The organism is Cypionkella aquatica (assembly GCF_030161095.1).
Lineage (GTDB): Bacteria > Pseudomonadota > Alphaproteobacteria > Rhodobacterales > Rhodobacteraceae > Cypionkella > Cypionkella aquatica.
Genome location: NZ_BSPP01000004.1, coordinates 279,033 through 336,280 on the forward strand (window position 1 = coordinate 279,033; position 57,248 = coordinate 336,280).

Below are 57,248 nucleotides of genomic sequence, written 5' to 3' on the forward strand. Positions count from 1 at the left end.
ATCTGCGCGCCGACAACAAGGCGCAGCAACATTCGATCCTGCTGACCATGGGCGACGCGCTAGAGCAGATCGACCGGGGCCGCGACAAAGTGCAGGCGTTGCGTCTGGCGCAAGCTTTGCAACCGCGCGATGACACTGGGCTGGCCTTGGATGATGCGATTGGCAAATACGGCTTTCGGATCGTCGATAATGTGGTGCAAACCGACACCGCCCGCCCGCGCATCTGCGTGAATTTCTCGGAAAATCTGGCGAAATCGGGCGTTGACTATGCAAGCTATGTGCAGCTTGCCGATGCGGGTCTGACCGTCACCACGGACGGCTGGCAGCAGCTTTGCGTTGAAGGCGTTACCTTTGGCTCGCGCAATACCATCACCTTCCGCGAGGGTCTGCCCGCCGCCGATGGTCAAACCTTGGCGAAATCCATCGACATCACCGCTTATGTCCGCGACCGCAATCCGGGCGTGCGCTTTGCGGGGCGCGGCTATGTGCTGCCGCGCTCGGGTACAGCATCGATTCCGGTCGAGACTGTGAACACCGAAAAGCTGGCGCTGTCGCTTTACCGCGTGACGGATCGTAACCTTATGCGGTCGTTGCAGAATGGCTATCTGAGCGCGCCGCTGGCGGATTATCAGGAATACGATTTCTCGGATCAGATCGGCTCGGAAATCTGGAAAGGCGAAGGGGCGGTCAAGCAAGAGATCAACGTCGATGTCACCACCCGCCTGCCGCTGGATGAGGCGCTGAAGGGCCAGCCTCCGGGCGTCTATGCGTTGCGGGCCTCGGTGCCGGGCGTTGATCCCTACGTGGTGCCTGCGGGCTGGCAGTGGTTTGTGGTGTCTGATCTGGGCCTGACCACGATGTCGGGCGTGGATGGCTTGCATGTCTTCGTGCGCAGCCTTGGCACGGCGGCCGCAAAGGATGGCGTTTCGGTCGATCTTTTGTCCATCACCAATGAGATTTTGGCCTCGGCCAAGACCGATGCGCAGGGCTACGCCAAATTTGATGCGGGCTTGGCTTTGGGCACCGGTGGGCAAGCGCCCGCAATGATTGTGGTACGTGATGGCGACACCGACCTTGCCTTCCTGTCGCTGACCGACCCCGAATTTGATCTTTCTGATCGCGGTGTGGCGGGGCGTGAAGCGGCCCCTCCGGTTGATGTGTTCCTGACCACTGATCGCGGGGCCTACCGTGCCGGAGAAACCATCTATGCGACCGCCCTTAGTCGCGATGCGGAAACCTCGGCGATTGAAGGTCTGCCGCTGACCGCGATCCTCAAGCGCCCGGATGGGGTGGAATATAGCCGCGCCCAGATGGCGGATGCAGGCGCAGGCGGCCATGTCTTTGCGCTGCCCGTTGGCGGAACTGCGCCGCGTGGGGTCTGGACGCTGGAGGTTTATGCCGATCTTGAAGCGGCGGCTTTGACCTCGCAAACCGTTCTGGTCGAAGACTTTTTGCCAGAACGTATCGACTTTACCTTGGCACTGCCGGATCAACCGATCCGTTTGGGCGATGTGCCGCAGGTGACGGTGGACGCGAAATATCTGTTTGGCGCGCCGGGGGCTGATCTGGCGATTGAGGGCGAGGTTCTGCTGCGCGCCGCCAAAGAGCTGGAGGCTTGGCCGGGTTACGCCTTTGGCCGCTATGACGCGCCGTTTGATGCGCAACTGTCGTCGTTTGGCGACATCCGCACCGATGCTGACGGCAAGGCCGTTGTCGATCTGGCCCTGCCCGACGTCGAGGACCCCGGCCGCCCGCTGGAAATGCGCGCGACGGTGCGCGTGGCCGAAGGCTCGGGTCGCCCGGTAGAGCGTAAGATCAGCAAACTGTTGGCCCCTTCGTCCGATCTTATCGGCATCAAGCCGTTGTTCGCCGACGTGGTGCCAGAAGGCGCAGAGGCTACGTTCAACCTGATTGGCATTGATGCCGCCGCAAAAGCCGCGCCGATGAAAGTCAAATGGACGATCACCCGGATTGAGACGAATTATCAATGGTATCAAAACAGCGGCTCGTGGAATTGGGAACCTGTGACCAGCCGCAGCAAGGTGGCCGAAGGGACGGCAGATCTGGGCGCAGAGCCGACCAAGATCGCAGCCCCGGTGCAATGGGGCGAATATGAGGTGTTGGTAGAGCGCACCGATGGTGCTCCGGCGGCAAGCTCGACCAGCTTTTATGCGGGTTGGTATGCGCCCGCAGATGCCAGTGAATCCCCCGATACGCTGGAATTGTCGCTGGACAAACCCGCCTACAAGCCCGGCGATACCGCGACCTTGCGCATCGTTCCGCGCGCGGCTGGCACGGCTTTGATCACCGTGCTGTCGAACCGTCTGGTGTCGATGCAGGCGGTTGAGGTCAAGGAAGGCGAGAATGTGATCACGCTTCCTGTCACTGATGAATGGGGCGCGGGCGTTTATGTCACCGCTTCGGTGCTGCGTCCGATGGATGTGGCGGCTGGCCGCAATCCGGCCCGGGCTTTGGGCCTGACCCATGCCACCATCGACCCCGGCGCGCGCGCACTGAAGGCGACGGTGGAAACCGCGCCCGAAGCGGCACCGCGTGGGCCGCTGGATGTGGCGGTGAAAGTCGATGGCTTGGCCGCAGGCGATACCGCCTATGTTACCATCGCAGCGGTCGATCAGGGCATCCTGAACCTGACCGGTTTCCAACCACCAAACCCGCAAGATCACTATTTTGGCCAGCGTAAACTGGGGGTTGGCATCCGCGACATCTATGGCCGCCTGATTGACGGGATGAACGGGGCCGAAGGCTCGGTGCGTTCGGGTGGCGATGCGGGCGCACAAGCGCGTCTGCAAGCGCCGCCTCCGACAGAAGAGCTGGTGGCTTATTTCACCGGCCCGGTGCAGGTGGGCGCTGACGGTTATGCGCGCACCTCGTTCACCCTGCCCTCGTTCAATGGCACGGTGAAGGTGATGGCGGTGGCGTGGTCGAAGAAGGGCATCGGCCAAGCCAGCGCAGACGTGCTGGTGCGCGATCCGGTTGTTGTCACGGCATCGCTGCCGCGCTTCCTGCAACCGGGCGACACGTCGCGCCTGCTGCTGGAAATAGTCCACGCCACTGGGCCTTCGGGTCGGATGTCGCTGGATGTGTCGTCGGCGGGTCTGAAACTGGGTGATGTGCCGTCGGGCTTTGATCTGGGTGATAAGGCAAAGGCCACTTTCGCAATTCCAGTCACCGCAGATGCGATTGGCAACCAGACGATTGAGGTCGCCTTGACCACACCGGACGGCAAGGTTCTGAAGAAAACCCTGACTGTTCCGGTGCAGATCAACGACCCTGCCGTGGTGCGGGTCAGCCGTCTTGATCTGAAGAAAGGTCAAGAATTTACCTTTGACGCCAATGCCTTCACTGGTCTTCTGCCGGGGTCCGGCAAGGCCACGATGGCGGTTGGCCCCATCGCCCGCCTGAACGCCCCCGGCGTTTTGGCCGCACTGGACGCCTACCCCTATGGCTGCACCGAACAGATCACCTCGAAAGCCTTGCCGCTGTTGTATTTCGACCAAGTCGCACTGGCGATGGACCTGCCCGGCGCTGACAACATCAAACTGCGGGTGGAGCAAGCCGTCGAAGAAGTGCTGACCAACCAAGCCTCGAATGGCTCTTTCGGTCTCTGGGGGCCGATGGAGAATGGCGGCGATTTCTGGCTGGATGCCTTTGTCACCGACTTCCTCAGCCGTGCCAAAGCGCGCGGTTATGCGGTGCCGGATCAGGCATTCCGCAGTGCTTTGGACAACCTGCGCAATCAGGTGAACTACCAAGCCGATTTCGATGCGGGCGGTGAGGCTTTGGCTTATGCGCTGATGGTTCTGGCGCGTGAAGGGGCCGCAGCAGTCGGCGATCTGCGCTATTATGCGGATGTGAAGGGCGATGCGTTCAGCACACCTGCGGCGATGGCGCAGTTGGGGGCGGCTTTGGCCAGCTACGGCGATCAACCGCGTGCCGATGCGATGTTCCGTCGCGCTGGCGTGGCACTCGAGGCGCTGAAAGGCCCCGAGAAAGAGCAGATCTTCCGCGCCGACTATGGCACCAACTACCGCGATGCGGCGGCGGTTCTGGCTTTGGCGGCGGAATCCGGCTCGAAAGCGGTGGATGTCGAAGCGCTGACTTCGCGCATCGCCACCACCTCGGCGCTGTCCACTCAGGAAGCAACTTGGGCGCTTTTGGCGGCCAATGCGCTGATTGATCGCAAGGGTGCGGATGGTATTTTGATTGATGGCGCACCGGCTTCGGGCCCCTTGGTCAAGGTGCTGGATGCCGCAAACACTGCGCCAGTCACAGTGAAAAACGCCAGCGATAGTGACACGACGCTGACCGTTACCACCTATGGTGTGCCGTCAGAGCCTGAACCGGCAGGCGGCAGCGGCTATGCCATCACGCGCAACTACTACAACATGGACGGCACCGCGACGACGTTGGACAATGTGAAAGTCGGCGCGCGGCTGATCACGGTGCTGGAAGTGACGCCATTTGGTCGTGGCGAAGCCCGTCTGATGGTCAGCGATCCGCTGGCGGCCGGTTTTGAGATCGACAATCCCAACCTGATCTCTTCGGGCGCGGATGCTTTGTCGGAACTGGGATTGGAGACCGAAGTGGCGCATAGCGAGTTCCGGCAGGACCGTTTCCTGACAGCGATTGACCGTTACAACAACGAGACCTTCCGGCTGGCCTATGTTGTCCGGGCAATCTCGCCGGGGGTTTTCCATCAACCTGCGGCCTCGGTCGAAGACATGTATCGCCCCGACCTGACGGGCCGGACCGATACAGGCACCATCACGATTTCTGAGTGATGAAGCCACGCCTACTCTTTGTTCTGGCGGCGGGCCTTTGGCTCGCCGCCTTTTCAAATGACAAGCTGGATCAATGGGTTGATGCGACGATCCTGCCGCCGTTGCAGGTAGAAACCTCGGTCGAGGTGCTGGATCGCAACGGCGCATTGCTGCGTGCTTATACGGTGGCGGATGGCCGCTGGCGGCTGGAGGTGGCGCTGAGCGATGTAGACCCGGACTATATCGCGGCGCTGTTGGCCTATGAAGACAAACGGTTTTTTCAGCATGGCGGCGTTGATCTGCAAGCTTTGGCGCGTGCGGCTTTGCAGGCGGTTTGGAATCGGCATGTGGTTTCGGGCGGTTCGACTCTGACGATGCAGGTGGCGCGGCTGTTGGAAGAAGGCACCACCGGGCAGGTCGACGGCAAGCTGCGGCAGATGCGGGTGGCGATGGCGCTGGAGCGGCGGCTGTCAAAGCAGGAAATTCTCTCGCTTTATCTGCACCTTGCGCCTTTTGGCGGCAATCTGGAGGGCGTCAGGGCCGCGACCTTATCCTATTTCGGCAAAGAGCCTTTGCGGCTCACCTCGGCGGAAGCGGCTTTGTTGGTGGCCATTCCGCAAAGCCCGGAGACGCGCAGGCCGGATCGGTTTGTGGCGCGGGCCACCGACGCCAGAGATAGGGTTTTGGCGCGGGCTTTGCGCGATGGCTTGATTGATGCCGAGCAGATGGCGGCGGCGCGGACCGAGATTGTGCCTGCGGTCAGGCGGGCATTTCCGGCACTGGCACCGCATATGTCTGACCGGATTATTGCAGAAGAACAGGGGCTTAAGCGCCACCAACTGACGCTGGACAAGGGCTTGCAAACCAAGTTGGAGCGGTTGGCTTCAGATGTGGTCGCCAGCCGGGGGGATCGGTTGCAGGTGGCGATTGTGGTGGCGGATCATGGCTCGGGTGAGGTGTTGGCCTCGGTCGGGTCGGCGGCGTTCAAGGCGGATCGCCGCGCGGGTTTTGTCGATATGACGCGGGCGATCAGAAGCCCCGGTTCGACCCTTAAGCCCTTGATATATGGGCTGGCTTTCGATGAAGGTCTGGCACATCCCGAGACTTTGATTGACGATAAACCCACTGATTTCAACGGCTATAAACCGCAAAACTTTGATCGCCAATTTCGGGGAACGATCAGAATCCGAGAGGCCTTGCAAGAGTCTTTGAACATTCCCGTGGTGGCGCTGACCGATGCGTTGGGGGCTGCTAAGCTATTGGCATCACTGGATAAAGCTGGCGTCAAATACGATCTGCCGGGGGGGCAGGCCGGGTTGGCGATTGCTTTGGGCGGGATCGGGGTGAGCCTTGAAGATATGGTGCAGCTTTACGCCGCTATCGCTAGGGGTGGTGTTGCCCTGCCGCTGACCCACCAAATGAAGGGGGATCGCGCTGAAGGGCAACGGGTGTTGTCGGCCTCTGCTGCTTGGCAGGTGGGCGATATTCTGGCGGGGTTAGCGCCGCCGCCCGGAGCGCCGGAAAACCGCTTGGCGTATAAGACTGGCACCAGCTATGGCCACCGCGATGCCTGGGCGATTGGCTTTGACGGACGCCATGTCATCGGTGTCTGGATGGGGCGGCCGGATGGCACGCCGGTGCCGGGGGCATTTGGCGCGGATCTGGCAGCCCCGATTTTGTTTCAGGCCTTTGCGCGACTGAAGCGCAATCTGGATGCGCAGCCAGAGGCTCCGCCTGCTACCTTGTTGGTTTCAAACGCAGAACTGCCACAGCCCCTGCGCAAATTCCGCAACCGAAACGCCGCGTTTCAGCCCGAAAAGGATGCGCCCACAGTGGCTTTTCCCCCCGATGGTGCCGAGGTTGAAATGCTGCCAGAGGGGCTTTTGGTGCGGGTTTCGGGCGGTAAAGCGCCCTATACTTGGCTGGCGAATGGGGTGCCTGTGGCGATCTCTTTGGCTGGGCGCGAGGTGATGCTGGGCAGTTTGGGACAGGGATTCATCACGCTTTCGGTGATTGACGCCAACGGCAGATCGGCCAGATCCAAGGTCCGGCTGCGCTGAGTGTTAACGAGATATGAAGCGCCCAGAAAACGGCCATATTCCGTATGGAAAGCGGCCATATGTTTTACGCGCGCTCTATCGCCAAGGCGATGCCCTGTCCGCCGCCGATGCACATGGTGATCAGCGCGGTTTTGCCGCCCGTGCGCTCTAGCTCTGCCAGTGCTTTGGCGACCAGAATTGCGCCCGTCGCACCGACGGGATGGCCCAAGGCAATCGCGCCGCCATTCGGGTTGACGCGGGCCGGATCAAGGCCAAGCGCTTGACTGACGGCAAGAGCCTGCGCGGCAAAAGCCTCGTTCGATTCCACCACGTCGAAGCTGTCAGGTTTGACACCAAGCTTGGCACAAAGCGCCTGTACGGCGGGGATCGGGCCAAGACCCATCACCTTTGGGTCCACCCCCGCCACGGCATAGCCCATGATGCGGGCGCGGGCGCGATCCGCGTGACCGCGCGACAGGATCAGCGCCGCCGCGCCGTCGTTGATGCCAGAGGCATTGCCCGCCGTCACCGTGCCGTCTTTCGCAAAGGCCGGGCGCAGGTTGGCCAAAGCCGCCAGCGTCGAGGCTTTCGGATGTTCGTCCTGCGCAAAGATGGTGTGGCCCTTGCGGCCAGAAAGCTCGATCGGCGCGATCTGGTCGATGAAGCGGCCTTCGGCGATGGCGTGGGCGGCGCGGGTTTGCGATTGCAAGGCAAAGGCGTCTTGCGCCTCGCGGGTGATGCCAAACTGGGCCGCGACATTTTCGGCGGTGATGCCCATGTGGCCGGTGCCAAACGGGCAGGTCAAAGCGCCCGTCATCATATCGAGCATTTTGGTGTCACCCATCTTTTGACCAAAGCGGGCAGATTGCACGGCGTAAGGCGCGCGGCTCATACATTCGGCGCCGCCTGCAAGCGCGATTTCGGCATCGCCCAGAGCCAGCATTTGCAGCGCCGACACCACCGCCTGCGCGCCCGAGCCGCACAAACGGTTGACGTTCATCGCGGGCGTGGTTTCCGGCACCCCGGCCTGCATCGCAGCAACGCGGGACAGATACATATCGCGCGGCTCGGTGTTGATGACATGGCCGAAGACGACCGTGCCGACGGCTGCGGCCTCTATCCCGGCGCGGTCAATGGCGGCCTTGGCGACATGCGCGGCCAAGTCGATTGGTGGCATTGCCGAAAGCGATCCGCCAAAGCCGCCGATGGCGGTGCGGGCGGTCGAGAGGATGAAGATATCGGTCATGGCGCGGCTTTCTTCTAAGGCGGGACGGGTGGCACTGGCCCAGCTTTGCCACGATGCAGCGCGCTTGCCATCAGGACGTTGCGTCACGGCGTTGATGGCGCGAAACAGGGTGCGGGCGGGCCGATTGTGCCAACCTGCCAGCGGTGCGCGATTTTCGCAAGCGCGCGCTGTTGACAGTGGCGTTTGGCCGGGGGACACCGGGCGCGTGAAACCGGAGAGTGTTGTGCAAGACCTGATCAGAACCAATGCCGCCCTGCTGTTGATCAGCATTGCCAGCTTTATCCTGATGGGGGCCGCGACGGCGCTGTATGGCCCGGCGCTGCCCGTGTTTTCGCGCGATTATGACATCCAGATCGGCACGGCGGGATTGATGATCTCGGCGCATTGGATCGGCTGTTCGCTGGGGGTGGCGGCGATGTTTTTCGCGGGCCAGCGGGCGACGCCAAGGATGGTGGTGGCGGCGATGACGCTTGGGGCCGGGCTGATGGCCTTGGGCTTGGCTTGGCCGCTGACGCTGCTGGGTGCGGTGATTTTGGGCATGGGCTATGGCTGTGCGACCGTGGTGTTCAACCCGCGCATGCTGCGGGCCTTCGGGGCGCGCGGGCCTGCGATGCTAAGCCTGCTGAACGCCACCTTTGGCATTGGCGCGATTGGCGCGCCGTTGGTGTTTGTGGCCTTGGGCAATGATCCGGTGCTGAGTTTCGGGATTTGTGCGCTGATGGGTGTGGTGATCACCGCCTGCGCCGGGCCTGCGGGGCGCGATGCGACGGTGGTGGCCAATGCGCCAAGCACGCCGTTCAGGTTTAACCTGCCGATCCTGATTTTTGGTGCGGTGGCGATCAGTGTCGAGGCCTGTTTGACCGGGCTGGGGCCAGCGGCTTTGATCAATGCCGGGCTGTCTGAAACGGCGGCGGCGCAGCTGTTATCGGCGTTCTTCCTTGCGTTTCTGGCGGCGCGGATCGGGCTGATGTTCGTCGCAGGGCTGCTCGCGTCGTTCAGTCTGTTCACGCTGTCGTTGATCGGGGCGTTTCTGGCTGCGCTGGTGGCGGCTTTGTGGGCTCCGGGGCCGGGGTTTGTGGCTTTGGGCTTTTGTGCGGGCATGTTCTTTCCGACCGAATATGTCACCGCGACCCGCAAGATGGGGGATAACGTCAAGGTCGCGCCGACGATCATCGGGGCCGGGCTGGTGGGCGGGGTGTTTGCACCGCTGGTCCTGTCGCCGTTCCTGAGCTCGATGGGCGCGCGCGGCTTTTTCTGGGTGGTGGCTGGTGTCACCGGGCTGCTGGCGTTGGCGGCTTTGGCCAATCTGCGGTCGATGAATCGCTAAGGGAGCATGCGATGAAACTGCTGAGATCCTGGGTGGACAGTGCCAATGCTGCAGCGACGGATTTTCCGCTGAACAACCTGCCCTGTGGCGTGTTCAGTATCGGCGATGAGGCTGGCCGCTGCGGGGTGGCAATTGGCGATTTCATCTTGGACATCAGCGCGTTAGAGGCGGAGGGGCTTTTGAAGCTGGCCGATCAGCCGCTGTTCGACGTGCCGTTCTGGAATGAGTTCATGGAGGCCGGGCCAGCGGTTTGGGCCGAGTTTCGCGCTCAGGTCACGGCGATGCTGCGGGAAGGGGCCAGCAAGCGCTGGGTGATCGAGGATCATCTGGTGCCGATTGCGGATGCGGTGCTGCATCTGCCATTTATCGTGGCGGAATATACCGATTTCTACGCGGGGCGGCACCATGCCGAGAATGTCGCCGCTTTGCTGCAAACCGAGATGCCGCCCGCGTGGCCGCATATGCCGCTGGGCTATAACGGGCGGGCGTCTTCGGTGGTGGTGTCGGGCAGCGCGGTGCGCAGGCCTTGGGGGCAGCTGAAGGGCGCGGGGTTCGAGGCGCCGATTTTCGCACCGTCACGGCGGTTTGATTTCGAGCTGGAGCTGGGCGCGATTGTCGGGCAGGCCTCGGCGCATGGTTATCCGGTGACGGTGGCAGAGGCGGATGTGATGATCTTTGGCTATGTTTTGCTGAACGATTGGTCAGCGCGCGATATTCAAGCGTGGGAAAGCCAGCCGTTGGGGCCGTTTCAGGGCAAGGCAACTGCCACCAGCCTGTCGCCGTGGATCGTGATGAAGGCGGCGTTGCAACCGTTCCGTATCGCGACGCAGCCGCGCGCGGTGGCGCTGTTGCCGCATTTGGCAGAGCCGGGGCCGCTGCTTTACACCATCGAGCTTGAGGTTGCTTTGACGCCGCAGAATGGGGTCGAGACAGTGATCAGCCGCACCAATGCAGCCGCGCTTTCCTATGCCGCCGCCCAGCAATTGGCGCATCATACCACCTCGGGCTGCGCGATGAATGTGGGCGATTTGCTGGGGTCGGGGACGATCTCGGGTGCGACCGCAGACAGCTGGGGCAGTCTGTTAGAGCTATCGCACGGCGGCAAAGCGCCGGTGGCGATTGCAGGCGGCGCGCGACGTTTCCTGGAGGATGGCGACACTATCAGCTTGCGCGGTGCGGCGAGCGGCGACGGCTATCGCATCGGCTTTGGCGCGTGTTCGGGCACGGTTGGCGCCGCACTCGCCGACCCCTATGCGCGCGATTAAATCGGCGGCAACAGCGGGATGCGACCGGCTGCGGTGAGTTTGAACACGTCGCGGCCTTCCAGCACCACCCCTGTCAGCGGGCCGCCATAGGCCGCGCTCGAGTCAATATTCACCCGGTTGCCGTAATGCGTCGGGCCATCCAAGGCGGTATGGCCATGCACGATCAGCATGCCATGATCGCTGGTATCGTCCAGCCAGCCTTTGCGGATCCAGACCAGATCATCCTCGGTCTGGCTGCCCATCGGGACACCGGGGCGGATGCCGGCGTGGACATAAATCACCTCGCCGCGCTGGAAATAGCTGGGGCGGGAGTTGAGGAAATCGAGATGCGATTGCGGCACGCCTGCGACCGCCTCGGCATGCACCGGGGCAAGCGGGCGGTCGGCTGCGTTCTTTACGCCGTAGGAAGCGAGGGTCGCGGCCCCGCCGATCTTGGGGTGCAGATAGCCATAATCAGGGCGCAGGCAGGGGTCGTGATAGGCAATGTCGGCGATGTAATTGGTGAACATCCGGTCATGGTTGCCTTTCAGCACCACCCAATCCTGACCCGAGGCGATGCCCGCGCGCAGATATTCCACCACCCCCCGGCAATCGGGACCGCGATCCACCAGATCACCGACATGCACGATCGGGGCGGGGCCATGTTTGGCTTGATCGGCGGCGATCCAGGCGTGGACCTCACGCAAAAGCTCGATATGACCGTGGATATCGCCGATGGCGTAGGTTCTCATGGTGTTCTCTCAATGCGAAGGCCGGGGGGCTTCACGCCCCCCGGACCCCCCGTGGAATATTTCTACCAGTGCGAATTGGCAAGTCAGCTTCAGGCGACCTCGAACTGCAGCGCCTTGACCTGCTGGAACATGCCGGTGGATTCGAGGGTTTCGAGCACCTTCGGGTCAATGGCTTGATCCAGATAGAGAATCGCGATGGCTTGTTTGCCAATGCCTTCGCGGCCAAGCGTAAAGTTGGCGATGTTGACGTTGTTTTTCGACATCGTCATGCCGAGAAGGCCGATGATGCCGGGCACATCTTCGTTGGTGGTATACAGCATATGCGCGCCGATTTCGGCGTCGATATTGATGCCTTTGATCTGAATGAAACGCGGTTTGCCATCGCTGAAGCAGGTGCCTGCGACCGAACGCTCGCGCGATTCTGTCACCATCGTCACTTTGATATAGGCATCAAAGGTGCCGGTCTTGTCTTGGCGGGTGGTCGAGATCTGGATGCCTTTGTCTTTGGCCACGATCGGGGCCGAGACGAGGTTCACATCAGGGTTCTGGGTTTTCAGCACGCCTGCGATGACAGCAGAATTGAGCGCGGCCAAGTTCATGCCAGCGACGGTGCCATCATAGAGAATGTTGATCGCCTTGATCGGCTCTTCGGTCATCTGGCCGATGAAGGCGCCCAGATGGCTGGCGAGTTTGATCCACGGCCCCATCACGGCGGCCTCTTCGGCGGTGACATTGGGCATGTTCAGCGCGTTGGAAACCGCACCCGTCAGCAAGTAATCCGACATTTGTTCTGCCACTTGCAGCGCGACGTTTTCTTGCGCTTCGGTGGTGGCCGCGCCCAGATGTGGGGTGCAGACGACATTCGGCAGGTTGAACAGCGGGGAATCTGTGGCGGGTTCAACCTCGAACACGTCCAGCGCCGCGCCTGCGACATGGCCGGATTTCAGCGCGGCGGCAAGCGCCGCCTCGTCGATCAGACCGCCACGGGCGCAGTTGATGATGCGCACGCCTTTTTTGGTTTTGGCAAGGTTTTCTGCCGACAGGATGTTGCGGGTTTTATCGGTCAGCGGCACATGCAGGGTGATGAAATCGGCGCGGGCGAGCAGTTCTTCCAACTCGACCTTCTGCACGCCAAGGGTTTTCGCGCGTTCGTCCGACAGGAAGGGATCGTAGGCCACGACCTTCATATGCAGGCCCACGGCGCGGTTGCAGACGATGCCGCCGATGTTGCCCGCCCCGATCACGCCGAGGGTTTTGTTGAACAATTCCACGCCCATGAAGCGGGATTTCTCCCATTTGCCGGCTTGGGTCGATGCGTTGGCTTCGGGCAATTGCCGCGCCACGGCGAACATCATTGCGATGGCGTGTTCGGCGGTGGTGATCGAGTTGCCGAACGGCGTGTTCATCACGATCACGCCTTTTTTCGACGCCGCCGGAATGTCGACGTTATCGACGCCGATGCCTGCGCGGCCGATCACTTTCAGCTTGGTGGCGACGCTGAGCAGTTTCTCGGTGGCTTTGGTGGCGGAACGGATGGCAAGGCCATCATATTGGTCGATGATCGCGGCAAGCGCGTCTTTGTCTTTGCCGAGTTTCGGCATGTAATCCACCTCGACCCCACGGTCGCGGAAGATTTGAACAGCAGTTTCAGAGAGTTCGTCGGATACGAGAACGCGGGGGGCCATGGTGGACTCCATATGAAATGAGGGGGTGGGTGGGCCTGATGCCCACCGCGATTTCAAGCTTGAGCAGCGATTTCCGCGTGGAAAGCATGTGCGAGCCACGGCATCAGCGCGGCGACATCCGCGGTTTCCACGGTGGAGCCGCACCAGATCCGCAGGCCAGCAGGGGCATCGCGGTAAGCGCCAATGTCATAGGCCACTTTTGCCTGCTCCAGCCGTTTTGCGACAGCTTTGGCGAAAGCCTCGCCATCCTTGATGCGGGGATCGTTGAATTTCAGGCAGACGCTGGTGGTCGAGGCAATCGCCGGGGTTTCGGCAAGGTTTTGCAGCCACGGGTTTTCCGCGCAGAAATCCCACACCACTTTGGCATTGGCGGTTGCGCGCTTCACAAGCCCGTTCAGACCGCCGACCGATTGCGCCCATTTCAGCGACACGAGGTAATCTTCCACCGCCAGCATCGAGGGGGTGTTGATGGTTTCACCCACAAAGATGCCTTCGGTGATTTTACCTTTTGAGGTCATGCGAAAAATCTTCGGCAGCGGCCATGCGGGGGTGTAGGTTTCCAACCGCTCCACCGCGCGGGGCGACAGGATGATCATGCCATGCGCGCCTTCGCCGCCCAGCACTTTCTGCCAAGAGAAGGTGGTCACATCCAGCTTTGCCCAATCAAGATCCATCGCGAAGGCCGCCGAGGTGGCGTCGCAGATGGTCAGACCCTGACGGTCAGCCGGGATCGCATCGGCATTGGGCAGACGGCAGCCCGAGGTGGTGCCGTTCCACGTGAAAACAACATCAGAATTGAAATCGACGGTGGCGAGGTCAACGATCTGGCCGTAGGGCGCGATTTTAACTTTCGCATCCAGCTTCAACTGCTTGACCACATCGGTCACCCAGCCTTCACCGAAGCTCTCCCACGCCAACATCTCGACCGGGCGGGCGCCCAGCAGCGACCACATCGCCATCTCAACCGCGCCAGTATCCGAGCCTGGGACGATGCCGATGCGGTAGTCAGCGGGGACGTTCAGAATTTCGCGGGTCAGCTCAATCGCCTGTTTCAGCTTGGCCTTGCCAACAGAGGCACGGTGCGAGCGGCCCAAGGGCGCATCGTTAAGCATATCAAGGGAATAGCCGGGGATTTTGGCACAGGGGCCAGAAGAAAAACGCGGGTTAGCCGGGCGCGTTGCCGGGGCGGATAGATCAGCCATAGTATCCTCGCAGATATAAGCCCTTCGTTGGGGAAGGGTGTCCCGCCGCCGTGCATATTGCCCGCGCCGGGGTGGCGCAAGCCGGAAAATCGCGCTATTCCGGCGCATCATCTGCAAAAACCGACACAAATCTCCACTATCGGAAACATCATGTTTGTAGCCACCTTGCTGACCAATCCCGCCCGCCCGGTGCTTGACCGTGTCACCGTTGAATCCTTGCGCAATGCTTGGGGCGGTGGCGATGCGGTTTGGCTTGACCCCGGTGTGGCGGCGGAATTTGGTCTTGAGGCGATGCCCGCGAACCGTTGGGATGTGTGGCAGGGCTTGCAGGGCATGGGGATTGATCTGGTGGTGCAACCTGCCGAGGGGCGGCGCAAAAAGCTGCTGATCGCGGATATGGACAGCACGATGATCGAGCAGGAATGTATCGACGAGTTGGCCGATGAAGCAGGGGTTGGCGCGCATGTGGCAGGCATCACTGCGCGGGCGATGAATGGCGAGTTGGATTTTGAAGCGGCTCTGCGGGAAAGGGTGGGCCTGTTGGCGGGGCTGCCTGCATCGGTGATCGCGCAGGTGATCCGCGACCGGATCACGCTGATGCCGGGGGGGCAAGTGTTGCTGGCGACGATGAAGGCGAACGGAGCCCATGCGGCGCTGGTCTCGGGTGGGTTCACGGCGTTTACTGCGGCAATTGCGGGTGTGCTTGGGTTTGATGAAAATCGGGCGAATACGTTGCTGATCGCCGAGAACAAGCTGACGGGCAAGGTGGCGGAGCCTATCCTTGGCCGTGCTGCGAAGGTTGCGGCGCTGGAAGAGATTTCGGCGCGGCTGGGGATCTCGGTCGCAGAGGCGATGGCAGTGGGCGATGGCGCGAATGATCTGGGGATGTTGGCGCTGGCGGGGGCTGGCGTCGCGTTGCACGCCAAACCGAGCGTTGCGGCGCAGTGCGATTTGCGGGTAAACCACGGCGATCTGACGGCTTTGCTGTATATGCAGGGCTACACGCGTGAGGAATTTGCCCAATGATCATCCGCCCTGCCCTGCCAACGGATGCAGCCGCAATGTCGGATTTGCAGAACCGGATCATCCGCATCGGCGGCACCACGGCGCATGAGGTTGAGCATGATGCGGGTTATGTAGAGGCGCATTATATCACGGGGCCGGGGGTGATTTGTTGCCATCTGGCCGAGGATGACAGCGGGCTGATCGGGTTTCAGTCCTTGGGGCGCAATGCAGCGCTCGCCGATGATTGGGGCGATATTGGCAGCTATGTGAACCCGGATCGGCAGCGGACGGGCGCGGGGGCTGCGCTGTTTGCGGCGACTTTGGCGGTGGCGCGGGCCAAGGGCTTGGTGGCGATCAATGCAACCATTCGCGGCGATAATGTGCCGGGTTTGGGCTATTACAGCCGCCGGGGGTTTGTCGATTACGCCCATGATGCCGCGTATCGGTTGAAAGATGGTCGTGTGGTCGGGCGGGTTTCCAAGCGGTTCGAGGTGAGCGGTGTTTGAGATTGCCAGCCATCTGGTGCTGTTGCTGGTGTTGGCGGCGTTCTTTGCGGGCTTTGTCGATGCGATTGCGGGCGGGGGCGGGCTGATCTCGGTTCCGGCGCTGTTGTTGGCGGGGGCGTCACCGATTGAGGCTTTGGCCACCAACAAACTTCAGGGCAGTTTTGGCGCGGGGACGGCGGCGCTGGCCTATGCGCGGGCGGGGCATGTGCGGCCGCTGGATCAGTTGGGGATGGCTGCGGTGTCGGCGTTGGGCGGCGGGATGGGCGCGCTGGTGGCGCATCTGATGCCTGCCGAGGTGCTGCGGATCATCATGCCGGTTATTCTGGTTGCGGTGGCGCTGTTCTTTGCCCTGAAGCCGGGGCTGACGGATGCGGACAGGGTGGAACGGATCAAGCCTGCAGTGTTCGCCTTTACCGCCGTGCCGATGATTGCGGCCTATGATGGCTTCTTTGGGCCGGGCACGGGCAGCTTCTTTATGCTGGCCTTTGTGATGCTGGCGGGGTTCGGCGTTTTGAAGGCGACGGCCCACACCAAGATGCTGAACTTTGCCTCGAACCTTGGGTCACTTTCGGTGTTTGTCTGGAGCGGGGCAATGTGGTGGGGGGTTGGCCTTGCGATGGCTGTGGGTCAGGTGGCGGGCGCGGCTTTGGGGGCCAAACTTGCGATGCGGATCGGGGCGCGGCTGATCAAACCTTTGCTGGTGGTGACATCGACGGGCATGGCCTTGCGGTTGCTTTGGCAGGCGTTTGGCTGATGGTCCCAACTCGGGACCAAAAAATACTGTTTTATATCAGCATCTTGACTGTGCCGCATTAACGAATTTTTAACGATTGCAGGCTTTTGAAGGATATTGCAAAAGCCAGCGCAACGCGGTTGCAGCTTGGCATTCGCACGATGATCGCCTAAGCCCGTGCAAGACTCACTTGGACCCGGTGCAATCCCGGGTGGCTATTCCAGCCGCCGATCCGCTGGACAACGCATCAATCGCGTAACATCAAAATCATGAGCACTTTACCCCATTATCTGCGCCAATGGCGCGAAAACCCTGTGCGGGAAATACTGGCCGGGGCGGTCGCAACCTTTGCCCTGATCCCCGAAGTGATCGCGTTTTCGGTCACGGCGGGGGTGGACCCGTCGGTGGGGCTGTATTCGTCTTTCGTGATCAGCATTGTGATCGCGCTGTTTGGCGGGCGGCCTGCGATGATCTCGGCGGCGGCAGGGTCGGTGGCGCTGGTGGTGGCACCGTTGGTGCGCGAGCATGGCATTGAGTATTTGTTCGCGGCGGGGTTGCTGGGGGGCGCGTTTCAGGTGCTGTTCGGCTTTGCCCGGCTGTCTTCGCTGATGCGCTATGTGTCGAACTCGGTCCGCACCGGGTTTGTCAACGCGCTGGCGGTGCTGATCTTTGCCGCACAACTGCCGCATATCGTGAACGCCGGGGCTTTGGGCTATGGCGTGATCGCAGCGGGGCTGGCGATCATCTACCTTGCGCCACGGCTGATCACGGCAATTCCGGCACCGCTGATTTGCGTCATCGTGCTGACCGGGCTTTGCGCGGTGTTGGGCATTGATGTGCCACGGATCAGCGATCTGGGCCAATTGCCAGAGGGATTGCCGATCTTTGCGCTGCCGCAGGTGCCGTTTGATCTGGAGTTGCTGAACATCATCTTCCTGCCCGCCTTGGCGATTGCGATGGTGGGGCTGCTGGAATCGCTGATGACGGCGGGGGTGGTCGATGATCAAACCGGCACTCCGTCGAACAAAGACGCCGAGGCGCGCGGGCTGGGGCTGGCAAATATGGCGACCAGTCTGTTTGGCGGCATCGCGGGCTGCGGGATGATCGGGCAGACCGTGTCAAACGTGAAATACGGCGGGCGCGGGCGGCTTTCAACGATGGCGGCGGGGGGGATTTTGCTGATCTTGATGGTGGCGCTGAAGGATGTTGTCGGGCAAGTGCCGGTGGCGGCGCTGGTGGCCATCATGATCATGGTGTCGATTGATACGTTTGATTGGGGATCGCTGCGGCGGTTGCGCGGCACGCCGCTGCTGTCAAATCTGGTGATGCTGGTGACGGTTGCGGTCACGATCATCAGTCACAACCTGTCGCTGGGCGTGCTGGTTGGCGTGCTGATGAGCGGGGTGTTCTTTGCCGCCAAGGTGGCGCGGATGCAGCAGGTGCGGCGCGACGGCGATCTTTATGTGGTCGAAGGTCAGATCTTTTTCGCCTCGGCTGATGCGTTTATCGAGGCGTTTGACCCGATTGACCATGACGGCCCGGTGACGATTGATCTGACGCGGGCGCAGCTGTGGGACATCACGGCTTTGGCGGCGGTGGACAAGGTGCGCGAGCGGTTCGCGCGGCACGGGCTGGCGGTTGAGATCATCGGGCAGAAAACCGGGGCCGATCTGCTGGTGCGCGGGGTCTAAGCTGCCTTGCTTTGCAGCGCAGATGCCCCAACTATAGCAGGAGAGGCCACGCTATGCCTGCCCGCCATGCAAGGACATTGGGATGAAACGCCCCTTCGCTGCGGCCATGCGCCGGGCCAATAGGTTGATGCGGCCCGCCAAGCTGGGCAAGGCTGCCAAATCACTGCAAAAGATGATGACAGGGATGGCGCTTGCACCGCTGGCGGCGCTGGTGCCCAAGGCGAAGGTGGCGCGCAAGGCTAAGGTGGCACGCAAGCCAAAGGTGGGGCAGACCTTGGGCACAGTGTTGCAGCAGTTACGCAAGGTGCAAGGGTTGACGCCGGAAGTGGCGGCGGATGATCCGCCACGCTTGGCTGCGGGCGCGCAATATCTGACGCGGACGCATCGGACAGCGGCGGGGGCGCGCGGTTACAAGCTGTATCTGCCCGCGCATCCGCCCAAGGGGCTGATCGTGATGCTGCATGGCTGCAAGCAGAACCCGGATGATTTCGCGCGGGGCACCGATATGAACCGGCTGGCAGAAAAGCATGATCTGGCGGTTGCCTATCCGGCCCAAACCACGCGGCACAATCCGGCGGCCTGTTGGAACTGGTTCGCCCCCAGCAATCAACGGCGCAGCAGTGGCGAGCCTGCAATTCTGGCCTCATTGACCCGCAAGCTGATGCAGGAATTTGGCCTGAAGCGCGAGGGGGTGTTTGTAGCGGGCCTGTCGGCGGGCGGGGCAATGGCTGCTATTCTGGCGGATGTTTACCCGGATCTGTTTGCGGCGGCGGGGATTCATTCCGGGCTGGCGCGCGGTGCGGCGCATGACGTGTTTTCGGCAATGGCTGCGATGCGCAATGGTGGCGCAGGGGCAGAGACGTTGCCGGATCAGGGCGCTCATCCACCCCGGCGGATCATTTTTCAGGGTGATGCGGACAGCACGGTGCATCCCGCAAACGCCGAAATGCTGCTGACAGCGGCGGTTGGCGCCGGTGCAGAGCCTGTCAAAACTAGCAAACGCAGCGTCAATGGCCGCGCCTATGTCCGTCGCGATTATGGTGGCGCGGGCGATGCAGCGCTGGTGCAGCTGTGGTTGCTGGAAGGCGCCGGGCATGCGTGGTCTGGCGGAAATAAGGCAGGATCTTATGCGGATTCAACCGGGCCGGATGCGTCGGCGCTGATGATGCGGTTCTTTTTGGCGGAAAAGGGTGTTGGGCAAGGCAGCTGATAGTCATTTATCTTGTTGATAAAGCTAGTGATTTTCAAAAGATCGGACGCGTTGCGGTTTTCAGGACGATATTTTTTAATATTTAAGTAATTTTTCTCTTCGCCAGACATTTGACAAAATTGCCTCCTAGCTTGCTCTCATAGATTGTATTGGCTGGCACTTAAGACCAGCGATTCAATCTTAAGGCATCGTTCAAGAGGGATAATCATGAAGCTGTTGGCTGTTGACGACGATCCGGTTTTTCTTGGTGTTCTGGTTCTGATGCTCAACACTCTGGGTCAGGATGAGGTGACTGTTGCGCCGTCGGGGATGAAAGCCCTTGAGATCTTGCACCTGACGCCCGAGCCGTTTGACTGCATCTTGCTGGATATTCAAATGCCGGGGATGACTGGGGTAGAGCTGTGTCAGCGTATTCGCAGCATTTCGGCCTATCGCCGCACGCCCATCGTGATGATCACCGCGATGACGGGAAAGCGGTTTATTGACGATGCTTTCGCCGCAGGGGCGACCGATTATGTCACCAAGCCGCTGGATGCGGTTGATCTGAAAGCCCGTCTGGGCATGGTCACGCGGCTGTTGAACGAACGCCGTATTACCGCAACGCTGGAGCAGAAATTTGACCAGCGCCACGATGCGGTGACAATCGACGTTGATTTCGACTCGCCGTTTCCTGTGCCGGGTTTTGCGCGTGGCATCGACTATCTGGCGCTGGAAAACTATCTGCTGATGCTTGGCAACAAGCGGATGTACAACACAGCGGCACTGGGGATTTCGGTGCAGAACGCGGGCGCGTTTTACAGGAAGGCGTCGGCCTCGGCTTTCGTGAATATGCTGGGCGATGTCGGCTCGGCGATCACCGATGCGACCAAGGCGGATCAGATGATGATTGCCTATGCAGGTGCCGGCAATTTTGTGGCCGTGTTGTCGGGCAATTCTGCAATCGACCGCGAGGATTTGCAGATGGCTTTGCAAGCGGGCATTGAGGATTTCGCTAGCTTTTACGCGGCGGATCGCTTGCCTTTGCCACAGATCAAAGTCGGCAAATTGGTGCGCGCCTCGTTCTTTGGCTTGTTCAATCCGACAAATATTCTGGAAAATGCGGTGGCTTTGGCGCAATCTGATCTGGATGGGAAAGCCAAAGCGTGGTGGAGTGCTGCATGATCAGACAGCCGTTCAACGACATATCGCCCGATGAGGCCGACGCGGATCTAAGTCAGGCACTTGGCCTTGCGCAAGCGATGTTTGTTGAACTGATTGTCGAACGTATCATGGCGTTTGAAGCATACCGCAAGCTTGCCAGCCTAAGCGATCAGCCGCAGCTTGAAATGGCGAAGATCGCCGATATTGCCCATAAAATCTCGGGTGTCGGGGCAACTTTGGGCTTTGGCAAGGCCGGGGCATTGGCGGCGGAACTGGATCGCGCGATCAGCGACAACCCTGCGCGGCTTGCCAACCCCGATTATCTGAAGCAAGTGGTCGACCCGCGGCTTGAAGCGCTGCTGGACGAGTTGGAAAGCCTGTTGGACGCCTAGACCGCGCCACTGATCCTTGGTGGCAGCTCGGGGCCGCAGATCGGGGGCGGCAGATCGGCGCTGGCCAGATCAGCGCCGGTTTCCATGTGGTTCGGGTGCCGAAATCACCAATGCGCCAATCGCCAGCGACAGATCAATCGAGCTGATCGGCTTTGCGATGCAGCTGTCAAATCCCCATGAAATATACTCGGCGACCTGATGCGCCATCACATTCGCGGTCACGGCGATGATCGGAACCGGGCAGCTGCCGGATTTCTCCTCGATCTCGCGGATTTTGCGCAGTGCGGTGGGGCCGTCCATCACTGGCATCGCGATATCCAGCAAAACGGCGTCGAAACCACCAGCCTGCCAAGCCTGCACCGCCTGCGCGCCATCGGTCACTATGGTGACTTTCGCGCCCAGCCGGGTCAGCATCATTTCCAGCACCGCGCAGTTGGTCTGATTGTCGTCCGCGGCCAGCAAGTTCAAACCGGCAAGATCAACCGCCTGCACCGCCGTCGGCTTCGCACGTCTGGCGGCAACCGTGCTGATCGGCAGCGGCAGCGTCACGGTTATCTTGGTGCCCTTGCCGCGTTCAGATTCGACATTGATCGTGCCCGACATCCGCTCGACCAGCGATTGAGTGATTGCCATACCCAGCCCGGTGCCGCCAAACCGCCGCGTCACAGAGCTGTCGGCCTGACTGAATTCATCATGCAGACGCAGCACTTGCTCGGGCGTCATCCCGATGCCGTTGTCGCGCACCTCGATGATAAGCGGCATGTTGGCGCGACCGGCGATCTTGACGCTGACCTCGCCCTTGTCGGTGAATTTGATCGCATTGCTGACCAGATTGTGCAGCACTTGCTGAACACGGTGCGGATCGCCGACCCGCAAAAGTTCGGCACCCGAGCCGATCAGCACCTCGAACGCCAAGCCCTTTTCATTGGCGCGCAGCTCGTATTGATCTTCGATGCGCTTGGCCAGATCCATCGGACTGAACGGCAGCTCTTCAAACTCGATCTTGCCAGCCTCGATCTTGGACATATCCAGAATGTCGTTCAGGATGTTGAGCAAAGCCTCGCCCGAGCGGCGGATGGTGCCGATCATCCGCTTTTGATCGGGATGTTCGAGGGTTGATTCCAGCAGTTCGGCCATGCCCAGCACGCCGTTCAGCGGGGTGCGGATTTCATGGCTCATGTTGGCCAGAAACTTTGATTTGGTGCGGCTGGCGGCTTCGGCATCGGCTTTGGCCATATAGAGTTGTGTGACATCAGAGCCGACACCGCGAAAGCCGGTAAACGTGCCATTCGCATCAAACACGGGAGAGCCGCTCATCCTGCGCCAGCGGATCATGCCATCACCAGATTGCGGCGCGCGATAGACAAAGTCGCGGAACGGTTGGTTGTTGGCCAGCGCATCAAGCACGATGCTCCAGTCGATGCCCGGCAGCATATCGGGATGTGTGGCCAGCCATTCTTCTTGGGTCTTGTTCAACAGACCCTCTTTCGGCACGCCGCCATCATCAAAATAATCGCCATCAAGCACAAAGATAAAGCGGCGGTCGCTGTCCATTTCCCACAGCCAGCCGTCCGAGACCTGCGCAATATCAATCAGGCGCTGCTCGACCTTGGCGCGCTCGGACATCACCCTTTCAAGTTCGGATGTCACCTCTGTCAGGGCGGTTTCGCGGGCGCGCTGTGCGCTGATGTCAAACTGCACGCCGGTGATCAGCTCTGGTGCGCCGTCTGCATCCCAATGCAGGGTTCGGCCCTTGTCCAGCACCCAGATCCAGTGACCGTTTCTATGGCGCAACCGATACTCGGCCTTGTAAAGCGCATGCGGGTCGGTGAGCAAATTGTTGAACAGCGCTTCGGTCTTTTCCAGATCATCCGGGTGGACCTTGTCGCGCCATGTGTTGAAGGTGATCGGGGTCAGATCTTCCAGCCGATAGCCCAGCAGGGCCGCCCAATGTTCATTGACACGGTGATCTTGGGTTTTGACGTTCCATTCCCAAGTGCAAATCTCGGCTCCGGCAATCACGTTGCGCAGCTTTTGCTCGGCCAGAAATTGGCGGGTGATGTCGGTGTGAACCTCCATCAGATTGCCGTTTTCCAGCAGTTTACCGACGACACTCAGCACACGGCCATCCAGCAGCATCCGCTCGAACTGGTGGCCGTCTTTGCGACGGTTGGCCAGCCGGTTGCTGACCCATTCATCGGCGCTGTCTTCGACTTCGACAAGTTGGCCATGTGCGATGGCGTAAAGCAGGATATCGTGAAACGAAGTGCCCGGAACCAGTATCGGGGCGATCAACGGATAGAATTCGCGCATCTTCTGATTGCAATACAGAAAGCAATCTTGCGGATCATAGACGACAACGCCTTGTTGCAGGCCGCTAAGGACTTCTATTTCCACAGAAAATTTTTGCTCGGGGGCATCGGCTTTTTGGCGGCCAGTGGCGTCATGATCTGCGGTATTCACGTGCGGCCTTTTGGTTAACGGTTTCGGCATAGGTCCACACGACGGGCCGCCCCTGTCAAGTCATAGTTGCCTCAGGTTGTATGGTCTTCCGGATGATCGCCAAGAAGTGCGGCAATCGTGGCCAGCAAGTCGCGCTTGCTCAGCGGTTTGGGAAGGGTCACTTCCAGCGCCTGAGAAATCGTCGCAAGATCGTATGGCTGAAAATCCGCGCTGGCGGTGAAGCGGATCGCCGGGGTGGCCGCGTTGAGCGAACGCCCGGCGCGCAGATGACGGATCACGCGATCGCCGGTGATGAAGGGCATGTTCTGGTCAACGATCATCACATCAAAGCGATTGGTCAGCGCCGCTTCCAGTGCGGCGCGGCCATCCGAGGTGATGGTCAGCTCGATATCGGGGCTGGACAGGTAGGCCTGAACGATCGCCTGATTGACCACATCATCTTCGGCCAGCAAAATCTGGATTTTGGTTTCTGCTGGCGCTTCTGTCATTTTGATAAACCCGGTCGCTTGGAACTGTCACTGCCTCTATGGTTTAATCTATCGCATAGCGACAAGATCGCAAGATGGCGAAAAGCTGACGCAAATGCGACCAATTGCAACCCAAGATTGCGCTTCTGCCAGATTTTCGCGTCGACTAAAGGTGAGGCCGCGCCTGACCCTTCCTTGCATCCCAAGGCGCGGCTTTGCCTGCGCGGCGCGGACGGCCAAATGCAAAAGGGCCGCCACTGGGGCGACCCTTTGTTGATCCTGGCGTCCGGGACACCCCGGACTGCGACCATTCAAGCGTTAACGCTGTCTTTCAGCGCCTTGGCAATCGCGAATTTCACCTGCTTGTCAGCCGCTTTGGTGACGGTTTCGCCGGTTGCCGGGTTGCGCACTTGACGCTCTGGGCGCTCGCGGCAGACCATCTTGCCCAGACCGGGCAGCATCACCGAGCCACCAGCGGCCACTTCGCGCGAAACAACTGCAGCGACAGCATCCAGCGCAGCCGAAGCGGTTTTCTTGTCAGCGCCCATCGCATCTGCAATGGCGGCAACAAGCTGCGTCTTGGTCATGGCTTTGATCATCGTTTCGTTCCTCATTCCGGCCCCATTGAACGAGGGGCCCTGTTTTGCCTGCTACGGCGGATGCAGCGGCTTCTCATGGTTTAGCGGCCCAAGGCAAGCCCTTTTTGGCTTAAAATAAGGGTTTTCCTTGGGTCAAAGGAACGCAGTCTCTTCAAAACTGCGCAACTTCCGGCTGTGAATCCGCTCGATCGGCATATCGCGCAGGCGCTCCATCGCGCGGATGCCGATTTGCAGATGGCGGCTGACCTGGGTCTTGTAGAACTCGCTGGCCATGCCGGGCAGCTTTAATTCGCCGTGCAGGGGTTTGTCAGATACACACAGCAGGGTGCCGTAGGGCACACGAAAGCGGAAGCCGTTGGCGGCGATGGTGGCGCTTTCCATATCCAGCGCAATGGCGCGGGATTGCGACAGACGCTGCACCGGGCCAGATTTGTCGCGCAGCTCCCAGTTGCGGTTGTCGATGGTGGCGACGGTGCCAGTGCGCATGATGCGTTTCAGCTCGTAGCCTTCCAGCTGGGTGACTTCGGCGACGGCCTCTTGCAGGGCGATCTGGATTTCAGCCAGCGCCGGGATCGGCACCCAGACCGGCAGATCGTCGTCCAGAACGTGATCTTCGCGCAGGTAAGCGTGGGCGAGGCAGAAATCGCCCAAGGACTGGCTGTTGCGCAGGCCGGCGCAGTGGCCGACCATCAGCCAAGCATGCGGGCGCAGCACGGCGATGTGGTCGGTGGCGGTCTTTGCGTTCGACGGGCCGACGCCGATGTTGACCAAGGTGATGCCGTTGCCGTCGGCGCGTTTAAGGTGATAGGTCGGCATCTGCGGCGTCTTGGTCGAAGGCATGATCACCCCATCCGGCGTGGTGATTTCCTGATTTCCGGTGGCGACAAAGCTGGTGTAGCCCGAGTCTTCATCGGCCAACGTGGTGCGGGCATAGGCCTCAAATTCATCCACATAGAACTGGTAGTTGGTGAACAGCACATGGTTCTGAAAGTGCGTCGCATCTGTAGCCGTGTAATGCGACAGCCGCGCAAGGCTGTAATCCACCCGCTGTGCGGTGAACGGTGCCAAGGGCTGCGAGCCGTCGGCATTGTGGGTGCGGGTGCCGTTGACGATGTCATCATTGGTGGTGGCCAGATCAGGCACATCGAACACGTCGCGCAGACTGAACTCTAGCACACCTTCTTGCGGGACAGACACCATCGGATTGCCTGCCACCGCGAAATGCACAGGAATCGGCGTATCGGAATAGCCGATCTGCACCGATACACTATGGTTCTGCATAAGCAGGCTGATCTGCTGGATCAGGTAGTTGCGGAACAGATCGGGGCGGGTGACAGAGGTGGCATAGGTGCCGGGGCTGGCGACATGGCCAAAGGCAAGGCGGCTGTCGGTCTTGATGTGGCTGCTGACCGTCAGGCGGATTTCGGGGTAGAACGCGCGCAGGCGGGTGGCGGGTTTGGCCCCGGTGACCGCAGCACTGAAATGCTGAGAAAGGAAGGCTGTCGCGTCGAAATAAAGCTTCTCCAGCCGATCCACCGCCGTTGCGGCATCGGTAAAGGACTCGGGCGCGGCGAAATCAGGGGTCTGGATCAAAACGGACTCGTCGTTCATTGCATCATCTTCTTGTTTTTGATCGGGCATCTAAGGCCGAAGCGGCAAGTTTCGCAAGTGAAGTCTTGATGACGTCAGGCTGCGGCCATCTGGGGTCTTGCGAAGCGAGGGGCGCGCAGGAATAAAGGCGGGATGAAAACCTTGCTTTCTCTTGGCCATGGCTATTCCGCCTCGGCACTGGCTGCGCTGCTGATCCCGTTGGGTTGGCGGGTGATCGGCACCACGCGCGAGCCTGACCGGATCGAGGCGTTGCGCCAGCAGGGGGTCGAGCCGTTGCTGTGGCCCTGCGATCTGGGGCCTGCTTTGGCGGATGCGAGCCATATTCTGGCCTCGGCCGCCCCCGATGGCTCGGGCGATCCGTTCCTGCATGCGGCGCGCGATCAGATCATGGCGGCGCGGCCAGAGTGGGTGGGCTATCTTTCGACCACCGCCGTCTATGGCGACCATCAGGGCGGCTGGGTGGATGAGGAAACGCCAGTCAAGCCGCAGTCGGGTCGGGCGGTGGCGCGGGTGCTGGCGGAGCGGCAGTGGCTGGCCACCGGGTTGCCGGTGCAAGTGTTCCGGCTGGCGGGGATTTATGGCCCCGGACGTGGGCCGTTTGAAAAGGTGCGCGATGGCTCGGCGCGGCGGGTGATCAAGGCGAACCAAGTGTTCAGCCGGATTCATGTGGCCGATATTGCGGCCACTCTGCATGGGTCGATCCTGCATCCCGATTCCGGCACGATCTATAATGTCTGCGATGACAACCCGGCCCCGCCCGAGGATGTGCTGTCTTACGCGGCGGCATTGCTTGGCTACCCCGAGCCGCCCACCGTGCTGTTTGAAGAGGCCGACATGTCGCCGATGCAGATCAGTTTCTATTCGGAATCAAAGCGGGTGCGGAATGATCGGATCAAGCGTGATCTGGCGGTGCAGTTGAAATATCCGACCTATCAGGCGGGTTTGCAGGGGCTTTTGGACGAGAGCTTGTAGATCAGGGCCGCTGAAAGAGTGTCCACGCGCGGACAGAATTTTTTCTTTTAACGTTTCAATGGGTTATCGAAATCCATTTACCAATTTTTAACACTTGCGCCGCGGAGGCCACAATGAACTGGCAGGATATGAACTGGCTGAACCCTCCCGCTGCGGTGGCACAGGAGGCGGGTGGCTTGCTTGTCACAACCGGTGAGAATACCGATTTCTGGCATGGCACTTACTATGGCTTTCATCACCACAACGGCCACTTCCTGCATGCGCCGGCACAGGGTGATTTCAGTCTCGAAACGGCGTTTAGAGCCGGTTTTTCAGCGCAATACGATCAAGCCGGGCTGATGATCCGCGCCGATGAGTCGCATTGGGTGAAATGCGGTATCGAATATGTCGGCGGCACCGCATTTCTGGCGGTTGTGGTGACGAATGGCATGTCGGATTGGTCACAACTTCCGATGCCAGACTATGCGGGGCAGTTGCGATTGCGGCTGACGCGGGTGGGCGATGCGGTTTGGGTGCAATATCTGGCAGGGGACGCGTGGCGGATGCTGCGGCTGGCCTATTTCCCCCCTGAGCTGGCGGTAGAGGCCGGGGTGATGTGTTGCTCGCCCTCGCGCGCTGGATTGCAGGTTTTGTTTGAAAATGTGGCTCTAACATCGCCGTTTTCGACGAAAGCCTATTGAATGGCCGAGGTAAAGCCCCCCAGAAAACTGTCGCGTGAGGCGCGGCGGGTGCAGTTGATCGAAGCCACAATCGAGGTGCTGGCGATCAAAGGCTATGCCCGCGTTACAATGAGCGATGTCGCCAATCAGGCCGGGCTGTCGCATGGGCTGGTGAACTTTCATTTCCAGTCGAAAGAGCTGCTGCTGGCCGAAACCCTGACCTATCTCGCCGATGAATATGTGCAGAACTGGCAAGCCGCTCTGGCGGCGGCAGACCCCGATCCAGCGGAGCAGTTGCAAGCGCTGATGCGGGCCGATTTCACCGCTGCACTCTGCACGCCACAACGGTTGGCGGCATGGTGCGCATTCTGGGGCGAAGCGCAAAGCAGACCTCTGTATCAAGAGAAATGCGGCTCTAACAACGCGGAATACGTCACCAAGCTAGAGGTTTTATGCGCGGCCTTGCTGGGGCCAAACGGCAATGCCGAACGTGTTGCGCGGGCGATTAGGGTCACAAGCGAAGGCTTGTGGATGGATCTGGTGACGCAAACCGAGCCCTACAGCGTCGACGAGGCGCTGGCGACCTTGTTGGAAGTGGCGGCGGCGTTCTTCCCACAGGCTTTCACGCGCGGCATCGCGGGCGGCTTCACGGGCGCGTGAGAATTTTTGGCCAAAAGGGGTTGATCGCCGCCAATGCCGCCCTATCTGTGGATTGCGAGACGGGCCCCTCTGACGATACAAATCGTGATGTCGGATCGCATCGAGTGCGCTCGATGTCATGCCCGTTTTCTTGGCTGACCTTTGGCGTGAAAGCAAAACAGAGGACAGTATGGACATTCTAACTTCACTATTTTTGGGCACGCCGCTGTGGATGTGGTTTACCTTTATCGGCATCGTTCTGGTGCTGTTGGCGGCCGATCTGGGGCTGGTCAACAACGGCGATCAAGAGATCGGCGTCAGCAAAAGCCTGCGGCTGTCGGCGGTTTACATCGCGCTTGGCGTGGCGTTTTCGGGCTTTGTCTACTGGCAGATGGGGTCTGAGGCGACGGCGCAGTATCTGACGGCGTTTGTGGTGGAAAAGACGCTGGCGATGGACAACGTGTTTGTCATCGCGCTGATTTTCAGCAGCTTTGCCATCCCGCGGATGTACCAGCACCGGGTGCTGTTCTGGGGTATTCTGGGCGTGATCGTGCTGCGCGGCATCATGATTGGTCTGGGCGCTACGTTGGTGGCTGAATATGCGTGGCTTTTGTACGTCTTTGCCGCCTTCCTGATCTTTACCGGCATAAAGATGCTGTTCACCGATGAAAGCAACCATTCAGTCGATGGCCCGGTGCTGCGGTTTCTGAAGCGTCGCCTGCGGGTGACGGAAGAGCTTGAAGGCAACGCCTTTTTCGTGAAACGCGACGGGTTGCGCTATATCACGCCGTTGTTTCTGGCGCTGGTGTTGATTGAAATTGCGGATCTGGTGTTCGCGGTGGATTCGGTGCCTGCGGTGTTCGCGATCACCACAAACCCGTTCATCGTCTATACATCGAACATCTTCGCTATTCTGGGCCTGCGGGCGCTGTATTTTGCGCTGTCGGCGATCTTGCACCGCTTTGCCTATCTGAAATACGCGCTGTCGCTGTTGTTGGTGTTCATCGGCTCGAAAGTGTTTGTGGCCGACTGGATGGGGCTGGAGAAGTTCCCGCCAAGCTGGTCGCTGGGCGTGACCTTTGCGATCTTGGCCGCTGGCGTGGGGTTCAGCCTGTATAAGACGCGCGGCGCTGCGCAACAGCAGCACTAAGCAATCGCTGGCGCGCCTTCGGGCGCGCTAGCTTGCAAGCGGGATCACATCGACGGCTTGCTCGCTTTTCTGTCCCCCAGAAATCCGCATCGTGCCTTTGATCGGCGAGACATCGCTGTAATCGCGGCCATAGGCGACGACGATGTGATCCTCGCTGGCGAGTTTGTTGTTGGTGGGGTCGAACTCGATCCAGCCTGCATCGGGGCCGCACCACGCCCGCACCCAAGCATGCATCGCATCGGCACCTTCCAGACGGGGTTTTCCGGGCGGCGGCAGGGTGCGCAGAAAGCCGCTGACATAGCCCGCAGGCAGGCCAATGCCGCGCAGGCAGGCGATCATGATATGGCTGAAATCCTGGCAGACCCCTTGGCGCTTGGCGAAAGCCTCGGTCGCGGGGGTATCAACGGTCGTGGCTTTGGCGTCAAAGCGCATGTGGCGGTAGAGCGCAGAGCCTACGGCGACGACGGCTTCGGCCACAGTCATATCGGGGTGCAAAGCACCCAGCGCAAAGGCGGTCATGGTGCGGTCACGCGGCACGCGGGTCGAAGGGGACAGGAAGTGCAGCGGCGAAGCCGGGCCAAGATCACGGCACGCTGCCAGCGCTGCGGGCATCGCGGTCAGCAGGGTGGCATGGGCGGGCATGATGGCGTCAACCAAACGCTCAATCCGGGCTTTCAGGGTGAAGGCCACCGCGTCATGCCCGCCACGATAGCTGAACTCTGTGATGCGGTTGCCAAAGAAATCAACCCGGTCAAGGCGTTCTTCCGGGCGCGGGGTGATGTCGACCAGCCCCGCCATCAGCCGTTGGCCCGGCATTTCCAGCGGCATCACGCAGATCACATGCCGCCCGCCGACGGCTGGATTGGCGTATTGATAGGCGATGCGCAGTTTGATGTCGTAGATCATGGCCCGCCCCTAATGCATGAAAGCGGCGTTCAGCGCCGTGGACAGATCAAAGATTTCGCCACGGGCCTTCAGCAAGGCGGCGGTATCAAGGGTTTCTACCGTATGCAGCTCGATTGAGGTTTGCAGCAGGCGGACTTGCCGTTCAAACGCGGTCATCTGGCCGTGCGGGCCGGTATGCGAAAGCTCGGCCACGCATTTGCCAATCACATCAAGATGAAAGCGGACCGAGCGCGGGTTACATTCATCAAGGCCCAGCAGATCAATCACGCTTTCGCGGCTGGTGAACACGGCGTAGCGCTGGCGGTGAACCATGATGCTGTCGCCGACCTCGATCGCCATATCGAGACCACCGAGCGGCGCATTGGGGCCTGCAACCGAGGCCAGAAGATCGGTCATCATCGCCGCGCGTTCCAAAGACCTGCCGATCGAGAGAAACTGCCAGCCCGCAGCGCGATACATGTTTTCATGCACAAGACCGGAAAAGCCCGCGATCTTGCGCAGCATCACGCTCATCACCTGCGCGGCATCGCCACCGGGTTCGGTGGTCTTGGCGATGCGGGTCATGGATTTCTCGATGTCCTGCAGTGCTGACCAGCCATCGACGCTGAAGCGGTCACGGATTTGCGCCGCACTGTTCACCGCCGAGCTGAGGGTTTGGCGCAGGCCCAGCGGCAACGCCTCGGCGGGATCGACACCATAGGCTTTCAGACGGGCGCGGATGGTGGCCAGCAGCGGGGCATTGGCGGCCTCGTTCACCCGGCTGTTATAGGCGCGGGTCAGGCGCAAAAGGCCCTCGGTGCGTTCGACATATCGGCCCAGCCAGAACAGATTGTCGGCGGCGCGGGACGGCAGCGGCCCCGGTTGCGCGCGGACAAAAGGCGCGGATTGGGGGGTGCGCAAGGTGACGGGTTCAACCGGGGCATCGCTGACCACCCAGACATCGGCAACCGAGCCGCCGTTGCGCATGGAAATCGCGGTGGTGTCGGTGCCCGCGCCAATGCGGGCGAAACCGCCCGGCATCACCTGCCAACCTGCCGGGGTGCGGGCAAGGAACACCCGCAGCGACATCGGGCGCGGCACCAAAGCGCCGTTTTCATAGAAGGGTGTGGTCGACAGCGTCACCAACTCTTTGCCGACCAGACCGTTTGCATTGTCGGTCAGCCAATCATGCAGATCGGCGTCATCCTCGGCGCCGCGCATCTGGCCGCCAACGGCATGGGGGGCGGTGGTTTCAAAGGCGATGCGGGTCGCCATTGCCGGGCCGATCAGCATGCGGTCGGCATGAGCGCGGACATGCGCGAGTTCCGCCTTTTGACCGCACCACCATGTCGCAACATTCGGGATTTGCAGCTTTTGCCCGGTCAACACTTGCGAGATTTTCGGCAGGAAGGCCATCAGCGCCTGGGTTTCCAGCACGCCGACGCCCAAAGCGTTGACCATGGTGACGTTGCCTTGGCGAACCGCTGACATCAGACCGGGGGTGCCAAGGTGGCTGTCGCCGCGCAGTTCCAGCGGATCGGCCCAGATGCCATCCATCCGCCGCCACAACACATCAACCGGGGCGAGGCCCTCAACCGTGCGAACATAGAGATGGCCGTTTTCAACGGTCAGATCCTCGCCTTCCAGCAGCGCCATGCCAAGGTAGCGGGCGATATAGGCTTGTTCATAATAGGTATCGGTCAGCGGGCCGGGGGTAAGGATGCCGACGCGCGAGGTGGGATCGCTGCGCAGCTTCTCCAACGCATCGCGGAAGGATCGGAAAAAGCCCGCAAGGCGGTGGACATTGGTGTTGCGGTAAAGGTCGGGGAAAACCCGGGTGTTGGCGACGCGGTTTTCCAGCGCAAAACCCGCACCAGACGGCGCATCGGTGCGATCTGACAGCACCCACCAGCGACCATCGGGGCCACGGCCAATCTCGAACGCCATGAAATGCAGGAAATGCCCCGAGCGCGGTTTTACCCCCACCATCGGGCGCAGCCATTCGGGGTTTTCGGCGATCAAAGTGGCGGGCAGATGGCCTTCAGCGACCAAGCGGTTGTCGCCGTATAGATCGGCGGCCAGCAACTCCATCAGATCGGCGCGCTGGATCAGGCCCGCTTCGATGCTGCGCCAATCGGCCTCGGGGAGGATGATCGGCACGGCCGAGAACGGCCAGTCGCGGCCCGCACCGGATTTGTCGCCATATTTGCGGAAAAACACCCCGGTATCGGCCAGATGCTGTTCCCCGCGCGCGAAGGCGTCTTTCACCCCGGCGGCGGACAGCCCCGACATATGCGCAAGCAAGCCAGCCCAAACCGGACGCATCGCGCCGGAGGCATCGACCAGTTCATCCGGAACGCCGGGAAGGGGGCGATACCGGGCAAAAAGCTGGGTATCGACCGGCTTTGCTGTGGCCTTGCGTGCCATCAGTGCCTTGGTGCGCGGCGCATATCGAGGGTCATCGGGAACTCGGGGTGCGGGGTTTCTGCTGTCGGCTGGTATTGGCCGCCAGTATGCCCGTGCGGCTCGAACCGGGCAAGCCTGCGCGCCTCGGCCTCGTTGCTGTTGACCGGGAAGGTGTCATAATTGCGCCCGCCGGGATGGGCGACGTGATAGGTGCAGCCACCCAAGGCGCGGCCTGTCCAAGTGTCATAGACATCGAAGGTGAGTGGCGCGTTGACGGGCAGGACCGGGTGCAGCGCCAAGGGCGGTTGCCACGCTTTGAAGCGCACGGCGGCGACGGCGACGCCAGCGCCCACGGTTTGCATCGGCATCTGGCGTTGGTTGCAGGTGACGGTGTAGCGGCCCGGATCGCCGCCCGTCAGCTTGGCTTGCAGGCGTTCCACCGAGCTGTCGGTATAGCGCACGGTGCCGCCGATGGCCCCAGTTTCGCCCAAGACATGCCAAGGCTCCAGCGCTTGGCGGATTTCAAGGGTGACGCCTTCAAACGTCGCCTCGCCGCAGAACGGGAAGCGGAACTCGGCTTGGGCTTTGAACCAGTCAGGGTTGAAATCAAAGCCATGCTGGCGCAGGTCGGCCAGCACATCAAGGAAATCAGCCCAGACGAAATGCGGCAACATAAAGCGGTCGGACAGGTTTGTGCCCCAGCGGGTGAGGTTGCCTTTGATCGGGTTTGCCCACATCCGCGCGATCAGGGCGCGGATCAGCAGTTGCTGGGCAAGCGACATGCGGGGGTTCGGCGGCATCTCGAAACCACGAAACTCGACCAGACCCAAGCGGCCAGTGGGGCCATCGGGGGAGTAGAGCTTGTCGATACAGATTTCGGCGCGGTGGGTGTTGCCGGTGACATCGACCAGCAGGTTGCGCAAAAGCCGGTCGGTCAGCCAGGGCGGCGGGGCTGCCCCCTGCCCCGGCATCGGGATTTGGGCGAGGGCGATTTCAAGCTCATAGAGGCTGTCCATGCGCGCCTCATCAATGCGCGGGGCCTGAGAGGTTGGGCCGATAAACAGGCCAGAGAACATATAGGACAAGGAGGGATGGCGTTGCCAATGCAGGATCAGGCTGGCGAGCAGATCGGGGCGGCGCAGGAATGGGCTGTCGGCGGGGGTGACGCCACCCACCACAACATGATTGCCGCCGCCGGTGCCGGTATGCTTGCCGTCGATCATGAATTTATCGGCCCCAAGCCGGAGTTGGCGGGCCTCTTCGTAGACTGCTTCCGTGGTGGCCACGGTTTCCGCCCAATTGTGCGAGGGGTGGATGTTCACCTCGATCACGCCCGGATCGGGGGCGACCCGGATCACGTTCAGGCGCGGATCATTCGGCGGGCCGTAGCCTTCGATATGCACCGGAAGGCCCAGCTTTTTGGCGGCGGTTTCAGCGGCGGCGACGAGCTCTAGGTAGTCTTCGACCTTTTCCACCGGGGGCATGAACACGCACAGCCGACCGTCGCGGGGTTCCACCGAAATCGCGGTGCGGACAGAACCGGCAAGATCCGAGATGACTTGTTCGCGGCGGTCCTGTGTGGCCTCGGCTGCGGTGAAGCTGGCGACGGGTTGGGCGTGGTCTGGCGGGGTTTTCGGGGCGAAATCGGGCAGAGCGCCGCGATCATCAAAGGGGTCGCCGGGGTTCACATGCGGGTAGTCGGCGGGTTTGACGTAAGGCAGCGAGCCCAAGGGCAAGCGGTAGCCCACGGGGCTGTCGCCCGGCACAAGGAACAGATGGCCGCGCCGCAGCGCCCATTTTTCCGACACCCAGGTTTGCGCGGCGCGGGACTGCCAGCGCTGCACGGGCAACACGAATCCCGAAGGCTCGGTCAGGCCGCGCGAGAATACGCGGGCGATGCGGTTGCGCTCTTCGGGGTCTTTCAGATGCGAGTTTTGCGGGGTGACGTTTTCGGGAAGATTGCCTTCCTTTACGATCCATTCGGCAGGGTCTTCATAGGCGGGCACGACGTTATCGGTGGGCAGGCCCAGCGTTTCGGCGATGGTTTGCAAAAGCTGAGTGGCTTGGGCGGGGGTAGCACCCTCGGCCACTTCAGAGGCGATCAGATCGGGGTTGTTCCAGATCGGCTTGCCATCGCGGCGCCAATACAGACTGAAGGTCCAGCGCGGCAGGCTTTCGCCCGGATACCATTTGCCCTGACCGTAGTGCAGAAAGCCGCCCGGCGCGAAGCGGGCTTGCAAGCGGCGGATCAAGGCATCGGCGAAGATGCGTTTGGTGGGGCCGACGGCGCCCGTATTCCATTCCTCGGCCTCAAAATCGTCGATCGACACGAAAGTGGGCTCACCGCCCATGGTCAGGCGCACATCGCCTGCGGCGAGGGCTTCATCGACCTTATGGCCAAGCGCGTTCAGATCGCCCCATGCCTCATCCGAGAACGGCTTGGTGATACGGGGATGTTCTGCCGTGCGGGTGACGGTCATGTCGAAATCAAAGGCTACCTCGGCATAGCTTGCCATGCCGGAAATCGGGGCTGCGTTGGAATAATGCGGGGTGGCCGACAGCGGGATATGGCTTTCGCCGGTCAGCAGGCCAGAGGTTGGGTCAAGCCCGATCCAGCCCGCGCCGGGCAGGTAAACCTCGCACCACGCATGCAGATCGGTGAAATCTTTGTCGGTGCCTTGCGGGCCATCGACCGCCACCAGATCGGGCTTTAACTGGATCAGATAGCCCGAGACAAAGCGCGCCGCAAAACCAAGGTGCCGCAGCGCGTTGACCAGCAGCCACGAGGTATCGCGGCACGAGCCCAAGGCCAGACCCAAGGTTTCCTCGGGCGTCTGCACGCCGGGCTCCATGCGGATGACATAGCCGATCTCGGCGGCAAGCTGGGCGTTCAGGCGCACGATGAAATCAATGGTGCGCAGTGGGTCGCGCGGCACGCGGTCAAGGAAGCCTTGCAGCAAGGGGCCGGGGGCATCGCATTTGCGGTAGATCACCAGATCGTCAGCGATTTCAGCGGGATATTCAAACGGCCAGGTTTCGGCGCTGGCTTCGACAAAGAAATCAAACGGGTTATAGACGGTCATATCCGCGGTCAGATCGACCTCAATCTTCAGCTCCGTTACCGGATCGGGGAACACATAGCGCGCCAGCCAGTTGCCATAGAGATCCTGCTGATAGTTCACGAAATGGTTCGCCGGCGTCACCTTCAGCGCATGCGACACCACCCGCGTGCGGCTGTGCGGCGCGGGGCGCAGACGGATGATCTGCGGCCCTAACGTCACCGGGCGATCATATTTGTAATGGGTCAGGTGGTGGATGCTGGCGAGGATGGACATGATATTTTCTTTCTGGGCTGTCTGCTTTTTTTCACAGCCAACGGTGATCCTCTAACACTTTGTGCAGCTTTGGGCAGTTTCAGCGCAAGTGATCAAGATTTCCGCGAAAGCCGCCTAAAAAACAAGCACTTCATCAGGCTGCGCGCTGCTGCCGCAGGGTGAGGGCGGAAAGCCGCACCACCTCGGCCACCTGACCCAACTGCTTGGCAAGCGGGCTGGTCTTGCGCCAGACCATACCAACGCTGCGCTGCGGTGTGGGATCGTTAAAGCGCGCGACCGAAACCGAGGCAGAGCGGGTTTCCACCGCCATCGCCATTTCGGGGATCAGCGTGACGCCGATGCCCGCGCTGACCATCTGCACAAGGGTCGACAGCGAACTGCCATCCAAGAGTTCTCGCGGGGCCGCCGCCATGTTGCAAAACGACAGCGCTTGATCGCGGAAACAATGGCCTTCTTCCAGCAACAGCAGGCGCATTTCGCGCAAGCGTTCGCGGCTGGGCACAGGTTTGCCTTCATCTTCGGCGGGGCGGATCAGCACGAAATCTTCGGAAAACAGTGGCACTTCGGTCAAGGATGGCTCGGAAATCGGCAGCGCGACGATGGCAGTGTCCAAGCGGCCCTCTGCCAGTTCGGTCAGCAGTTTGGGCGTCACGGTTTCGCGCAGTTGCAGATCAAGTTCGGCGTTCATCCGCATCAGATTGCCGATGATCGTGGGCAAAAGATAAGGCGCAATGGTGGGAATCACCCCGATCCGCAGGCGGCCCACCAGTTGGTTCTTTGCCGCCCGCGCGATGTCGGCCAATTCATCAGTCTGGCGCAGGATATCGCGGACCCGCAGAGCGAAAGCCTCGCCAAAACTGGTCAGCCGCACCTGCCGGGCGCCACGTTCAAACAGATCGGTGCCAAGGGCGGTTTCCAGCTCTTTTATCTGCATCGACAGGGCGGGCTGAGTGATTGCGCAAGTTTCCGCCGCGCGGCCAAAATGGCCATGCAGGGCCAGGGCCTCAAAATAACGGAACTGTTTCAGGGTCAGATTGATCATCAGATAATCTTATCAGATCAATCAGATTATTCAACTTAAACTAATTCTAAACTGTTGTTACAGTCAGCGCATATTTCAGAAGAATTGCTCGGGCGAGCGGTTTTCAACAGAATCGGAGATAGCGATGGACGGAAACGATAGCGCAGGCGGCGGCAAATGCCCGGTGATGCATGGTGGCGCCAAGCACACCACTCATAAGGCACGCTCGAACCGCGATTGGTGGCCGAACCAGCTTAACCTACGGATTTTGCATCAGAATGCACCCAGCGCCAACCCGATGCCCGGCGGTTTCGACTATGCCGAGGCGTTCAAGGCGCTGGATCTGGCTGCGGTGAAACAGGATCTGGTGGCATTGATGACCGACAGCCAGCCGTGGTGGCCGGCCGATTGGGGCCATTATGGCCCGTTCTTCATCCGCATGGCGTGGCACTCGGCTGGCACCTACCGCACCGGCGATGGCCGTGGTGGTGCGGGGTCTGGCACCCAGCGCTTTGCGCCGCTGAATTCCTGGCCGGATAACGTCAGCCTCGACAAGGCGCGTCGCCTGTTGTGGCCGATCAAGCAGAAATACGGCAACTCGATTTCCTGGGCCGATCTGATCGTGCTGACCGGCAACGTCGCGCTGGAATCGATGGGCTTCAAGACCTTTGGTTTCGGTGGCGGACGGGTGGATGTGTGGGAGCCGCCAGAGGATATTTACTGGGGTTCGGAAGACACTTGGCTGGCGGCATCGAACGATCCGGCCAACAAGAACAGCCGTTATTCGGGCGAGCGCGATCTAGAAAACCCGCTGGCCGCCGTGCAGATGGGCCTGATCTACGTCAACCCGGAAGGCCCGGATGGCGTGGCAGATCCGGTGGCGTCCGGCCGCGATATTCGTGACACCTTTGGCCGTATGGCGATGAATGACGAAGAAACCGTGGCTTTGGTTGCGGGCGGACATACGTTCGGCAAAGCGCATGGCGCGGGTGATCCGGCTTTGGTCGGCGCAGACCCCGAAGGTGCGGCAATGGCGCAGCAGGGTTTGGGCTGGAGCAATGGTTTTGAGTCGGGCGTGGGCATCCACACCACGTCTTCAGGGATTGAGGGCGCTTGGAAGCCCAATCCCACCACTTGGGACAACGGCTATTTCAAAATGCTGTTCAAATATGAGTGGGAGCTGACCAAGAGCCCCGCAGGCGCGCAGATTTTCTTGGCCCGCGATGTTGCCCCCGAGGATATGATCCCCGACGCGCATGATCCGTCGATCACGCATCGCCCGATGATGACGACGGCTGACCTTGCGATGCGGTTTGACCCGATCTACGGGCCGATCTCGCGCCGGTTCCATGATGATCAGGCGGCGTTTGCTGATGCGTTTGCGCGGGCTTGGTTCAAGCTGACCCACCGCGATATGGGGCCGAAGGTGCTGTATCTGGGGTCGGAAGTGCCTGCGGAAGATCTGATCTGGCAAGATCCGGTGCCGGAAGCGACGGGCACGCCGATTGATGCGGGCGATGTGGCGGCGTTGAAGGCGCAGATTTTGGGCTCGGGCCTGAATGTGTCGGAACTGGTTTCGGTGGCTTGGGGTTCCGCCTCGACTTTCCGGGGGTCTGACAAGCGTGGCGGGGCGAATGGCGCGCGTATCCGTCTGGCACCGCAGAAAGACTGGGCGGTGAACCAGCCGGAGCAACTGGCTAAGGTGCTGGCGGTGCTGGAAGGCATCCAGACCAGCTTTAACGCCGCGTCTGGCAAGACCGTGTCGCTGGCTGATCTGATCGTGCTGGGAGGCTCGGCGGCTGTGGAAAACGCGGCGGCGGCGGCGGGGCACCCGGTTTCGGTGCCGTTCGCACCGGGGCGGACCGATGCCAGCCAAGAGCAGACCGATGTGGAAAGCTTTGACGTGCTGGAGCCGGTGACGGATGGCTTCCGCAATTTTGCCAAGGCTCAGTTCTCGGTTTCGGCGGAGGAACTGCTGCTGGATCGCGCACAATTGCTGACCCTGACCGGGCCGGAGATGACGGTTCTGGTGGGCGGCCTGCGGGTTCTGGATGCCAATACCGGGCATTCGCAGGCGGGCGTGTTCACCAAGCGCCCCGGCGTTCTGAGCAACGATTTCTTCGTCAACCTGCTGGATATGGGCACCGTTTGGACGGCGACTTCGCCTGCCGAGACGGCGTTTGAGGGCCGGGATCGCGCGACGGGGGCGTTGAAATGGACTGCGACGCGGAATGATCTGGTGTTCGGATCGAACTCGCAATTGCGGGCCTTGGCCGAGGTTTACGGGCAAAGTGATGGTCAGGCGGCGTTTGTGCGCGACTTTGTGAAGGCTTGGGTCAAGGTGATGAACGCGGATCGGTTTGATCTGGTCTAACGCTGGTTTGAAAATAGAAAAAACGCGCGTGGGTTTCGGCCCGCGCGCGTTTTTATTTTGCCTGTCCACGCGTGGACAGGCCTTCGTTTTACACGATTTCAATGGGTTACACGGGGGTCGTTAACCTTCTGTAAAGGTTTGCCGCACAACGGTATTTCCGTTCCCGCCTGCCCTTGTTGAAATTACATCTTCAAAGCGTCGATGACTTTGCCATCCGGATGGGCCTTGCAGGCATCCGCCGCTGCGGTGGCCATGTCTGCCTCGCTGAGCGCACTGTATTTGGTGTTCATCGCGGCGTCATCTTTCAGCGATTCTTTCATCGCGATGCCAACGGTGGTCATGTTCTGCATGTCCATCAACGCGAAATCGTTGCAGGTGACAGTCGAAGGGTCAACTTTGACCTCGCCTTCACTTTGAGCGAAAGCCGGGGCTGCCAGCAAAGCAAGGGCGGCAAATGCATAAGTCAGTTTCATTGGTCTATCCTCCTCTAGGCCCGCAATCTTGCGGGGGTGCGACTGAAGTAAGGCACGATGATGAAAGCGGAAGTGCGCGCGGCCCGATTGACACCAGACCGATTTTCCTGCGGCGAACTTGCGCCAAAACGCCGGTAACCCTGCGCAGAAACGCGCCCAACTGGCTGCACAGACGCCGCGACAGCCATTTTCTTCTGTTAAGCCTCGCAACGGAAGTGATTTGAGCGCGTTTACATCGCCGTCACTAGAAGATGCTGGCGAAAATCAGATTTTGGCGCGGAACCTAAGCCCGCTTCCCAACCACTGCCACACCCAGAACCTCTAGCACCTTCGCCTCGATCTGCGCCGCGTCCATGCCTGCGCTGCGATACATCGCTTCGGGGCTCGCGTGGTCGATGAAGGTGTCGGGCAGGACCATACTGCGGAATTTCAGGCCGTGGTCGAAGATCGCTTCATCGGCCAGCAGTTGGGCGACGTGAGAGCCGAAGCCGCCGATGGCGCCTTCTTCGATGGTGATCAGGGCCTCGTGGCTGCGGGCAAGGGTCAGGATCAGGTCGCGGTCCAAGGGTTTGGCGAAGCGGGCGTCGGCTATGGTGGGGGTCAGGCCCTTGGCCGTCAGGCTTTCGGCGGCTTTTTGGACTTCGGACAGGCGCGTTCCGAAGGACAAAAGCGCGACACGGCTGCCTTGTTGGATCATCCGACCTTTGCCGATTTCCAAGGGGATGCCGCGGGTGGGCATTTCCACCCCGGTGCCTTCGCCGCGCGGGTAGCGGAAGGCGATGGGGCCGGAATTGTGGGCGGCGGCGGTGGCGACCATGTGGACGAGTTCGGCCTCATCTGCCGCAGCCATCACCACGAAACCGGGCAGGTTGGACAGGAAGGCGACGTCGAAACTGCCCGCATGGGTCGCGCCATCGGCCCCCACCAGCCCCGCGCGGTCGATGGCAAAACGGACGGGCAGGCGTTGGATGGCGACGTCATGCACCACCTGATCGTAGCCGCGTTGCAGGAAGGTGGAATAGATCGTGCAGAACGGTTTCATCCCGCCTGCAGCAAGGCCCGCCGAGAAGGTGACGGCGTGTTGTTCGGCAATGCCCACGTCGAAGGTGCGTTTGGGGAAGCGGGCGGCGAACAGATCCAGCCCAGTGCCGTCGGGCATCGCGGCGGTGATGGCGACGATTTTATCGTCGGTTTCGGCTTCGCGGATCAGGCTTTGCGCGAAAACCTTGGTATAGCTGGGGGCGTTGGAGGCGGCTTTTTGCTGCACGCCAGTCAGCACGTCGAATTTGCCGGTGGCATGGCCTTTGTCACGGGCGGCTTCGGCGGGGGCGTAGCCTTTGCCCTTTTTGGTCAGGACGTGAATCAGCATCGGGCCAGTGGCGCGGGCTTGTGCGGTGCGCAGCACGGGCAGCAGTTGGTCAAGGTCGTGGCCGTCGATGGGGCCAACATAGGAAAAGCCGAGTTCCTCAAAGAGGGTGCCGCCGACGGCCATGCCTTTCAGCATTTCCTTGGCGCGGCGGGCACCTTCCTGAAAGGGTTCCGGCAGCAGGGACACCATGCCTTTGGCGGCGGATTTCAGATCCTGAAACGGCTCGCCTGCATACATGCGGGACAGGTAAGCGGACAAAGCGCCGACCGGGGGAGCGATCGACATTTCATTGTCGTTCAGGATGACGAACAGGCGTTTTTTCAGATGGCCTGCGTTGTTCATCGCCTCAAACGCCATGCCAGCCGACATGCTGCCATCGCCAATGATGGCCACGGCATCGCCGGGATCGCCGCCGAGGTTTGCAGCCATCGCGAAACCGAGGGCGGCGGAGATGGAGGTGGAACTATGGGCCGCGCCAAACGGATCATAAGGGGATTCGCTGCGTTTGGTGAAACCGGACAGGCCGTTTTCGGTGCGCAAAGTGCGGATGCGGTCGCGGCGTCCGGTCAGGATTTTATGCGGATAGCATTGGTGGCCGACATCCCAGATGATCTTGTCGCGTGGGGCATGGAAAGTGGCGTGCAAAGCGACGGTCAGTTCGACCACGCCAAGGCCCGCACCAAGATGGCCGCCTGTGACCGAAACCGCCGAAATGGTTTCAGCGCGGAGTTCATCCGCCAGCTGCTTCAGCTCGCGGTCCGACAGGGCCTTCATATCGGCGGGCAGATGCACGCGGTCCAGCAGCGGAGTTTTGGGGCGGCTTGGGGTGTCGTCTGGCATGGTGTTCAGCTTTCCCGCGCGATGGTGAAACGTGCGCAGTCGATCAGGTTTTGGGCGGCGGGGCCGTAGGGGGCTAGGTGGTCGCAGGCTTCTTCTATCAGGGATTTGGCGCGGGCGCGTGCGGCATCAAGCCCCAGCAAGGAGACGAAGGTGGCCTTGCCTGCGGCCGCATCTTTTTGCAGGCGTTTGCCAGCCTTGGTGGCGTCGCCGGTCACGTCAAGAATGTCGTCGGCAATCTGGAAGGCAAGGCCCAGGGCGGTGGCATAGGCGCGCAGCGGGCGGGGGTTTTGCTCGGCCAAGATGGCGCCGGATTCGGCGGCAAAGCGGATCAGCGCGCCGGTTTTGCCGGCTTGCAATGCGGTGATTTGGTCGAGGGTCAGCGGAGATGCGGCGGATTCAGCGGCTATATCAAGCGCTTGACCCAGAACCATGCCCTCAGCGCCCGAGGCTTTGGCAAGGCCCGCGACCAGCTTGAGGCGGCTTTCAGGCGTGCCGAGGGCGGGATCTGTCAGCAACTCGAACGCGAGGGTTTGCAGGGCATCACCGGCCAGAATCGCGGTGGCTTCATCCCATTTGAGATGCACGGTGGGCTGGCCGCGACGCAGGGCATCGTCGTCCATCGCGGGCAGATCGTCATGGACAAGCGAATAGGCGTGCAGGGCTTCAACAGCGGCGGCGGCAGAGATCGAAGTGGTCGGGGCAACCCCCAGCATCCGCGCTGATTCCAAGACCAGAAAGCCGCGCAGACGCTTGCCGCCCACTGTGGCATAGGCCATCGCATGGCTAACGGGCAGGTCGGGCAGAGCTGCGAAAGCGGCGTTCAGGCGGGTTTGGATCAGGGCTGCATCTGCGGCAAGAAGGGCGGGAAAGCTCACATTCCCTCCGCCAAAGTGGTGCCGGTGGCACGGCCTTCGGCGGCGCGGATCAGTTCGACCTTTTCTTCGGCGGATTTCAATTTGGCGGCACAATGGGCTTTCAACTGGGCACCGCGTTCATAGAGGGCAATGCTTTGCTCTAGCGCCACTTCGCCGCGTTCCAATTGCGTGACCACGGCTTCCAGCGCGGCCATTGCGTCTTCAAAGGACATATCTGCTACGGCTTTGTCGGTCATTTCCCGCGCTCCTGCAAAACACTTACATGCGCGCGAACCGAAGCGGTCAGCGCGGGCAGATCATAACCGCCCTCAAGACAGGATACCACCCGGCCCGCGCAATGGGCATCGGCCAAATCGCAGATGCGCTGGGTGAGCCATGCGAAATCTTCGGCCTGCCATTCCAAGCCTGCGAGCGGGTCGTCTTGGTGGGCATCAAAGCCTGCCGAGATCAGAATGAGATCGGGCTTCCATGCGGCGATGCGGGGGAAGATCAGCGAGTCATAGGCCGCGCGCATCGGGCCGCCACCGCTGGCTTCGGACAGCGGCACGTTCAGGATCTGGCCATGCGCGCCGGTTTCCGATCGGCTGCCCGAGCCGGGATAAAGCGGCATCTGATGGCTGGAACAGAACAAGGCGCGCGGTTCCTGCCAAAGCAGATCTTGCGTGCCATTGCCGTGGTGCACATCGAAATCGACCACGGCGACGCGCGGCAGATTGTGGTGATGCAAGGCGCGCAGCGCTGCGATGGCGACAGTGCCAAACAGGCAAAACCCCATCGCGGTTTCGGATTCTGCGTGGTGGCTGGGGGGTCTGGCGGCGAGGAAGGCATTGCTGGCCTGCCCTGCCACCACCGCATCGACAGCGGCGCAGGCGCCACCCACCGCATGTAAGGCGGCGTCGAGGGAGCCCGGCGAAAGATAGGTGTCGCCATCTATCTGCGCCCAGCCTTCGGCGGGGGAAGCGGCGCGCAGTTTGGCAAGATAGCGGGCGGGATGCGCGCGCAGAATGTCTTCATCGCGGCCACGCGGGGCATCGCGGTGGATCAGATCAAGACCTTTGAGACCGGCCTGCACGGCACCGTAGCGGGCCACTTGTTCGGGGTGGCCGGGTGGCGTGAGGTGATTTTCGGATTTGGGCGAGTGGATTAACAGGGTGGTCATCTGGGGCCTCGGCTGTTGAATTGCCACGATAGATCAGGCGGTACGAAACGAAAATGGCTGGATTTAGCGGCCAGCCGCCGGGGTTTCGCACCCCGGACCCCGTGGGATATTTGCGCCAGTATGAAAGCAAATTTTCGCTAAATTGTTGGGGCTTTGCGGAGGGCTGAGCGGCTTTTATCGGATCGCCGCGCGGGCAGCCGGGGCTTTCGCCGCGGTGTGATGCTGCTGCGGGGGTGTGGGGGGTGACAACCCCCCAGCGGTTTCAGCGGGCTTAGCCGTTTTCCTGTTGTTCCTGACAGGCGATGGTTTCGGTCACGGCGGCATCACTGCCGGATAGGTCGATCGACATCACATCTTCGCCCTGACTTTGCAGGATCATCACATTTTTGGCCGCAAGGTCGGTCAGGAAATCCGGGCCGTCAAAGCTGACCATCACGCCGGGCACTTCGTCCAGATGCACGCCTGTGGCGTTGCCATCGTATTTCTGATCATCCAACATGAAGCTGATGGGATAGTCGGTGCCATCGGCGATCTCGCCCCAAGCGTCGTTGAACGCGGCGACATAGCCATTGCCTGCGGTGCGGTCAAAACCGATGCGGACATGGCTGCCGTCTTCAAAATCTGACGACAGCAGGCAGCCGTTGCCCAAGGTGGTATCGACTTGTACCGCCCAGCCGCCAGCTTCGGAATAAGGCACAAGATCATCGGCGAAAGCTGCACTGGACAGCACAGCAAGGCCGCATGCGGCGGTGTATTTCAGCAGGGTCATTGTCTCTCCCAAGGGTGTTTTGTGGTATTGGCCAAACTGGCAGGTCACTGTTAAAAAATTGCGTCAGTCGGTTTGCAGCATGTAGCCTTCGCCGCGCACGGTTTGCAGATAGCGCGGCGCTTTTGGATCATCCTCGATCTTGCGGCGCAGACGGGTGATTTGCACATCAACGGCGCGTTCTTGGCCTGCGCTATCTTCGCGCGGCATATCGCCCACCAGTTTATCGCGCGACATTGCGGTGCCGGGTTGCGCCGAGAATATCCGCATCAAGGCCGCCTCGGTTGAGGTCAGGCGGATCAGATCCTGGCCGCGCCACAGCTCTCCGCGATCCATGTCATAGCGCACCGGGCCCATATGCAGCACTTTCGGCGCGGCAGAGGTGGGTTTGGCGGCAGGCACGCGGCGCAGAATGGCATTGATGCGCAGCAGCAGTTCCTTCGGTTCAAACGGTTTGATCAGGTAATCATCCGCGCCTGCCTCAAACCCTTCAATCCGGTTGGCGGTTTCGCCTTTGGCGGTCAGTAATAGGATCGGCACGGTGAGGCTGGCGCGCAGGGCGCGGGTCAAAGAGATGCCGTCTTCGCCGGGCATCATCACATCCAGGACCAGCATGTCAAACTCAAGCCCTGCCAGCAGGCGGCGGGCTTGGGCCGCGTCGCGGGCGGTCGAGACCAGAAAGCCGTTGCGGATCAGGAATTTCTGCAACAGGCCACGGATGCGTTCATCGTCATCGACGACCAGAAGATGCGGGGGAAGGTCGGTCATGTACTGCCCTCTTTCGGGCCTTGATACTGGCGGCGTTGCTCGGCGTCCATCATCGCCTCTAGCACGGTGCGGAAACCTTGCACGGCACTCGGGCCAGCCGCGCGATAGGCGGCGCGCATCCGGGCGCGTTGGGCATCGGACAAAGCGCGTTCAAGGCTGTGGCCTTTGTCGGTGAGGTAAAGGTGACGCTCGCGTTTGTCTTGTTTGCCAACGCGGGCCTCAACCAAGCCGTCGTCGAAAAGCGTGCGCAAGACGCGGTTCAGCGATTGCTTGGTGACGCCCAGAATGGTCAGCAGATTGCCGACGGTGGTGCCGGGAGAGCGGTTGATGAAATGCACAGCGCGGTGATGGGCGCGGCCATAGTCCATGTTTTCAAGGATGCGATCCGGGTCGGCGGTAAAGCCGCGATAGGCGAAGAACATCGCCTCGATGCCCTTGCGCAGGTTTTCATCGGTGAGAAACAGCAGGCTTTCGCCGCCGGTGCTTTGTTCGGCCATAGGGGTCTCCTCGCCGCGCAAGATACGTCAGCCATGTTGACATTCCAAGACATAAGGTTTAGCGATTCGACGATTTCGCGCAATATTATGTCCACAATGGACCTATATGGCGCAACATTCGCAAATATGGAGGCAGCGATGGCAGGTTATGACGATCGGGACGGGTTCATCTGGATGGATGGCAAACTGGTGGAATGGCGCTCGGCCAATGTGCATATCCTGACCCATGCTTTGCATTACGCGTCTTCGGTGTTTGAGGGTGAGCGGTGCTATAATGGCCGCATTTTCAAATCGGTGGAACATTCAGAGCGGCTGCGGAAGTCGGGCGCTTTGTTGGATATGGAGCTGCCGTATTCGGTGGCCGAGATTGAGGCTGCCAAGGCCGCGACCTTGCAGGCGAATGGGCTGACGGATGGCTATGTGCGGGCCTTGGCTTGGCGCGGCGCGGGTGAGGATATGGGGGTTGCGTCGAAGAAAAACCCGATCCGGATGGCGGTGGCGGTGTGGTCCTGGGGCAATTATTATGGCGATGCCAAGACCAAGGGGGCCAAGCTGGACATTGCCAAGTGGAAACGGCCCTCGCCGGAAACCATCCCGCATGAGGCCAAGGCTGCAGGGTTGTATATGATCTGCACGATGTCGAAACATGCCGCCGAGGCCAAGGGGTGTTCGGATGCGATGATGTTCGACTATCGCGGCTATGTGGCCGAGGCGACCGGGGCGAATATCTTCTTTGTAAAGGATGGCGAGGTTCACACGCCGCTGGCCGACGCTTTCCTGAACGGCATCACCCGGCAGACGGTGATCGGGATGCTGCGCGAGAAGGGGGTGACGGTGCATGAGCGGCACATCCTGCCCGCTGAATTGGAGGGCTTCCAGCAGTGCTGGCTGACCGGCACGGCGGCGGAGGTTACGCCGGTGGGGCAGATTGGCGACTATAATTTTGAGGTTGGGGCCTTGGCGCTGGATGTGGCCAGCAGCTATGAAAAGCTGGTGCGGGCCTGAAGGTTTAGAGGTCCGGTTTGGAGAGAAGGAAGAAGGTCCCAACTCGGGACCTTTTTTATGTGTTTGGAGTCAGTGAGTTAGGGGTGTGGATTTAAAGGTTTGTTAAGGATTTGGGCGGTTCATCTGGGCTGAAGCGAGGGTGCGTGAACCCTGCTGGCGCAGGAACCACGCAGTCTACCGCTCAGGGCAAGTCTTGTGCGTTTCGCTGCCCGTGCTAAGCTTTGCCAATGGAAAAATCTTATTCCCATCTCTGGCCGGGCGTGCCTTTGGCGCTTGGTGCGGCGATTTTGTTCGGGGCTGCGGCTCCGGTATCCAATCTGCTCATTGGCGCGGTGGACCCGTGGCTTTTGGCGGGGGTTTTGTATCTGGGTGCAGGCCTCGGGTTGGCTGCGATGACGGCGATGCGGCGGTTGATTGGGTTGCCGAGTGCGGAGGCCAGTTTGCAGCGGGGCGATCTGCCGTGACTCGCCGCCGTGGTGGTGTTTGGTGGCATGTTGGGGCCGTTGTTGCTGATGCTGGGGCTGGCGCGGACTTCGGCGGCTACGGGGGCGTTGCTGCTGAACCTTGAAGGGCTGGCGACGATGGCGATTGCCTGGGCCGTGTTTCGTGAGAATGTCGATCGGCGGTTACTGGTGGGCGCGGCGGCGATCCTGTGTGGTGCGGTGTTGTTGTCTTGGAATGGGCAGGGGTTTCGGCTGGATACGGGCGGGCTGTTAATCGCGGCGGCCTGTCTGTGCTGGGGGATTGATAACAACCTGACGCGCAAGCTGTCGGCGGCGGACCCGGTGCAGATTGCGATGATCAAGGGGCTGGTGGCGGGCAGCGTGAATTTTGCGCTGGCGCTGTGGCTGGGTGCGACACTGCCGGGGGCTGGGATTGTGGCGGCGGGCGCGGTGGTGGGGTTTCTGGGGGTTGGCGTCAGCCTTGTGCTGTTCATGCTGGGGCTGCGGCATCTGGGAACGGCGCGGACGGGGGCCTATTTCTCACTCGCGCCGTTCATCGGGGCGGTGCTGGCGCTGCTGCTGTTTCGGGAAGCGCCGACGCTGGTGCTGCTGGCGGCGGACGGGCTGATGGCGTTGGGGCTGTGGCTGCATCTGTCAGAACGGCATGATCACATGCATGAACACGCGGCGCTGGAGCATGATCATCTGCACAGCCACGACGAACACCATCAGCACAGCCATGACGGCTCATTCACCGAGCCGCATGCGCATTGGCACCGACATGCGCCGATGCGGCACAAACACCCGCATTACCCCGATCTGCACCACCGGCATGGGCATGGCGGTGCTTGAGCCAAAACGCGGGCGGTGCGTGAACGCTGCTTGCCGCAGGAATCACACAGCCTAGCACCGCCGGTCAGGCCTGCTCGCCGCGTTCGATGCGCAGGTAGTGCTGCAGGCGGGTGGTGTCGTCGGCGGTTTGCGGGCGTTGCTGCAGGCTGCGCGGTGCTGCTGAGGAATTGGCGCGCTCGACCCGCAGGAAGTTTTGCAAACGGCCACCCTCGGATGCGGCGCGGTGGTCTGCGAGGTGTTTGGTCATCGAAGCCTCCTGTTATCAAATGCTGCTGCTATCAAGTGCTGAGGGACCAAGGCTAACACAGATTGCCAAGGCGCCAAAGTGGGCTGCGGGTGGCTTCGCGGGGATTGGCCGACGCAGGGCCTTGGGCGTGGCAAAAATCTGCTTTCTGCACAGCAAAGCTATGTTAGCCTTCGCGCAGTTTATGCCTGCATTTTTCGACACCGTGTTTGCTGACCTTTCATTTCCTGACCCTTATATTTCGGAGCTTTCAATGATTACTTTGCGTATTCACAGCCATGATCCCCATGTGATTTTCCTGCAACGCCTGCTGAACAACGCGCTGGTGAATGATCGCACCATTGCGGTTCTGGACGAGGACGGCGCTTTTGGCCGCTTGACCGATACGGCGCTGCGACGCTTCCAAAGCACCTATACCGGGCCGGTCGGTCGGCTGGTCAGCGATGGCGTTGCCGGGCCGCTGACATGGCGGGCGCTGGGGCTGACCACCGAGCTTGTGCATCCGCTGCCCGTGATCGGGCAAAACACCGGCATGACTTGCTGGGTGGTCTCGGGCGGTCTGGCTTCGGGGCGGATGACCAGCGCCATTCCGGGTCAGGCGCAGTTTGATCCAGTGACTCCGGATGGCAATGGTGGCGGGCTGCATCCCGGCATGTCCAATCTGGAGCTTTATGCCCAATCGCTTGGGATGCGACTGGTGCGCCAGCCCCCGACCGAGATTGAGGGGCTGGAGCCATATCTGCGGCGCGGCCCGTTGATCATGTGCGGCAAATGGCTGTCGGGCGGAGCGCATGCGGTGGTGATCAGCGGCTATTACGCGGGGGCGACCGCGTTTGCGCGGATGATCCGGGTGAACAACTCGCTGCCCGTCGGACGTGGCGCGCTGGAGGTGACCGATTACCCGAACATGTGTCTTGGCGGCAATTACATCAACGCCTTCGCACTGATCGTGCGCTAGCTTTGGGCGGTCAGGGCGCTGTGGCATCGCTGCCGGGGCCAAAGCGGCGCGGCAGGGCGGGGGCTTCGGTGGTGGCTTCGGCGGGGGCAGATGTTGCGAACAGATCTTGCGTCTGGGTGGTGAGTTGGCTGGACACCTTGTCCCATGTCAGATCCGACTGCAGGATCAGTGCCGTGGCAAACAGTCCGGGCAGGAGCAGCACCGACAGGTTCAAGAAGATGCCGAACGGCTGTTTGCGGGTTTTGTGGCGCAATCTGTGCTGCGCCACTTTCGCGCCCAGCCAGCCGCCCAAGGTAGCAAGGATCAGCAAGCTGCGCTCGGGGATGCGGGATTGGCAGTGGATCGCGCGGGATTTGTCGATGGCGAAGGCGGTGTAGGCAAGCGCATTGGCCAGCAGAAAATAGCCTGCAAGGCAAAGCGCCAGAAAGCCAGTGGTGCCGGGGGTGATAAGCTCTGTGATCATGCGGGCGGTGTAGGCTGGGATCATGGCGGATGTTTGGCAGGGTTGCGCGTCTGGTTTTACGAGAAACACCAGCGCGTTAGACGGCCGAAAATCCGCCATCGACGAAGAGCTGCGTGCCGGTGACGAATTCGGCATCATCCGAGGCGAGGTATAGGGCGGCGCGGGCGATGTCTTCGGGTTGGCCAAAGCGGCCTTGCGCGGCTTTGATCGTGGATTCTGAGGCATCGACGCCCAAAGCGGTCAGTTCGGCCACCTCGCGCAGACCATGAGGCGTTTCGATGAAACCGGGGCAGACGGCGTTGCAGCGGATGCCTTTGTCGCGGAACTCTACCGCGATGGCGCGGGCGAACATGTGGCAGGCGCCTTTGGTGGCGTCATACAGCACCTCCATCGGCGTCGCGTAGACAGCGGAAATGCTGGAGGTGCAGACGATGCTTCCCTTGCCCTGCGCCAGCATCATCGGAAGGACGGCGCGGGTCATCAGATACATGCTTTTGACGTTCACATCAAACAGCATGTCCCAATCGGATTCTTCGGTTTCAAGGAAGGGTTTGATGACAATGGTGCCGGCGTGGTTGAACAGCACGTTGACCGGGCCGAGTTGGGATTTGACGATTTCGACAGCGGCGTCGACCTGGGATTTCTGCGACACATCAGCGGTGGCGAAACAAGCGCGGTGGCCCTTCATCACCAGATCGAACGCAAGCGCCTGACCAGCATCGACATTGCGGTCAATGATGCCCACCGCAGCACCCTCGGCGGCAAACAGGCGCGCGGCGGCGGCCCCGATACCGGTGGCTCCGCCCGAGATGATAGCCACTTTGCCTTTTAGCCGATCCATGAGAAGCCCCCTGCCCTGTTGGGGTTAGCCTAGCAGGGCAAGGGGCAGGTTCAAGCGGTTAGACGAGGGTGGTCGTCACGTCGACATTGCCTTTGATGGCGTTCGAGTAGGGGCAGATGAAATGGCCGCGATCGACGATTTTCTGCGCGACATCACGGTCAAGGCCGGGGAGCGAGACGGCGAGGGCCACTTGGATGCCGAAGCCACCTTCAGCGCGCGGGCCGATGCCGACGGTCGAGGTGACGGTGGCGTTGTCCGGCACAGTGCCGAGTTTCTCACTGCTGGCAGCAAAGCGCATCGCACCAAGGTAGCAGGCGGCGTAGCCGACAGCGAACAGCTGTTCGGGGTTGTTGCCAGCACCGGTGCCGCCCATTTCTTTCGGCACGGCCAAGGTCACAGCCAAAGCGCCGTCTTTGGTTGCCGAGGTGCCGTCGCGGCCGCCGCCGGTTGCGGTGGCTTCGGTGGAGTAAACTACTTTCGTCGGCATTTTGTATCCTTTGCGATTTAATCGTGTGCGATCTATTTAGCCTGAGTCGGCGCTGGCGTCAACCCTGTTGGCTAAAAGCCTGTGTTAATGCTTCTGTGACGCGCTGGTTCCCGTCGATCTTGTGATTTAATCGCGTGCGATCTATCTTGCACGAAAAGGAGTTTCACGATGGACACGCCAAAGCATCAACCGCCTGCCCTGCCCGCTGCCGAAATGATCTGCTTTTCGCTGTATTCGGCCACCCACGCGATGCAGCACGCCTACAAGCCGCTGTTGGAGGCATTGGGGCTGACCTATCCGCAATATCTGGCGCTGGTGGCTTTGTGGGGCGAGGATGGCCAGACGGTGGGGCAACTCGGCGCGGCATTGCAGTTGGAAAGCAACACGCTGACACCGCTGTTGAAACGGATGGAAGCGCAGGGGCTGGTCGTCCGTGCCCGGGACACCCGCGATGAGCGGCAAGTGCGGGTGACGTTGAGCGCTGCGGGGCGCGAGATGCAGGCGCGGGCGGCGGATATTCCGAGGTGTATTCTGGAGAAGTCGGGGTTGACGCTAGAGGCGCTGCTGGCGCTGCGCGATCAGGTCAACAGCCTGCGCGATCAGTTGCGCGCAGATTAGCGCGGGAGGGGTGCAAGCGGTTGAGCCGCCGCCCGACAAACGGCGGCTCGGGGTATGCAGGGTTATGGGGTTGTAGACGGAGGTGCGGCGGGAGTGGTTTCCGTGCCGGTTTGCGGCGCGATCACGGCGCCTTCGCCCGGGGCAGGTGTCACGGGGGCTGCTGTCACGGGGGCTTGCGTGTCCGGGGTGGTGCCGCTTTGCTGTTCGATCTGGTCTTGCGGCGCGGGCGGATCGGATTGGGCGGATTCTTCAAACAGCCAATACAGGATCACAGCGACACCAAAGATCACGGCCAAAGCCATGCCGATCAGTGGGCCACGGTGGCGGCGCGCTTGTTTGTCGATATTCGTGTTCGGAGCGGACATCGGGTTTCCCTTCTGATGAGCCAATACAGAGGGGTAACGCGGCGGGGGGTGTTTTGTTCCCGCACGCGGGTGTCGGGCCGGGTATGGGGGTTTCCCACCCCCACGCGGGTTTGTGCCAAACCCGCTTCCCCCGTGGGATATTTGAGAACAGATGAAAGCAAATTTTAGTCAAATTGCAGGGTTTTTGCAGGGTCGAACCGGAGTGCGACCCTGCGAAGACGCGAAGTCAGTTGCCCAGAATCGTGGGCAGGCGGAGGCCTTGGTCTTTGGCGTGCTCAACGGCGGTCTCATAGCCTGCGTCGGCGTGACGCCAGACGCCCGAAGCCGGGTCGTTCCAAAGCACACGTTCAAGGCGTTTCGCCGCATCGTCGGTGCCATCGGCGACGATCACCACGCCGGAGTGCTGCGAAAAGCCCATACCGACGCCGCCGCCGTGGTGCAGGGAAACCCATGTCGCCCCGCTGGCGGTGTTGACGAGGGCGTTCAGCAGTGGCCAGTCAGAGACGGCATCGGAGCCGTCCATCATCGACTCGGTTTCGCGGTTGGGTGAGGCGACGGAGCCTGAATCGAGGTGATCGCGGCCGATGACGATGGGGGCTTTGAGTTCACCCGATTTCACCATTTCGTTGAACATCAGGCCCGCGCGGTGGCGGTCGCCAAGGCCGATCCAGCAGATGCGGGCGGGCAGGCCTTGGAAGGCGATGCGCTCGCCTGCCATATCCAGCCAGCGGTGCAAGTGGGTGTTGTCGGGGAACAGTTTCTTCATCGCGGCGTCGGTTTTGCGGATATCCTCGGGGTCACCCGACAAAGCCACCCAGCGGAACGGGCCGATGCCTTTGCAGAACAAGGGGCGGATGTAGGCGGGGACGAAACCGGGGAAGGCGAAGGCGTTCTCGAAGCCTTCTTCCAGCGCGACCTGGCGGATGTTGTTGCCGTAGTCGAGGGTGGGGACGCCTGCATTCCAGAAATCGACCATCGCGGCGACATGGGTGCGCATTGACGCACGGGCGGCTTTTTCGACGGCCTTGGGGTCGGATTCTTGCTTTGCGCGCCATTCTGCGACGTTCCAGCCCTGCGGCAGATAGCCGTGCAGCGGATCGTGGGCCGAGGTTTGGTCGGTGACGATATCGGGGCGGGCGGTGCCAGCCTGCATGCGTTTGACCAGTTCGGGGAAGATGTCGGCGGCGTTGCCGAGGAGGCCCACGGATTTGGCCTCGCCAGCGGCGGTCCATTCAGCGATCATTGCCAAGGCTTCATCCAGCGTATGCGCTTTGGCGTCGACGTAGCGGGTGCGGATGCGGAAGTCGATGCGGGTTTCGTCACACTCCACCGCCAGACAGCAGGCCCCGGCCATCACGGCGGCGAGGGGTTGCGCGCCGCCCATGCCGCCCAGACCGCCGGTGAGAATCCACTTGCCTTTCAGGCTGCCGCCGTAGTGCTGGCGACCGGCTTCGGCGAAGGTTTCATAGGTGCCTTGAACGATGCCTTGGGTGCCGATGTAGATCCACGAACCCGCGGTCATCTGGCCATACATCATCAGGCCCTTTTTATCGAGCGCGTTGAAATGGTCCCATGTGGCCCAATGCGGCACGAGGTTGGAGTTGGCGATCAGCACGCGCGGGGCGTCTTTGTGGGTGCGCACCACGGCGACGGGGCGGCCGGATTGCACCACCAAGGTTTCGTCGTCTTCCAGCGTTCTCAGCGTGGCGACGATGCGGTCGAAATCGCCCCAGGTGCGGGCGGCGCGACCGATGCCGCCATAGACCACCAGCTCATGCGGGTTTTCGGCCACATCGGGATGCAGGTTGTTCATCAGCATCCGCATCGCGGCTTCGGTCTGCCAGCTTTTCGCGGTGATCTCGGTGCCAGTGGCGGGGTAGATGTCGCGCAGGTTGTGGCGGGAGTTGTCGAGCGGTTTGGTCATATCAGCCTCGTATGGGAAGGGGGGGGGTTACAAGGTGGGAAGGGTGAGGGCGGAGGCAGCCGCGAGCGCTCCGCTGGCAATCAGATCGGCGGCAGCGGCAAGGTCGGGGGCCATGTAGCGATCATCGCCCATGGTGGCGACTTGGGTGCGCAGTTGGGCGACGACAGCTTGCAACGGGGTGGAGGTTTGCAGGGGGGAGCGGAAATCGACGCCTTGGGCGGCGCAGATGGCTTCCACGCCGAGAATGACGTTCAGGTTCTGCACCATCTTGCCCAAGCGGACGGCACCGTGCGCGGCCATGCTGACGTGGTCTTCTTGGTTGGCAGAGGTAGGGGTTGAATCGGTCACGCAGGGCATGGCGATGTGTTTGTTCTCGGACATCAGCGCGGCGGTGGTGACTTCGGCGATCATCAGGCCGGAGTTCAGGCCGGGGCGCGGGGTCAGGAAGGGCGGCAGGTTGAACGACAGCACCGGGTCGACCATGAGCGCCACGCGGCGTTGCGCGATTGCGCCGATTTCGGCGAGGGCTAGGGCGATCATATCGGCGGCGAAGCCCACAGGTTCGGCGTGGAAATTTCCGCCCGAGACGATCAGGCCAGCTTCGGTCAGCACGAGGGGGTTGTCGGTGGCGGCGTTGGCCTCGATCTCCAGCGTGGTGGCGGCTTGGCGCAGGACGTCCATCGCGGCCCCGGTCACTTGGGGTTGGCAGCGGATGCAGTAGGGGTCTTGCACGCGGGCGTCGCCCTCGATGTGGCTTTCGCGGATTTCCGAACCAGCGAGCAATGCGCGCATGAAGGCGGCGGCTTCGATCTGGCCCGCGTGACCGCGTAAGGAGTGGATTTCGGGTTGCAAGGGCGCGGTGGAGCCCATGATGGCATCGGTCGATAGGGCCGAGGTCACCAGTGCCGATTGCGCGGCGTTCCAGCCGTCGAACAGGCCCGCCAGCGCGAAGGCGGTGGAGAATTGCGTGCCGTTGATGAAGGCGAGGCCTTCTTTCGGGCCGAGTTGGATGGGCGAGAGGCCAGCGGCGGCGAGGGCTTTGGCCCCCGGCATGATCTGGCCTTGGTATTCGGCTTCGCCTTCACCGATGATCACGGCGGTCATGTGCGACAGGGGGGCGAGGTCCCCGGAGGCACCGACAGAGCCTTGCACCGGGATTTGTGGGGTGACGCCCTTTGCCAGCATTGCCTCAATAAGTTCGACAAATTCCCAGCGGATGCCGGATGCGCCGCGACCGAAGGACAGCAGTTTGAGGACCATCAGCAGGCGGGCGTGGCGGCGGGGGATCGACTCACCCACCCCGCAGCAATGCGACAGGATCAGGTTGCGTTGCAGGGTGGCGGTGTCTGCGGGGGCGATGCGCAGGCTGGCGAGTTTGCCGAAGCCGGTGTTGACGCCGTAAACCGGCGCGTCACCTGCGGCAGCGGCGGCGATGGCTGCGGCGGCGCGTTCGATGCCCGGTTTGGCGGCGCGGTCAAGGGTGACGGGCAGTTCCTCGCGGTAGATGCGGACGAGATCGGCAAGGGTGACTTGGCCGGGTGTAAGGGTCAGTGCGGTCAAAGCGCGCCTCCGATGATGCGTTGATGAAGCGGGTTGAAGCCGATGCGATAGGCCAGTTCGGCGGGGTGTTGGGCGTTCCAGATCGCCAGATCGGCGGCTTGGCCGGGGGCTAGGGTGCCGTGATTGGGCAGATTTAGCGCGCGGGCGGCGTGGGTGGTTGCCCCGGCGAGGGCTTCTGCTGGGGTCATGCGGAACAGGGTGCAGGCCATGTTCATCGCCAAGAGCAGCGACGACATGGGGGAGGAGCCGGGGTTCATATCGGTGGCGACGGCCATCGGGACGTTGTGTTTTCGCAGGAGGGCGATGGGCGGCATTTGGGTTTCGCGCAGGGTGTAGAAGGCACCCGGCAGGATCACGGCAACGGTGCCGGATTGGTCCATCGCCATGACGCCCGCTTCGTCGAGATATTCGAGGTGATCGGCGGAGAGGGCGTTGAAGCGCGCGGCGAGGGCAGCGCCGCCGAGATTTGAGAGTTGTTCGGCGTGGAGTTTTACCGGGATATTCAGTTGGGCCGCGACGGTGAACAGCCGTTCGATTTGGGCGGGCGAGAAGGCAATGCCCTCGCAGAAGCCGTCTACCGCATCGACCAAACCTTCGGCGTGCGCGGCGTGCAGGGTGGGGATGGCGACCTGATCAATATAGGCGTCGGCGCGGTCTTTGTATTCGGGCGGGATGGCGTGGGCGGCGAGGTAGCTTGTTTTCACCGTGATCTGGCGCAGGGTGGCGATTTCACGGGCGGCGCGCAGCATCCGCAATTCGGTTTCGGCATCAAGGCCGTAGCCGGATTTGATCTCGATCACCGCGACACCTTCGGCGATCATCGCATCGACGAACGGCAGGGCTTGGGCCACCAGATCGGCTTGGCTGGCGGTGCGGGTGGCTTTGACGGTGGAAATGATGCCACCGCCTGCACGGGCGACTTCTTCGTAAGACGCCCCTTGCAGGCGCATTTCAAACTCGGTGGCGCGGTTGCCGCCGTGGACTACGTGGGTGTGGCAATCAATCAGTGCCGGGGTGATCAGGCGACCGCCCATGTCTTTTTGCAGCAGGGCGGCGTGTGCGGCGGGGAGGTCGGCGCGGGGGCCGATCCATGCGATTCGGCCCTGATCCAGCACCAAGGCCGCATCGGCAATCAGGCCATAGGGATCAGATTTCCCCACCATTGTCGCGGCTTGCAGGTTGATCAGGGTGAGCGGGGAAGGATGCA

The 57,248-nt window shown here is 61.3% G+C and carries 49 protein-coding genes and 1 other annotated feature (1 of these 50 only partly in view); of the genes, 21 read left to right on the forward strand and 28 right to left on the reverse strand.

Features of this window, described 5'->3' with window-relative positions:
* On the forward strand, positions 1-4,802 hold the 3' portion of the coding sequence (locus tag QQJ98_RS04920; protein ID WP_431307793.1) for an alpha-2-macroglobulin family protein. The gene continues 649 nt to the left of window position 1, outside the view; 4,802 of the gene's 5,451 nt are visible here — the last part of the coding sequence; the start codon falls outside the window, past its left edge; its stop codon occupies positions 4,800-4,802.
* Complete coding sequence (pbpC, locus tag QQJ98_RS04925) at positions 4,799-6,841, forward strand: penicillin-binding protein 1C (RefSeq protein ID WP_284324212.1); 2,043 nt, start codon at positions 4,799-4,801, stop codon at positions 6,839-6,841. The genes QQJ98_RS04920 and pbpC overlap by 4 nt, the downstream gene beginning before the upstream one ends.
* Positions 6,842-6,905: 64 nt before the next feature.
* Here pbpC and bktB read toward each other — a convergent pair whose 3' ends face one another.
* Positions 6,906-8,066: a beta-ketothiolase BktB gene (gene bktB, locus QQJ98_RS04930; protein ID WP_284324213.1), complete on the reverse strand. Its 1,161-nt coding sequence runs from the start codon at positions 8,064-8,066 to the stop codon at positions 6,906-6,908.
* Positions 8,067-8,289: 223 nt separating this feature from the next.
* Between bktB and QQJ98_RS04935 the strand changes: the two genes are divergently transcribed.
* Positions 8,290-9,393 (forward strand): MFS transporter, encoded by a 1,104-nt coding sequence (locus QQJ98_RS04935; protein ID WP_284324214.1) that lies wholly within the window; start codon positions 8,290-8,292, stop codon positions 9,391-9,393.
* A gap of 11 nt (positions 9,394-9,404) precedes the next feature.
* Entirely contained in the window at positions 9,405-10,658 is a 1,254-nt protein-coding gene (fahA, locus tag QQJ98_RS04940; protein WP_284324215.1) for a fumarylacetoacetase, read from the forward strand.
* Here the strand turns inward: fahA and QQJ98_RS04945 are convergent.
* The 3 genes from QQJ98_RS04945 to QQJ98_RS04955 all read right to left on the reverse strand — a co-directional run bounded on the left by QQJ98_RS04945 (position 10,655) and on the right by QQJ98_RS04955 (position 14,276).
* Complete coding sequence (locus tag QQJ98_RS04945) at positions 10,655-11,389, reverse strand: metallophosphoesterase (protein ID WP_284324216.1); 735 nt, start codon at positions 11,387-11,389, stop codon at positions 10,655-10,657. The genes fahA and QQJ98_RS04945 overlap by 4 nt on opposite strands.
* Positions 11,390-11,478: 89 nt before the next feature.
* Positions 11,479-13,074: a phosphoglycerate dehydrogenase gene (gene serA, locus QQJ98_RS04950; RefSeq protein WP_284324217.1), complete on the reverse strand. Its 1,596-nt coding sequence runs from the start codon at positions 13,072-13,074 to the stop codon at positions 11,479-11,481.
* A gap of 53 nt (positions 13,075-13,127) precedes the next feature.
* Complete coding sequence (locus QQJ98_RS04955) at positions 13,128-14,276, reverse strand: phosphoserine transaminase (RefSeq protein WP_284324218.1); 1,149 nt, start codon at positions 14,274-14,276, stop codon at positions 13,128-13,130.
* A gap of 150 nt (positions 14,277-14,426) precedes the next feature.
* On the opposite strand from QQJ98_RS04955, the gene serB reads away from it, so the two are divergent.
* From serB to QQJ98_RS04990, 7 genes are all read left to right on the forward strand, one after another.
* On the forward strand, positions 14,427-15,302 hold the full coding sequence (serB, locus tag QQJ98_RS04960; RefSeq protein WP_284324219.1) for a phosphoserine phosphatase SerB: 876 nt from the start codon (positions 14,427-14,429) through the stop codon (positions 15,300-15,302).
* Complete coding sequence (locus QQJ98_RS04965) at positions 15,299-15,787, forward strand: GNAT family N-acetyltransferase (protein ID WP_284324220.1); 489 nt, start codon at positions 15,299-15,301, stop codon at positions 15,785-15,787. The genes serB and QQJ98_RS04965 overlap by 4 nt, the downstream gene beginning before the upstream one ends.
* Complete coding sequence (locus QQJ98_RS04970; protein ID WP_284324221.1) at positions 15,780-16,541, forward strand: TSUP family transporter; 762 nt, start codon at positions 15,780-15,782, stop codon at positions 16,539-16,541. Before QQJ98_RS04965 ends, QQJ98_RS04970 begins: the two co-directional genes overlap by 8 nt.
* 168 nt (positions 16,542-16,709) lie before the next feature.
* Positions 16,710-16,765 (forward strand) — a sequence feature (sul1 is cis-regulatory element that is thought to sense ions involved in sulfur or methionine metabolism; They are found in Alphaproteobacteria).
* 24 nt (positions 16,766-16,789) lie between these two features.
* A complete protein-coding gene (locus QQJ98_RS04975) occupies positions 16,790-18,211 on the forward strand; it encodes a SulP family inorganic anion transporter (protein ID WP_284324222.1) in 1,422 nt (473 codons plus the stop codon).
* 82 nt (positions 18,212-18,293) lie between these two features.
* Positions 18,294-19,421, forward strand: coding sequence for an extracellular catalytic domain type 1 short-chain-length polyhydroxyalkanoate depolymerase (locus tag QQJ98_RS04980; RefSeq protein ID WP_284324223.1), 1,128 nt, complete (start codon positions 18,294-18,296; stop codon positions 19,419-19,421).
* Positions 19,422-19,628: 207 nt separating this feature from the next.
* Positions 19,629-20,582, forward strand: coding sequence for a response regulator (locus QQJ98_RS04985; RefSeq protein ID WP_284324224.1), 954 nt, complete (start codon positions 19,629-19,631; stop codon positions 20,580-20,582).
* Positions 20,579-20,953 carry an Hpt domain-containing protein gene (locus tag QQJ98_RS04990; RefSeq protein WP_284324225.1) on the forward strand — a complete coding sequence of 125 codons (375 nt, stop codon included), beginning with the start codon at positions 20,579-20,581 and terminating at the stop codon, positions 20,951-20,953. The genes QQJ98_RS04985 and QQJ98_RS04990 overlap by 4 nt, the downstream gene beginning before the upstream one ends.
* A gap of 69 nt (positions 20,954-21,022) precedes the next feature.
* Here QQJ98_RS04990 and QQJ98_RS04995 read toward each other — a convergent pair whose 3' ends face one another.
* The 4 genes from QQJ98_RS04995 to QQJ98_RS05010 all read right to left on the reverse strand — a co-directional run bounded on the left by QQJ98_RS04995 (position 21,023) and on the right by QQJ98_RS05010 (position 26,093).
* The gene (locus QQJ98_RS04995; RefSeq protein WP_284324226.1) at positions 21,023-23,416 is read right to left on the reverse strand and encodes an ATP-binding protein; all 2,394 of its coding nucleotides are present in this window, start codon (positions 23,414-23,416) and stop codon (positions 21,023-21,025) included.
* A gap of 71 nt (positions 23,417-23,487) precedes the next feature.
* Positions 23,488-23,904 (reverse strand): response regulator, encoded by a 417-nt coding sequence (locus QQJ98_RS05000; protein ID WP_284324227.1) that lies wholly within the window; start codon positions 23,902-23,904, stop codon positions 23,488-23,490.
* A gap of 290 nt (positions 23,905-24,194) precedes the next feature.
* Complete coding sequence (locus QQJ98_RS05005) at positions 24,195-24,482, reverse strand: HU family DNA-binding protein (RefSeq protein ID WP_284324601.1); 288 nt, start codon at positions 24,480-24,482, stop codon at positions 24,195-24,197.
* 132 nt (positions 24,483-24,614) lie between these two features.
* On the reverse strand, positions 24,615-26,093 hold the full coding sequence (locus QQJ98_RS05010) for an AMP nucleosidase (RefSeq protein WP_284324228.1): 1,479 nt from the start codon (positions 26,091-26,093) through the stop codon (positions 24,615-24,617).
* A gap of 132 nt (positions 26,094-26,225) precedes the next feature.
* Here QQJ98_RS05010 and QQJ98_RS05015 point away from each other — a divergent pair, with 132 nt between their 5' ends.
* The 4 genes from QQJ98_RS05015 to QQJ98_RS05030 all read left to right on the forward strand — a co-directional run bounded on the left by QQJ98_RS05015 (position 26,226) and on the right by QQJ98_RS05030 (position 29,513).
* Positions 26,226-27,065, forward strand: coding sequence for an SDR family oxidoreductase (locus QQJ98_RS05015; RefSeq protein ID WP_284324229.1), 840 nt, complete (start codon positions 26,226-26,228; stop codon positions 27,063-27,065).
* Positions 27,066-27,178: 113 nt separating this feature from the next.
* The gene (locus QQJ98_RS05020; RefSeq protein ID WP_284324230.1) at positions 27,179-27,745 is read left to right on the forward strand and encodes a DUF1349 domain-containing protein; all 567 of its coding nucleotides are present in this window, start codon (positions 27,179-27,181) and stop codon (positions 27,743-27,745) included.
* Positions 27,746-28,384 carry a TetR family transcriptional regulator C-terminal domain-containing protein gene (locus QQJ98_RS05025; protein WP_284324231.1) on the forward strand — a complete coding sequence of 213 codons (639 nt, stop codon included), beginning with the start codon at positions 27,746-27,748 and terminating at the stop codon, positions 28,382-28,384. It begins immediately after the preceding gene.
* A gap of 169 nt (positions 28,385-28,553) precedes the next feature.
* Positions 28,554-29,513 (forward strand): TerC family protein, encoded by a 960-nt coding sequence (locus QQJ98_RS05030; RefSeq protein WP_284324232.1) that lies wholly within the window; start codon positions 28,554-28,556, stop codon positions 29,511-29,513.
* Between the two features lie 27 nt (positions 29,514-29,540).
* On the opposite strand, the gene QQJ98_RS05035 is transcribed toward QQJ98_RS05030, so the two are convergent.
* The 4 genes from QQJ98_RS05035 to QQJ98_RS05050 form a co-directional block, all read right to left on the reverse strand.
* A complete protein-coding gene (locus tag QQJ98_RS05035; RefSeq protein ID WP_284324233.1) occupies positions 29,541-30,419 on the reverse strand; it encodes a transglutaminase family protein in 879 nt (292 codons plus the stop codon).
* 9 nt (positions 30,420-30,428) lie between these two features.
* Complete coding sequence (locus QQJ98_RS05040; RefSeq protein WP_284324234.1) at positions 30,429-32,825, reverse strand: circularly permuted type 2 ATP-grasp protein; 2,397 nt, start codon at positions 32,823-32,825, stop codon at positions 30,429-30,431.
* On the reverse strand, positions 32,825-36,139 hold the full coding sequence (locus QQJ98_RS05045; RefSeq protein WP_284324235.1) for a transglutaminase family protein: 3,315 nt from the start codon (positions 36,137-36,139) through the stop codon (positions 32,825-32,827). The genes QQJ98_RS05040 and QQJ98_RS05045 overlap by 1 nt, the downstream gene beginning before the upstream one ends.
* Positions 36,140-36,272: 133 nt before the next feature.
* Entirely contained in the window at positions 36,273-37,181 is a 909-nt protein-coding gene (locus QQJ98_RS05050; RefSeq protein WP_284324236.1) for a hydrogen peroxide-inducible genes activator, read from the reverse strand.
* 124 nt (positions 37,182-37,305) lie between these two features.
* Between QQJ98_RS05050 and katG the strand changes: the two genes are divergently transcribed.
* Positions 37,306-39,534 carry a catalase/peroxidase HPI gene (katG, locus tag QQJ98_RS05055; protein WP_284324237.1) on the forward strand — a complete coding sequence of 743 codons (2,229 nt, stop codon included), beginning with the start codon at positions 37,306-37,308 and terminating at the stop codon, positions 39,532-39,534.
* A 182-nt stretch (positions 39,535-39,716) separates the two neighbouring features.
* Here the strand turns inward: katG and QQJ98_RS05060 are convergent, their stop codons facing one another.
* From QQJ98_RS05060 to QQJ98_RS05095, 8 genes are all read right to left on the reverse strand, one after another.
* Positions 39,717-40,007 (reverse strand): HdeA/HdeB family chaperone, encoded by a 291-nt coding sequence (locus QQJ98_RS05060; RefSeq protein WP_284324238.1) that lies wholly within the window; start codon positions 40,005-40,007, stop codon positions 39,717-39,719.
* A gap of 283 nt (positions 40,008-40,290) precedes the next feature.
* The gene (dxs, locus tag QQJ98_RS05065; protein ID WP_284324239.1) at positions 40,291-42,216 is read right to left on the reverse strand and encodes a 1-deoxy-D-xylulose-5-phosphate synthase; all 1,926 of its coding nucleotides are present in this window, start codon (positions 42,214-42,216) and stop codon (positions 40,291-40,293) included.
* 5 nt (positions 42,217-42,221) lie between these two features.
* Positions 42,222-43,091: a polyprenyl synthetase family protein gene (locus QQJ98_RS05070; protein WP_284324240.1), complete on the reverse strand. Its 870-nt coding sequence runs from the start codon at positions 43,089-43,091 to the stop codon at positions 42,222-42,224.
* Positions 43,088-43,327, reverse strand: a complete 240-nt coding sequence (locus QQJ98_RS05075; protein WP_284324241.1) for an exodeoxyribonuclease VII small subunit — start codon at positions 43,325-43,327, stop codon at positions 43,088-43,090. The genes QQJ98_RS05070 and QQJ98_RS05075 overlap by 4 nt, the downstream gene beginning before the upstream one ends.
* Positions 43,324-44,250, reverse strand: a complete 927-nt coding sequence (locus QQJ98_RS05080; protein ID WP_284324242.1) for a histone deacetylase family protein — start codon at positions 44,248-44,250, stop codon at positions 43,324-43,326. The genes QQJ98_RS05075 and QQJ98_RS05080 overlap by 4 nt, the downstream gene beginning before the upstream one ends.
* A gap of 271 nt (positions 44,251-44,521) precedes the next feature.
* Complete coding sequence (locus QQJ98_RS05085; protein ID WP_284324243.1) at positions 44,522-45,019, reverse strand: hypothetical protein; 498 nt, start codon at positions 45,017-45,019, stop codon at positions 44,522-44,524.
* Positions 45,020-45,082: 63 nt separating this feature from the next.
* Positions 45,083-45,784 carry a response regulator gene (locus QQJ98_RS05090; protein WP_284324244.1) on the reverse strand — a complete coding sequence of 234 codons (702 nt, stop codon included), beginning with the start codon at positions 45,782-45,784 and terminating at the stop codon, positions 45,083-45,085.
* Positions 45,781-46,281: a MarR family winged helix-turn-helix transcriptional regulator gene (locus QQJ98_RS05095; RefSeq protein WP_284324245.1), complete on the reverse strand. Its 501-nt coding sequence runs from the start codon at positions 46,279-46,281 to the stop codon at positions 45,781-45,783. Before QQJ98_RS05095 ends, QQJ98_RS05090 begins: the two co-directional genes overlap by 4 nt.
* A gap of 138 nt (positions 46,282-46,419) precedes the next feature.
* Between QQJ98_RS05095 and QQJ98_RS05100 the strand changes: the two genes are divergently transcribed.
* The 3 genes from QQJ98_RS05100 to QQJ98_RS05110 all read left to right on the forward strand — a co-directional run bounded on the left by QQJ98_RS05100 (position 46,420) and on the right by QQJ98_RS05110 (position 48,581).
* Positions 46,420-47,286, forward strand: coding sequence for a branched-chain amino acid aminotransferase (locus tag QQJ98_RS05100; protein WP_284324246.1), 867 nt, complete (start codon positions 46,420-46,422; stop codon positions 47,284-47,286).
* 227 nt (positions 47,287-47,513) lie between these two features.
* Complete coding sequence (locus QQJ98_RS05105; RefSeq protein WP_284324247.1) at positions 47,514-47,750, forward strand: hypothetical protein; 237 nt, start codon at positions 47,514-47,516, stop codon at positions 47,748-47,750.
* A 15-nt stretch (positions 47,751-47,765) separates the two neighbouring features.
* Positions 47,766-48,581, forward strand: coding sequence for a DMT family transporter (locus QQJ98_RS05110; protein WP_284324602.1), 816 nt, complete (start codon positions 47,766-47,768; stop codon positions 48,579-48,581).
* Positions 48,582-48,645: 64 nt separating this feature from the next.
* Here the strand turns inward: QQJ98_RS05110 and QQJ98_RS05115 are convergent, their stop codons facing one another.
* A complete protein-coding gene (locus tag QQJ98_RS05115; RefSeq protein ID WP_284324248.1) occupies positions 48,646-48,828 on the reverse strand; it encodes a hypothetical protein in 183 nt (60 codons plus the stop codon).
* 250 nt (positions 48,829-49,078) lie between these two features.
* Here QQJ98_RS05115 and QQJ98_RS05120 point away from each other — a divergent pair, with 250 nt between their 5' ends.
* Positions 49,079-49,783: a peptidoglycan-binding protein gene (locus QQJ98_RS05120; RefSeq protein ID WP_284324249.1), complete on the forward strand. Its 705-nt coding sequence runs from the start codon at positions 49,079-49,081 to the stop codon at positions 49,781-49,783.
* 10 nt (positions 49,784-49,793) lie between these two features.
* Here QQJ98_RS05120 and QQJ98_RS05125 read toward each other — a convergent pair whose 3' ends face one another.
* Genes QQJ98_RS05125 through QQJ98_RS05135 form a run of 3 tightly spaced genes read right to left on the reverse strand, consistent with a single transcriptional unit; the run spans position 49,794 to position 51,574 of the window.
* Positions 49,794-50,270: a DUF1294 domain-containing protein gene (locus QQJ98_RS05125; RefSeq protein ID WP_284324250.1), complete on the reverse strand. Its 477-nt coding sequence runs from the start codon at positions 50,268-50,270 to the stop codon at positions 49,794-49,796.
* A 52-nt stretch (positions 50,271-50,322) separates the two neighbouring features.
* On the reverse strand, positions 50,323-51,087 hold the full coding sequence (locus QQJ98_RS05130) for an SDR family NAD(P)-dependent oxidoreductase (RefSeq protein ID WP_284324251.1): 765 nt from the start codon (positions 51,085-51,087) through the stop codon (positions 50,323-50,325).
* A gap of 58 nt (positions 51,088-51,145) precedes the next feature.
* The gene (locus tag QQJ98_RS05135; protein ID WP_284324252.1) at positions 51,146-51,574 is read right to left on the reverse strand and encodes an organic hydroperoxide resistance protein; all 429 of its coding nucleotides are present in this window, start codon (positions 51,572-51,574) and stop codon (positions 51,146-51,148) included.
* Positions 51,575-51,742: 168 nt separating this feature from the next.
* On the opposite strand from QQJ98_RS05135, the gene QQJ98_RS05140 reads away from it, so the two are divergent.
* On the forward strand, positions 51,743-52,192 hold the full coding sequence (locus QQJ98_RS05140; RefSeq protein WP_284324253.1) for a MarR family winged helix-turn-helix transcriptional regulator: 450 nt from the start codon (positions 51,743-51,745) through the stop codon (positions 52,190-52,192).
* Positions 52,193-52,254: 62 nt separating this feature from the next.
* Here QQJ98_RS05140 and QQJ98_RS05145 read toward each other — a convergent pair whose 3' ends face one another.
* From QQJ98_RS05145 to hutI, 4 genes are all read right to left on the reverse strand, one after another.
* Positions 52,255-52,557: a hypothetical protein gene (locus tag QQJ98_RS05145; protein ID WP_284324254.1), complete on the reverse strand. Its 303-nt coding sequence runs from the start codon at positions 52,555-52,557 to the stop codon at positions 52,255-52,257.
* 226 nt (positions 52,558-52,783) lie between these two features.
* The gene (gene hutU / locus QQJ98_RS05150; RefSeq protein ID WP_284324255.1) at positions 52,784-54,481 is read right to left on the reverse strand and encodes a urocanate hydratase; all 1,698 of its coding nucleotides are present in this window, start codon (positions 54,479-54,481) and stop codon (positions 52,784-52,786) included.
* Between the two features lie 27 nt (positions 54,482-54,508).
* Entirely contained in the window at positions 54,509-56,041 is a 1,533-nt protein-coding gene (gene hutH / locus QQJ98_RS05155) for a histidine ammonia-lyase (protein ID WP_284324256.1), read from the reverse strand.
* Positions 56,038-57,204 carry an imidazolonepropionase gene (gene hutI, locus QQJ98_RS05160; RefSeq protein ID WP_284324603.1) on the reverse strand — a complete coding sequence of 389 codons (1,167 nt, stop codon included), beginning with the start codon at positions 57,202-57,204 and terminating at the stop codon, positions 56,038-56,040. The genes hutH and hutI overlap by 4 nt, the downstream gene beginning before the upstream one ends.
* Between the last annotated feature and the right edge of the window lie 44 nt (positions 57,205-57,248).

Bases quoted from the DNA above. Each gene is read 5' to 3' on its own strand.
- bktB (WP_284324213.1), bottom strand. From the start codon at position 8,066: ATGACCGATATCTTCATCCTCTCGACCGCCCGCACCGCCATCGGCGGC.
- fahA (WP_284324215.1), top strand. From the start codon at position 9,405: ATGAAACTGCTGAGATCCTGGGTGGACAGTGCCAATGCTGCAGCGACG.
- QQJ98_RS04945 (WP_284324216.1), bottom strand. From the start codon at position 11,389: ATGAGAACCTACGCCATCGGCGATATCCACGGTCATATCGAGCTTTTG.
- serA (WP_284324217.1), bottom strand. From the start codon at position 13,074: ATGGCCCCCCGCGTTCTCGTATCCGACGAACTCTCTGAAACTGCTGTT.
- QQJ98_RS04955 (WP_284324218.1), bottom strand. From the start codon at position 14,276: ATGGCTGATCTATCCGCCCCGGCAACGCGCCCGGCTAACCCGCGTTTT.
- serB (WP_284324219.1), top strand. From the start codon at position 14,427: ATGTTTGTAGCCACCTTGCTGACCAATCCCGCCCGCCCGGTGCTTGAC.
- QQJ98_RS04965 (WP_284324220.1), top strand. From the start codon at position 15,299: ATGATCATCCGCCCTGCCCTGCCAACGGATGCAGCCGCAATGTCGGAT.
- QQJ98_RS04975 (WP_284324222.1), top strand. From the start codon at position 16,790: ATGAGCACTTTACCCCATTATCTGCGCCAATGGCGCGAAAACCCTGTG.
- QQJ98_RS04980 (WP_284324223.1), top strand. From the start codon at position 18,294: ATGAAACGCCCCTTCGCTGCGGCCATGCGCCGGGCCAATAGGTTGATG.
- QQJ98_RS04985 (WP_284324224.1), top strand. From the start codon at position 19,629: ATGAAGCTGTTGGCTGTTGACGACGATCCGGTTTTTCTTGGTGTTCTG.
- QQJ98_RS04990 (WP_284324225.1), top strand. From the start codon at position 20,579: ATGATCAGACAGCCGTTCAACGACATATCGCCCGATGAGGCCGACGCG.
- QQJ98_RS05000 (WP_284324227.1), bottom strand. From the start codon at position 23,904: ATGACAGAAGCGCCAGCAGAAACCAAAATCCAGATTTTGCTGGCCGAA.
- QQJ98_RS05005 (WP_284324601.1), bottom strand. From the start codon at position 24,482: ATGATCAAAGCCATGACCAAGACGCAGCTTGTTGCCGCCATTGCAGAT.
- QQJ98_RS05010 (WP_284324228.1), bottom strand. From the start codon at position 26,093: ATGAACGACGAGTCCGTTTTGATCCAGACCCCTGATTTCGCCGCGCCC.
- QQJ98_RS05015 (WP_284324229.1), top strand. From the start codon at position 26,226: ATGAAAACCTTGCTTTCTCTTGGCCATGGCTATTCCGCCTCGGCACTG.
- QQJ98_RS05020 (WP_284324230.1), top strand. From the start codon at position 27,179: ATGAACTGGCAGGATATGAACTGGCTGAACCCTCCCGCTGCGGTGGCA.
- QQJ98_RS05025 (WP_284324231.1), top strand. From the start codon at position 27,746: ATGGCCGAGGTAAAGCCCCCCAGAAAACTGTCGCGTGAGGCGCGGCGG.
- QQJ98_RS05030 (WP_284324232.1), top strand. From the start codon at position 28,554: ATGGACATTCTAACTTCACTATTTTTGGGCACGCCGCTGTGGATGTGG.
- QQJ98_RS05035 (WP_284324233.1), bottom strand. From the start codon at position 30,419: ATGATCTACGACATCAAACTGCGCATCGCCTATCAATACGCCAATCCA.
- QQJ98_RS05040 (WP_284324234.1), bottom strand. From the start codon at position 32,825: ATGGCACGCAAGGCCACAGCAAAGCCGGTCGATACCCAGCTTTTTGCC.
- QQJ98_RS05045 (WP_284324235.1), bottom strand. From the start codon at position 36,139: ATGTCCATCCTCGCCAGCATCCACCACCTGACCCATTACAAATATGAT.
- QQJ98_RS05050 (WP_284324236.1), bottom strand. From the start codon at position 37,181: ATGATCAATCTGACCCTGAAACAGTTCCGTTATTTTGAGGCCCTGGCC.
- katG (WP_284324237.1), top strand. From the start codon at position 37,306: ATGGACGGAAACGATAGCGCAGGCGGCGGCAAATGCCCGGTGATGCAT.
- QQJ98_RS05060 (WP_284324238.1), bottom strand. From the start codon at position 40,007: ATGAAACTGACTTATGCATTTGCCGCCCTTGCTTTGCTGGCAGCCCCG.
- dxs (WP_284324239.1), bottom strand. From the start codon at position 42,216: ATGCCAGACGACACCCCAAGCCGCCCCAAAACTCCGCTGCTGGACCGC.
- QQJ98_RS05075 (WP_284324241.1), bottom strand. From the start codon at position 43,327: ATGACCGACAAAGCCGTAGCAGATATGTCCTTTGAAGACGCAATGGCC.
- QQJ98_RS05080 (WP_284324242.1), bottom strand. From the start codon at position 44,250: ATGACCACCCTGTTAATCCACTCGCCCAAATCCGAAAATCACCTCACG.
- QQJ98_RS05085 (WP_284324243.1), bottom strand. From the start codon at position 45,019: ATGACCCTGCTGAAATACACCGCCGCATGCGGCCTTGCTGTGCTGTCC.
- QQJ98_RS05090 (WP_284324244.1), bottom strand. From the start codon at position 45,784: ATGACCGACCTTCCCCCGCATCTTCTGGTCGTCGATGACGATGAACGC.
- QQJ98_RS05095 (WP_284324245.1), bottom strand. From the start codon at position 46,281: ATGGCCGAACAAAGCACCGGCGGCGAAAGCCTGCTGTTTCTCACCGAT.
- QQJ98_RS05100 (WP_284324246.1), top strand. From the start codon at position 46,420: ATGGCAGGTTATGACGATCGGGACGGGTTCATCTGGATGGATGGCAAA.
- QQJ98_RS05105 (WP_284324247.1), top strand. From the start codon at position 47,514: ATGGAAAAATCTTATTCCCATCTCTGGCCGGGCGTGCCTTTGGCGCTT.
- QQJ98_RS05115 (WP_284324248.1), bottom strand. From the start codon at position 48,828: ATGACCAAACACCTCGCAGACCACCGCGCCGCATCCGAGGGTGGCCGT.
- QQJ98_RS05120 (WP_284324249.1), top strand. From the start codon at position 49,079: ATGATTACTTTGCGTATTCACAGCCATGATCCCCATGTGATTTTCCTG.
- QQJ98_RS05125 (WP_284324250.1), bottom strand. From the start codon at position 50,270: ATGATCCCAGCCTACACCGCCCGCATGATCACAGAGCTTATCACCCCC.
- QQJ98_RS05130 (WP_284324251.1), bottom strand. From the start codon at position 51,087: ATGGATCGGCTAAAAGGCAAAGTGGCTATCATCTCGGGCGGAGCCACC.
- QQJ98_RS05135 (WP_284324252.1), bottom strand. From the start codon at position 51,574: ATGCCGACGAAAGTAGTTTACTCCACCGAAGCCACCGCAACCGGCGGC.
- QQJ98_RS05140 (WP_284324253.1), top strand. From the start codon at position 51,743: ATGGACACGCCAAAGCATCAACCGCCTGCCCTGCCCGCTGCCGAAATG.
- QQJ98_RS05145 (WP_284324254.1), bottom strand. From the start codon at position 52,557: ATGTCCGCTCCGAACACGAATATCGACAAACAAGCGCGCCGCCACCGT.
- hutU (WP_284324255.1), bottom strand. From the start codon at position 54,481: ATGACCAAACCGCTCGACAACTCCCGCCACAACCTGCGCGACATCTAC.
- hutI (WP_284324603.1), bottom strand. From the start codon at position 57,204: ATGGTGGGGAAATCTGATCCCTATGGCCTGATTGCCGATGCGGCCTTG.